Source organism: Nodosilinea sp. LEGE 06152 (assembly GCF_015207525.1).
Taxonomy (GTDB): Bacteria; Cyanobacteriota; Cyanobacteriia; order Phormidesmidales; family Phormidesmidaceae; genus Nodosilinea.
This window is the reverse complement of the sequence record NZ_JADEWR010000013.1, coordinates 1-55,121: the sequence shown is the minus strand read 5'-3', so window position 1 is coordinate 55,121 and position 55,121 is coordinate 1. Positions and strand designations below refer to the sequence as shown.

Below are 55,121 nucleotides of genomic sequence, written 5' to 3'. Positions count from 1 at the left end.
CTTGTGTTTTCAACCTGGGCAAAATACGATTTTGCGCCGACCACAAATGGCCAAGGTGGCTTTCAGGGGCAAACCATTCCAGATCTCTTAGGTGCAACGCAAAGCGGGCTTACGTTTTCTCCATCTAGCCCAAACTTTCAGGTTCTACTGTCCGAGGATCAAAATCTCTACGCCTGCCGCATCGTTCCTGAGCTAGACGGCGAAATCATTGGCTTCGATAGTCAAGCGGGAGGCATTCGCCGCAGCGGTATTAAAACCAAGTTTGAATCAATGGACCGCGATTTCTCTGATGTGGTGATTGTGATCTAGCGATCGCGATTTTGAGCGTTGCTAAATGACGGCATGAATGGGGGTAGGGCGTAAGCGCAGCAACCTAAAGGCTTTAGAAAATACCTGTGGTTTTGTGGGATGGCTGTCTTGGCTGTCCAATTAGAACAGGCAAGATGCCCATCTCATCAGGAGCGGGAAGCCACTCCCACGTCTACACCCCCNCACYCMKCMCMSCTSMMTCCCCTTGCTCACCCCCCACTCAGCCCAGCTGACTATAGTAGGATCTGGGAATCCCTGCGCCAGCACCCCACCCAATGCAGAACTCCGGCTTTTTTCGCAGCGCTCAGCGGTGGTTGTTTCGCACCCCCGAGCGCGCCCTCAACCAGGCCTACGAAGCCGCTCAAATGATTGTGGCGATCGAGCGTGAGTACTTTGGTGGCAACCCCATCTCGACTCGCTACGGCAGCTACGGCGACAGCGCCATGGAGTATTTTCAGGGCGAGTTGAGAAAATACCTGAACTTGATCAAGGTGCGAATGGCCGAATTTCGGGCCAGCCGATCCATCGTGCGGGTCAGCGAATCGCGCGTTATGGAAGTAGATTTGCCCGCTTCTGAGGCCGACGAACTGGCCGTCAATGTGATTGACCAGCAGGCGATGTTTTTTCGCAAGCTGCGCCTAGTGGATGAAGTGCTGGCCCGCTACGCCAATCTGGATGCCAACCCTGAGCGGGTGATCACCCTCGCCAACGGGGGCAACGGCAGTCTGGAACCAGCCCCCTCGGCCCAGGTGCTGCGATCTAAAGCCAACCAGGCCCGGAGCGGCGGGGCAAATTTAGCCAGCCAGAATGGGGCCAAATCCCCTGTTGCCAACCCCCTCAACCCCGACGGTACGCGGGCAGCAGGCCTCTCCGATCGCGTTAACGTGCTGCCCCGATCGATTTTGCGCACCGTCGATCGCATCCGCCAAGACCTTGACCCCAACGCCGAGCAGGAGGTGGTGAAAGAGTTTCGCAACTCCAAATCAAAAACCACCGCGGCGATTCGCTTTGTGCTGCTGCTGGTGATTGTGCCGCTGCTGACCCAGCAGTTTACCAAAGCCTTTATTGTTGGGCCAATTGTTGATCGAATCCGGGCCGGGGGCGAAGAGGCCGAAGTCTTTCTCAATATCGAAATGGAAGAAGAAGCCCTCCACGAGCTACAGCAGTTCGAGGAACGGCTGCGCTTTGAAGTGCTGATCGGCAAAGCCCCCCCCCTATCAGAACTCAACATTGAGCAGCGAGTGCGCACCAAAGCCAGCGAGATTGAGGAAGACTACCGCGATCGCAGCGCCAGCGCCGTCAAAAACGTATTTGCCGACATCTTGGCTGCGATCGCCTTTGCCCTGCTGCTCATCTACCGCCGCCAGGACGTTGCCAACGTCAAATCCTTCATGGATGAAATTGTCTACGGCCTCAGCGACAGCGCCAAAGCCTTTATCATTATTCTCTTTACCGACACCTTCGTCGGCTTTCACTCCCCCCACGGCTGGGAGATCCTGCTAGAAGGCCTCTCCCGCCACCTCGGCCTCCCTGCCAACCGCGACTTCATCTTCCTCTTTATCGCCACCTTCCCCGTCATCCTCGACACCATCTTCAAATACTGGATTTTCCGCTACCTCAACCGCATCTCTCCGTCCGCAGTCGCCACCTACAAGACCATGAACGAGTAGCGAGTGGATGGGTAGGCGGGTGGGTGGATGAGTAGATGGGTGGATGAGTAGATGGGTGGGTGAGGAAGCTGGATGGGCAGAAAAGCGGCTGATTGCAGTTCCTTAAAGGCACATTCGCAGAACAGACGTTTAAACCGATGATCGGCCAGTCCTTTCCGTGAGGTCAAGGACGACGGAACGTCCTTGTCGACGGGGGTCTGGGGCCTGCGAAATGGCCCCAGCAGCGAATCTGGCTTTTGAACCCAATTGTGCGCCGCACTCCCTACAAGTCACCTTGGACGAATGGCATTTAACCCTACCTTCAGAAATACCGTAGAGATAAATATCAATTGCCTGCGAGTTATCTGGGCAAATGCCATTTGCCCCTACGGCGGCATGAAGCCCAACACCCTACCAATAGGCAGAGCACTATTCTCTCAGCACGAATTAACATTTCATAAAACTAAACTCGATTCCCGCCTCACCAGTGAGAGAATCTGCCCAGATCTAGGATGGCACTAGCTATTGATAGCTGTGATACCTACCCTATAAACAGTAGCTTGTTATGCTCAGGCCACCCCTCGGTAGGCTCTGGCTACTCCTGGCCGGGCGACTAGAGCCTCAAACCCATACTATTTGCTCTCCTCAGCCCTGTTAGCCCCTAAACTCTCAGGCCCTAAATTCTCAGGATATTACCGTGTTTGAGTACTTGCCCCCCCTCAACAACCACAACCTGCCCTACCCCGACACCATTCACCCCATTGTGGTGCACTTCGTCATTGCCATGGTGCTGTTTGCCGTCGTCTGCGACCTGATTGGCTTTTTGACCAAAAACTCTCGCCTGTTTGAGGTCAGCTGGTGGAATATGGTATTCGCCACCGTGTCCATCTTCATCGCCATTATCTTTGGTCAGATCGAAGCCGGTTTGGCCGAACCCTACGCCGCAGCAGTTGGCGATCTCAACTTGCACACCCTGATTGGCTGGTCACTCTCGGGCATCATTGCGGCCCTGACGGGTTGGCGCTACATTATTCGCATTCGTACGCCTGAAAAGCTACCTGCGGCTTACCTAAGCCTAAACGGTCTGCTATTTGCGATCGTTCTGTTTCAGGTTTACTTGGGCGACAAGCTGGTGTGGGTTTACGGGCTGCACAGCGAGCCGGTGGTAGAAGCTACCCGGGGAGGGTTGCTGTAATGATTGGTTTTGTTATCGCTGCGGGTGCTAACAACTTGCCCTACAGCATTCCTATTCACCCTAACCTGGTGCATTTGACGCTCGGTCTGTTTATTGTGGCGGTCGGCTTTGATATCGTAGGGGCACTATTTCCGTTAGAAAAACGGGTGTTTAAGTTTCTGGCGATTCCGGCCACCCGCTCTAACTTGTTTGATGTGGGCTGGTACAACATGCTGGCCGCCGCGATCGTTACCTTTTTTACCGTGGCCGCTGGTTTTTACGAAATTCTGCTGGCAGATATGTCGGTCGAAGGGGTCAGCTCCTGGGGGCTAGGCATTAAAGACACCATGGTCTGGCACGGTTTGGGGGGCGTACTGATTCTGACCTTGATTGTGGTTATGACCGTGTGGCGAGGATTTCAGCGCTATGTATGGCGGCAAGACCGGGCCCGACAGGTGCAGTGGAGCTATTTGCTGGTGGGCCTAGTAGTTTTTGCGCTGATGTTTGCCCAGGGTACGCTGGGAGCGCATTTGGGAGGTGATTTTGGAGTCCATGTGACGGCGGATCAACTGCTGCGATCGGGCGACAGCCCTAACCAGCTCTAGAGGACAACCATCGGGATATGACGACACAACACAGCCTTTCACCGCGCACCGTTGCTCTGCTGGTCGCCCTGGCGATCGCCGATGCCCTCATCAGTCTCTGGGTCGGACGCCAGGCCTACCTCTGGATGCCCCCCCAGGCCTCAGCCGAGGCCGTACTGGTCGACGATCTATTTGGCTTTTTGACTACCATTGGCAGCTTTATCTTTATCGGCGTCACCACTGCCCTGCTGGTAGCGGTACTGTTTCAGCGGGCCGACAAGTACGACACCAGCGACGGCCCCGCGATCGAGGGCAACCTGCTGGTTGAAATTCTCTGGACTACCATTCCGCTGGGGCTGGTGATCTGGATTGCCGCCTACAGCTACCAAATCTACGACAAAATGGCCATTCTCGGCCCCATGGAGCACATGAACCACGTGCCCAGCCTGGGCCTGATGCCTCCAGCGGAGGCCGCCACCCTGCCTGCGGTACCCGAGAAAACTCCAATCGAAGTCCACGCGCGCCAGTGGGCTTGGGAATTTTACTACCCCGATCAAAACATCACCAGCACCGAGCTGCACCTACCCGTCAACGAGCGAGCCAGGCTGGTGCTGACCTCTGAGGATGTGCTGCACGGGTTTTATATTCCCGCCTTTCGCATTAAGCAGGACGTGATCCCCGGCAGCAGCATCGATTTTGGCTTTACCCCCATTCGCGAGGGGCGCTACCGGCTGCGCGACTCAGACTACAGCGGCACCTACTTTGCCGCCAACCAGGGCACCGTGGTAATCGAGTCGGCGGAGGCCTACCAGCAGTGGCTAGCCGATGCCGCCGCCCAGCCCCTCACTGTGGCCGAGAATCGCGCCTTTCGTGAGTTCAGCAGGGCTGAGGAACGCCCGATTAGCATGGGCTGGAAAACCGTCGCCCCCGCCCCGCCCCCCCGTGTCAACTACGCCAGCGCTGAGGACAGTAGCTATGAGTAATGCGTCGATAGAGGCGATCGCCGCCAAGAGCGGTCAGCCCTTCCCCGGTGCGCCCAACAACTGGCAGCGCTTTTTCACCTTCAGCACCGACCACAAGGTGATCGGCATTCAGTACATCGTCACCGCCTTTGTATTCTTTCTAATCGGCGGGCTGCTGGCCATGGTGATGCGGGGCGAGCTGATCACCCCCGAGGCGGACCTGGTCGATCGCACCGTCTACAACGCCCTGTTCACCATGCACGGCACCATCATGCTGTTCATGTGGACGTTTCCGGTGCTCAACGGCCTATCCAACTACCTGGTGCCGCTAATGATTGGGGCGCGGGATATGGCCTTTCCCCGGCTAAATGCCGCCGCCTTCTGGCTGGTGCCGGTGTTTGGCACCCTGCTGATGGCCAGCTTTTTCGTGCCTGGCGGGCCGTCGCAGTCGGGCTGGTGGGCTTACCCTCCGGTCAGTTTGCAAAATCCTACCGGCAATCTGATCAATGGTCAGGTGCTGTGGCTGCTGGCGGTGGCCCTCTCGGGGGTGTCGTCGATTATGGGGGCGGTCAACTTCGTCACCACCATCTTTCGCATGCGGGCACCGGGCATGGGCTGGTTCAGAATGCCCGCCTTCTGCTGGACGGTGCTCAGCGCCCAGATGATTCAGCTGTTTGGGCTGCCCTCGTTGACGGCAGGGGCCGTCATGCTGCTGCTCGATCTAACGGCGGGCACCAGCTTCTTTGACCCGGCCAGAGGCGGCGACCCGGTGCTGTATCAGCACTTTTTCTGGTTTTACTCTCACCCAGCGGTCTACGTGATTATTCTGCCAATCTTTGGCACATTCTCGGAAGTTTTTCCGGTTTACGCCCGTAAACCCCTGTTTGGCTACAGGTTTGTCGTTGTCTCCTCGGTCATCATCACCGTGCTTAGCGCCATGGTGTGGGTACACCATATGTTTGCCAGCGGCACCCCCAGCTGGATGCGGATGCTGTTTATGTTCTCCACCATGCTGATCTCGGTGCCTACCGGGGTGAAGGTTTTCGCCTGGGTAGCCACGGTGTGGGGCGGCAAGCTGCGGCTCGACACGCCCATGCTGTTTGCCCTGGGCGGCCTGGTCTGTTTTTTGTTCGCGGGCATTACTGGCGTTATGCTGGGGGCCGTGCCCTTCGACATTCACGTCAACAACACCTACTTTGTGGTGGGCCACTTCCACTACGTGATCTATGGCGCTGCGGTAATGGGGGTCTACGCCGCCATTTATCACTGGTTCCCCAAAATGACGGGCCACATGTACTATGAGGGCCTGGGCAAGCTGCACTTTGCCCTCACCTTTATCGGCGTCAACCTCAACTTTTTTCCCATGCATCCCCTGGGGCTGATGGGTATGCCCCGACGAGTGGCTTCCTACGACCCTGAGTTCGCCTACTGGAACGTGATCGCCAGTCTGGGCGGCTTTTTGCTGGGTGTATCGACCCTGCCCTTTATTCTCAACATGATCAGTTCGTGGATACTGGGCAAGCGAGCCGCGGCCAACCCCTGGAATGCGATCGGCCTGGAGTGGCTGATTCCGTCGCCGCCACCGGTCGAAAACTTTGAAGAAATTCCGATTGTGGTGTCTGGCCCCTACGGCTACGGCTCCTACGAACCCCTAGTTGCCAACAACCCTGCTGGAGAGTTAAACAGTGAGCACCGCTAACCTAGACCCCACCCTCAATACCCACGGTACCCACGCCGCTGAGCACGAAGAAGAAGACCACCGTATGTTTGGTTTCATCGTCTTTTTGCTATCAGAAAGCGTGATTTTTCTGAGCTTCTTTGTGGGCTACACCGTCTACAAAACCAACATTACCGACTGGCTGCCCGCTGGGGTTGAGGGCCTGGAGGTGCGCGAACCGCTAATTAATACCATTGTGCTAGTGTCGAGCAGCTTTGTGATCTACTTCGCCGAGCGGTTTTTGCGCAACGAAAATCTCTGGGGCTTTCGTGCCCTTTGGCTGTTGACTATGGCCATGGGCAGCTTCTTTTTGTACGGCCAGGCGGTGGAGTGGATGGGGCTGCCCTTTGGCTTTACCGACGGCGTGTTTGGCGGCACCTTCTACCTGCTGACCGGCTTCCACGGCCTGCACGTCATGACCGGCGTGCTCCTTCAGGGCATTATGCTGGGGCGATCGTTTTTGCCCAACAACTATGCAGGTGGCGAATTTGGCGTAGAAGCAACTTCTTTGTTCTGGCACTTTGTAGACGTCATCTGGATTATTCTGTTTATCTTGATCTATGTGTGGCAGTAGGGCGTTCTCCGAGAACCAAGGTTTTCCTGTGCTTTCTCAGCTTGCCCCCAGAACCCTGGGATCTACTCAAGCCTTCGTATTGATAAAAGCCCTTATGCCTGCAAAGGATATTTACCACAATGCAGTCAAATCTGCCCTAATTAAAGATGGATGGACAGTTACCCAAGATCCTTTGAGTTTACGCATAGGGAAAAAAGACTTATTTATTGACCTGGGTGCTGAAAAGCTGCTGGCGGCGCAGAAAGGCTCAGACAAAATTGCTGTTGAAATTAAAAGCTTTGTTGGCCCTTCGGAAATCCGTGATTTAGAAAATGCCCTAGGCCAGTTCGTTCTTTACCAGAATGCCTTGAGTCTTACCGAACCAGATCGAACCCTGTACTTAGCGATTCGAGAAGCGGTGTATCTCGATTTGTTTGAAGAAGAAATTGGCAAAATGCTTTTAGAGCGAAACGTTATAAAACTCGTGTCGTTTAACCCTGAGCAGGAGCTAATCACTCGATGGATACCTTAGACGGCTACCGCCAAATCATTCGCGCAGTTTTGAGCCCCTACACCCATCTCGCCTACGCCAATGTCGATGTCCGCAATCTTGCCGCCTTTGATGCTGACACTGACCAATACATCATTCTCTCTGAGGGCTGGAATGGCCAACGCCACCACCACGGCTGTCTGATTCATATTGAAATTCGTAATGGCAAAGTTTGGGTACAACGCGACGGTACTGAGGACGGCATCGCCACCGAACTGGTGGCGGCAGGAATACCTGAAACAGACATTGTCCTCGGATTTCAAGAACCTTCGGTTAGACCCCACACAGGGTTTGCAGTAGCATAGCAGCGGTGTACTGCGCCTTCTCAATCCAGCCCCGATCGTAGACCAGTTTATTCTCCTAGCCCCCAGTGAGGATTCTGCCATGATTATCGATGACCAGCACTACGACGTAATCATTGTCGGCACCGGAGCCGGGGGTGGTACTCTGGCTCGCAAACTGGCATCGTCGGGCAAGCAAATTTTGCTGCTGGAGCGGGGCGATGCCATGCCCCTGGAGGAGCAAAACATCAGCGATGTGGATATTTTTCAGAAGCAGCGCTACCACGCCCCCGAGCAGTGGTACGACGAGAATGGGGAGCCGTTTACGCCGCAGATGAAGTATGCAATCGGCGGCAACACCAAAATCTACGGGGCGGCTCTGCAGCGGATGCGGGAAAGAGACTTTGAAACGGTGAACCACCAGGACGGCACTTCGCCTGAGTGGTGCCTCAAGTACAGCGATTTTGAGCCTTACTACAGTGAGGCTGAGGCGATGTACCAGGTGCATGGCCAGAGTGGCGTAGACCCAACAGAGCCGCCCCGCAGCGATGATTTTGCCTACCCGGCGATCGCCCACAATTCAACCATTCAGCCCGTGGTAGACGGCATCGCTCAGCATGGCTGTCACCCCTACCCGCTGCCCATGTCGCTGTCGCTGCGGGAGGATGACCCCACGGGCGATGCCGAGGTGTTTGGGGTAGCCCCGGCAGTAGATTTTGGCAATGTTACGCTCAAGACCTCGGCCCAGGTGACGAGCGTTTTGACCAATCCTTCGGGGACGGCAGCTAGGGGCGTGCAGGCCACTATTAACGGTCAGCCCTACTTGTTTTTGGCCGATATTGTTGTGCTGGCCTGCGGGGCGATTAACTCAGCGGCCCTGCTGCTGCGATCGGCTAACGAAAAGCACCCTAACGGGTTGGCCAATCGCTCTGACCAGGTGGGCCGCAACCTGATGAAGGTGCAGATGAGCTCAATTGTCGAGGTGACGGCCCAGCCCAACTCCGGCAAGTTTCCGCGCTCGGTGGGGGTGAATGACTACTACTGGGGCGATCGCCAGTTTGACTACCCCATGGGCCATATTCAAAATATGGGTGGCGTACTGCAAGACGCTATTTTTGCCGAGTCGCCGCCGGTGCTCTCGCTGGTGACCAAGTTTTTGCCCAACTTTGGGCTGAAGCAGCTGGCAACGCGATCGATCGCCTGGTGGGCCATGACTGAGGTGCTGCCCGACCCCAAAAACCGGGTGACGGTCAAAGACGGCAAACTCTCGGTAGCGTTTACCGCCAACAATGCTGAGGCCCACGATCGCCTGGTGTACCGCTGGCTTGACGTGCTTAAAGCAGTCGAAAAGGACAGCAATCTGTTCTCGCGATCGGGCCTGCACCCGCGCGGCGAGGTGCCCCTATCGGTGATGGCTTACCAGTGCGGCACCTGCCGCATGGGCACCGACCCGGCTAGCTCGGTGCTGGATATCAACTGCCGCGCCCACGAGCTAGACAACCTCTACGTTGTCGACAGCAGCTTTATGCCCTCCAGCGCCAGCGTAGGGAATGCCCTGACGGTGATCGCCAACGCTCTACGGGTCGGTGATCACCTGCTGGAGCGGCTGAAATAATTAACCGCTCAGGAGCATGGATTAAATGTGGGATAGCCGTCTCGGCTGTCCACGGTCAGGCAGAATACCTAACCGACAAAACTGGAAATCATAAAATTTCTATCCCTAGGTGACTAAGGTAACTGTGCCGGTATCGAGGTCATAGCGGGCACCCACCACTTGGAGTTGGCCCGACTGCTGGCGATCGCGCACTAACTGCGATCGCATGAGCTGATCCATCTGGTAGCGCACGTTGGCCGACACCGCGTTGTCTACCGCATTGCCCGGCTGCCCTTTGACCTGAGCGATCGCTGGCAAAATGGCGTCGACAAACGTACCGATCTGACCTGGCAGAGAGCCATTTTCGACGGCCGCCGTCACCGCGCCGCAGCGCTCGTGGCCCAGCACCATCAGCAAGGGTGTACCCAGCAGTTCTACCGCGTACTCAATGCTGCCCACCACCTCTGGCGTGGCAATATTACCTGCTACCCGCACGTCAAAAATGTCGCCCAGACCCTGATCAAAAACGATCTCGGCGGCTACCCGCGAGTCAGCGCAGCTGAGCACTGTCGCAAAGGGATGCTGGCCCTGAGTTAGCTCTAACACGCGCTCCTCTGACTGGTCGGGATGCTCTAGATGGTGCCCCGTAAACCGTTGGTTGCCGTCTAACAAACGTTTCAAAGCCTGCTCAGGGCTTAGGGATGACGGCTCTAAAGACGCTGCCGCCGCCGATTTGGTTGGCCAGATAGCTGGCCCCAATGCCGCTAGCCCCAGCAGTCCACCCCCAAAGGCCAGTACCCGGCGGCGACCGACGCTTCCATTTTGCTGATCCATAACTCCATCCCTACAGCGACGCGACACATTTTACCGAGCGAATTTCCATCACATCAGAGATGTAACAGGTGCCCCCAAATTTGTTGAGCAAAGGCCGCACGTTTTCGGCCACGGTTTTAATTTGATCGGGCATACAAAACGCAATGATGTAAATGTTGTCGCCCATGGTCATGTCGAGGTCTTCGCTGCCGCCGCGCAGCCCCTCGCCCTCTACATTTCGAATGACTGCATGGCCATGAACGCCCGATTTTCTCAGGCTGTCCAAAATTTTGGCTAGCTCAAAGGAGTTAGCAATAATCTCAATTTTTTTGACAAGATGCATGGGCTTAGCTCCATAACAGGTTAATGCCGTATAGGTAAAGCGGAATTCCGACAATAATGTTGAACGGAAACGTCACCGCTAGGGCTGTCGAAACGTACAGGCTAGGGTTTGCTTCGGGTACGGTTAACCGCATGGCCGCGGGCACCGCAATATAGGATGCGCTGGCGCACAGCACGGCAAATAGGAGGGCATTTCCCTGAGACATGTTGATTGCCCTGGCGATTAGCAGTCCAACCCCTGCATTGAATATGGGGATCAGTATGGCAAAGGAAATCAGGAACACGCCAGTCTTTTGCAGGTCCTTAATGCGTCGGGCGGCAACTAGGCCCATATCGAGCAAAAAGAAGGTCAGCACGCCGTAAAACATCTGCTGGGTAAAGGGCGATAACACTTCCCAACCGTGTTCTCCGGTCAGTACGCCAATGAGTAAACTACCAACCAGCAGAAAAACTGAGCTATTCAAAAAGGCATCTCGCAATACCTCAGACCAGACAAACTCTCGCTTTTCATCCCTGGCAAAGAAATTCACTAAAATTAGCCCGACAATGATGGCGGGGGATTCCATCAGGGCTAGGGCGGCCACCATAAACCCATCGAAGGGCATGCCCAACTCGGTGAGAAAGGCGCTGGCCGTAATGAACGTAACGGCGCTGATGGAACCATAGGTGGCTGCGATCGCTGCCGAGTCGTAGGTATCAAGCTTGATTCGCAGAATAAAAAAGGTATAAAGCGGTACCACACAGGCCATAGTGATGGCCGCCAAAATCGTCAGAATGACTTGCTGGTTAATGCCGCTTTTAGTTAGCTCGACACCTCCTTTAAACCCAATTGCCAGGAGCAAATAGAGCGAAAACAATTTAGGAATTGGCGGTGGGATTTCTAAATCAGACTTGACCAATACAGCCGTCATTCCCAAAAAGAAAAACAGTACCGGAGGATTCAAAATGTTGGACATGATCAAGTTGGCGTCCACGTCCATCCCTCCTGCTGCGGATATTGCCGAAAATTCAAAAAACTTTGCATTCTGTCAGCGATTATTGCCCTATGCCCCTTGATTATCGCCTTGAATTTCCTTCTGTCAATGGTTTCAATAAAATCTTTGCTAATGCCCAAGGTGCAGAGCGGTCATTCTTTCGGTTGATTGAAAACTTACTAAGGTACTGACCAGGTTACAGGAGCACGATATTACGGGCTTTTTAGAGCCGAATCGGACACGAACTGTGCAACAGAAAAAGGAGCCAACCCCTGAAGAGTCAGCTCCTAAAACCTAATTATTGATGAACAGCTTATTGTCTACTTAATGCTCATCAACAGCACCTGCGGTTAGCTGATGCTGGAGCTTTTTAGGCCCATGTGGGTGACGGCATTGCGGGTAAAGTTGATCCGTTGTTCAAAGTCTAGCGATTTAATTTGGCTGACAAACCCTTCGGTGTTCTCAGGCAGAGAGTAGTCGTTGGGGACATTGATGATTTCGCCCGACTCCATACCCTGGGCCAGCAGCAGCCAAAACTCAAGTTTGGCCGAAGGGCTAAGGGCCGCATACTCTTTGCTGATGTTGGTATCAGCACGGTTGGCGATGTCGCGCTGGGCCTGGAGTTGGTCATCTTTAGACAGCACAACAACCTGGTTATACAGCGCTTGGCCAATCCCTTCCGTTTTGTTGTCGGGGTTGGGCTGGAGCTGATCTTTGATGTCGAGATAGCCATACCACAGCAGGGCTAGCTGAGTATCAGCATCAAACTTTTCGAACTGATTCAAAGGTTCTTTAACGGCGTCTACGGTTAAGTAGGTCATGAGGACCTCCTGTGTAAGTTTCTGGCGCTGTGCTTTTTCCAAAAGCCTATTCCAGACCAAATAATAAGTTTAGGAAAGGCTTAAAAAAGATATAGCGTTCAACGCTTTCGTTACAAACTTTAACAACCTGGAACTGGTATTGTTGTCCGTCAGAAGAAATAACCTAAAGACCCCCGATTAGAGGGAGTGACAAAGTGCAGCTGCTCTCATCATCTCACCCTCCTTATCGCTTCGCCCCTTCTTTCTAAAGGAGACTAAGAAGAAATAACTTACCCCTAGGCTGAGGTTTAGCTCACTCTAAGTCATTACAGGAGCCTTGTATTGAAGCGCCAGCGCGCTCAGCAGCGGCTCGGTAAATCCTGTCCAGCCGATAATGCCGTCTTGTGCGCGCACCATCCCTAGAGTGGCTTGCTTAAAGGCGGGAAAGTAGCTTTCGGTGGCATCTTCGACCAGCAGGCACTCGTAGCCGCGATCGTTGGCTTCGCGCATGGTGGTCTGTACACAGACCTCGGTAGTGACGCCCGTGATAATCAGGTGGGTAATGCCCTGGGCTTTGAGGTGAGCATCTAAATCGGTGGCGTAAAAGGCTCCCTTGCCCGGTTTGGGGATGATCACTTCGTTGGGCAAGGGCGCAAGTTCGGGAATGATGGCGTTGCCCGGTTCGCCCAGCACCAGTATGCGCCCCATGGGACCGCGATCGCCGATTTTAAGTGAGCCATTGCCGCGATCGCGCTTCGACGGCGGGCAGTCCGACAGATCGGGCAAATGCCCCTCTACCGTCTGAAAAATCGGCAGTCCGTAGCGCCGAAAGGCCTCCTGCAGCGCCTTGACCCTGGGAATGATCGATCGCAGCAGGCTGACATCGTTGCCCAAAGCATGGCCAAAGCCGCCGGGTTCTATGAAATCGCGCTGCATGTCGATGATGATCAGCGCCAGTCCAGTGTTGGGGAGAGGGTAGGGGTAGGGTTGAGCGGGGATGGGYGTRKRMRWGRYRGGTGGATGGGTAGGGGGTGAACGGGTAGGGGCTTAGCACTGCTAAGCCCCTACGGCTGCCGTAGGGTGGGCATTGCCCACCATTTATCTAAGGTTCAGCTCAGATCACATATCGCTGCCTAGACCAGCGCCTCGATCAGCGCTTCGGAGTGGGCCACCGCGCCAAACACGCCGCCCTGCATTTTGACCATTTTCAGCGCGGCCAGGTGGTTGCCATAATCGGTGGCACCCGTGCAGTCTGAAAGCAGCAGGCACTCGTAGCCGCGATCGTTGGCGTCGCGCATGGTGGTGTGGACGCAGACATCGGTGGTAATGCCCGCCAGAATAATGTTGCGAATGCCTTTGCGGGTGAGGATTAAATCTAAGTCGGTGGCATAGAACGAGCCCTTGCCGGGCTTGTCGATCACCACCTCACCGGGTAGGGGTTGCAGCTCGGGGATGATCTCCCAGCCGGGCTCGCCCCGCACCAGAATGCGACCGCAGGGGCCAGGGTCGCCAATGCCCGCGCCGATCTGGCGCGATCGCCACTGTTTATTCTCCGGTAGGTCGGCCAGATCGGGGCGATGGCCCTCGCGGGTGTGGATAATGGTGAAGTCGCGATCGCGCATTACCCCCAGCAGCTTGGCAATGGGTTCAATTGGGGCGCGGGTAAGCGATAGATCGTAGCCCATCTTATCGACATAGCCACCGATACCGCAGAAGTCGGTTTGCATGTCGATCACGATCAGTGCCGTATTCTCGGGTTGCAGGTCCCCGTTGTAGGGGTAGGCATACGGCTCGGCTTCAACAAAAATTCCCATAGGTGCCCTCCATTTAGGTTGCTAATGGGCATTAGCGTGCTCTATCAGTCAATCGGGTGCAGCGTTAGCGATTCTCAACAGCGGCAGCTCGATTAGCTTCCACTGTATTTCACCTAACCTATCGCTCAACCCATCGTCATGAAGTGCTCCAAAGGACAGTGGCAAACGGTTACTCATGAGCCTGTCCGGGAGTTTCGGGGTACCCACCAAGGTACGCCTGGGCGAACAGGCGATGACTACAATCAGCAGGGTCAGAATGTGAGGTGACCCGTTAAACAATAGTTATTGCACACTAGACTACAGTCCAGGCTCCGCAACCTTCCTCTGAGCGTGTTTTAGCTCAACCGTCAGGTATCTGAGGATGTAGCCTGATCGCGGCCCAGCCTGAGCTTTGATCATTGAGTCCTGCCCTATTTCAGAGGTTGCCATGACAACTGAATTCACCGTCGGCGATCGCGTCCGCCTGACAGCTCTGCCGCCCTACTTCAAAACCGCCGACCCCATGCCCATGCTGCGTCCCGCCGATACCCTACCCGTAGGGGCCGAGGGGATTATTCAAAGCCGCCGTCCCGGTGGCTACTGGGGTATCAAGTTCGACAAAGGGGCGTTTTTGGTCGATAGCCAGTATTTAGAATCAGTAGAAGCCCCAGCAGACTAGGCTACCGGGGCTTCTAAGCAATCTAGTGAGGGTAATTAAGCTGAAGCGGTTTCGGTATCGGAGTCAGCCGCTTCAGGGGTGGCTTCAGCCACAGGTTCGGTAGCGGGTGCCTCGGCTGAAGCCTCACCTCCTTCGGGGGCGGCTTCTTCAGCTACGGCCTCTTCAGCCACAGCTTCCCCAGCCACGGGCTCTTCAACGACAGCCTCTTCAGCCACAGCTTCCCCAGCGACAGACTGTTTGGCTACAGGTTCTTCAGGCACGGACTCTTCAGCTACAACTTCTGCAGCTACGGGTTCCCCAGTCACCGCTTCTGCAGCTACGGCCTCTTCGGCCACCGCTTCTTCAGCTACGGCTTCTTCAACCACGGGTTCCTCAGGCACTTCTTCAGCCTTGGGCTTGGGCTTAGGGCCTCGCATCAGGGCGGGGGGAATCGCGGGTTTACGATCGCGCTCATCGCGATCGCGGCCCCGGCCTCCGCGTCGGCCCTTGTTGCCATCACGGTTGCCATCACGGCGCTCTCCGGTGCTGCGCTCACCGCCGCTCTTTTCTCCCACAGTGATTATTTTCTTCTTCGGCTTCTCAGGGGAGGTATTTGGAGTGTCTGCCATGACCCTACAATAGTTAACGTCGTGGAGATCTTAACTCGAATTGGCCCTGCCCAACCTGACTTGGGCCGCTGCGGCTCCTACACCCTCACCTGCAAAAGCAGCGCTCCTGAGGCACTCTCCTCGCTGAGGGAAAACAAGTTCAGATCAATAGCAAAGCCAGCGCCGCTATCCAATAGGGTCTAGGGCTGTTATCAATTAATTGCTGATAGCCCTAGAATCAGTGCGGTTAATCAACCACCCGCAGTCTTCCCTGGCTTAGCGCCTCATACACTCGGTTGATCAGGGCCGCATCGTTGGGGCTCAGATCTCGTTGGGAAAACATGGCCATTAACTGCTGCTGGTCATTGCGAGTTAGGCGGCGGGCCGCAAACATTCTTTCGATAGTCTGCTCAAGGTTTGACATAGTGACGCACTCTGATAGGTCGAACCGTGGCTATTTCCAGGGCGTGCAGAACGTCGTCTGAATCACATGCCTGAAAACTATAACGCTTTGTATAGTAACTCGATTTTAATGAGCGACAAGGGTGGTCGCATCGGCGGGATAACCTATTTGTTTACAAAAAATGCACCGCCGCAAGCGCCTCAAATCCGTAGTTTTACGGTCAGTAGCCAGCGGCCCGGTACAGCAACCGCCACACCCGTCAAGACGCCGGAACAAAAAAATGTTAAAGGGGTGAAGAGCAGCTAGCCACCTCCAATCTCGCGCGATCGCGCGATCGGTTGTATCCTGCGTGAGCTGGCCAGCGCTGTATCCTGCTGGCCCAAGTGGGGGGGCACTCTGAAATCTAGAGTTCACCAGCTATACTCGTGCCATAGGGGTATGGATTTCGACAGCTAATGCAATACCTGGCCAAGGTTCAAAAAAAGGCGTTCCTGGGCGGTGCAGAACTTTTACTGCTGGCCGAACAGACCTCTGAATCCACCTGGACACTACTGTCGGTAGAGCGCATCGTCGAAACCACGCGCCTGCTGGCCTTTCAGGAGGGCAATCTGGTGCTAATCGAACTCGACAACCTCAACCAGATTGTGTCTGTGCAAGATGCTACCTCCTGGGTGCTAGACCTGGTCGAACACTACCTGGCCTACGGCGTTACCCCCGAAGCCCTAGAACAGGAGATTGAGCGCGCCGAACGCTGGCGGCAATCGCTTACCCTCAAAAGCCAAGAGGTCGATCGCCGCGCCCTCGAAACCGCCGCCCGCCGCGACGAGATTCAAGAACTAGAGCGCAGTCTCAAGCAGGAGCGCGAAGAACTCGAAACCCGCTGGCAAGCCCTGGAGCAACTGAAGGCAGAGCGGGAGAGGAGTGAGTAGGAGCGTGGGAGTGTGGGAGCGTAGGCGAGTAGGCGTGTGGGAGCGTAGGTACGTGGGTGCGTGAGTGAAGCTATCTCTGCATATTTTTTGAACCGGCTTTGCCAACTTGCAATCTAAGGATGCAGAAGACTACTAATATCGCCCACCCGCCTACCCATCTACCCGCCTACCCATTCACCCGCCTACTCGCCTACTTGCCCACCCGCCTACCCATCCACCCGCCCACCCATCCACCCGCCCACCCATTCACCCGCCTACCCACCTCCCTCCCCCATCTCCCCCCTCCGCCCCTTGCCTCTGCCCCAACATCCTGATTGAATAGGGGCATTAAAATGAACTTTTATAACGGGATAGCGGGGAGACACCATGTATATCGTGCAGATTGCCTCGGAATGTGCTCCTGTCATTAAGGCTGGAGGGCTGGGCGATGTAGTCTACGGCCTCAGCCGTGAGTTAGAAAACCGGGGCCACTGTGTCGAGGTCATCCTTCCTAAATATGACTGCATGCGCTATGACCACATTTGGGGTCTGCACGATGCCTACTGCGATCTGGTAGTGCCTTGGTTTGGCACTGATATTCGCTGCGATGTGCTCTGCGGGTGGGTACATGGGCAGTTGTGCTTTTTTATTGAGCCCAAGTCGTGGGAGATGTTTTTTAACCGGGGCTGTTACTACGGCTGCGATGACGACCCGATGCGGTTTGCCTTTTTTAGCAAGGCGGCGATGGAGTTTTTGCTGCGCAGCAATAAGCGCCCCGATGTAATTCACTGCCACGACTGGCAGACGGGGCTAATTCCGGCCATGCTGTTTGAGATCTACAAGTACAACGGTATGGAGTTTCAGCGCACGCTGTACACCATTCACAACTTTAAGCACCAGGGCTTTGGCGGTACCGAAATCCTGCAGGCTACGGGCCTTAATCGGCCTGAGTACTATTTCCAGTACGATCGCCTGCGCGACAACTTTAACCCCTTTTCGATCAATTTCATGAAGGGGGGTATTACCTACGCTAACCACGTCAATACGGTGTCGCCGTACCACGCCATTGAGGCCCAGTACGGCAATGAGAGCTTTGGTTTGGGCCACACGCTGCACGTCAACGAGCACAAGTTTTCAGGCATTCTCAACGGCATTGACTACGAGGTGTGGAACCCAGAGCGCGATCGCTACATTCCGCACCACTACGGCCTCACCACATTTGAAGATAAGGCGCTGAATAAGAAAGAACTGCGCGATCGCCTGCTGCTGCGTCAGAGCGATCGGCCCCTGGTTGCCTTCATTGGTCGCCTCGATGACCAAAAAGGGGTGCACCTGGTTCACCACGCCATCTACCACGCTCTGGCGCGGGGGGCGCAGTTTGTGCTGCTGGGCTCGGCTACCGAAAAGGGCATTAACGACTGGTTCTGGCACGAAAAGAACTTCCTCAACGACAACCCCGACGTGCACCTGGAGCTGAGCTTTAACGAAGAGCTGGCCCACTTGATCTATGCTGGGGCCGACATGATTGTGGTGCCGAGCAACTTCGAGCCCTGTGGTCTGACTCAGATGATTGGTCTTAAGTACGGCACGGTGCCGATTGTGCGCGGCGTGGGCGGCCTGGTTAACACCGTGTTTGACTGGGATTATGACACCCTGCACGAGCCTGAGGGGCGCAATGGCTTTGTCTTCTTCCAGAGCGATAATGTGGCCCTAGAGTCGGCCATGAACCGCGCCTTTGACGTTTGGGATCACGCCCCCGATACCTTTAAGCAGCTGGCTCAACAGGGGATGCAGTACGACTTTTCCTGGAACCATCCTGGGCAGGCCTACATCGATTTGTATGAGTACATACGGCATAAGTAGCATACGCTACTAGTATTGGCTGGCGGAGCCGACCTTTGCCCTAAAGGCTTTAGGGGTGCAGAGCTGTGGTTTGCGCCCCTAGGGAAGCCAGAAGCGCCCAGGTTAGAAGCGCTCGCAAATTGGCGATCGCCGTTCGCGAAATGGGCACGCTGGGTTAAAAGCCGACCAGCCTACGCTCTCACCGCCGCTGATTGACCCTATGTCTGCTAGCTCTGACGTCGCCCTATCTAACCTCACTCGCGCCAAGCTACTTCGTGGTCAGGGAGATGCCCTTTACGCCATTGGTCGCAACAACGAGGCGCTGTCGCGGTTTGAGGCGGCGCTCACCCTCAACCAAGACGACTACGAGGTTTGGACGCTGCATGGGTTTTGTCTGGCCGCCCTCAAACAGTTTGAGGCCTCTATTGATAGCTTCAACCAAGCCATTGCCCGCTGCCCTGACTACGGTTTAGCCTGGCACGGCAAGGGCCACGCCCTGGCTAAGCTCAGCCACTTTGAAGAGGCCGCCACCCATCTGGAGCGGGCGGTTCAGCTCAGCCCTGGCGACAACAAGGCCTGGTACAACTTGGGTACGGCTCAAAACCAGCTGCACCGCTATCGCGACGCCGTCAACAGTTTTGAGCACAGCCTCAGGCTCAGCCCTCAAGACCACCGCGCTCGCTACAACCAGGGCGTTGCCCTGTGCGGTCTACACCGCTACGACGATGCTTTGCGGGTGCTGCAACTGGCCCTCGACCACCGACCCAATGCCCACTACATCTGGAACCAGCGGGGCACCGTGCTGATTCAAATGGGGCGCTATAGCGACGCGATCGCCAGCTTTGAAACCTCCCTCAGCCACCACGCCAACAACCCCAACGCCTGGTATGGCAAAGCCCGCGCCTACGCCATGGTGGGCAACCTAGAAAACACCCTCAAGAACCTCTACCGCACCTTTGTGCTTAGCCCTTACGTGTATAAAGTGATGGTGCAAATCGACGCCCACTTTGACAGCGTTCGCGACCACCCCCAGTTTCAGCGCTTGATTGAGTGAGGCAAACTCGGGGTTGCTAAATTGAGGCATGAACTTGGGTAGGGGCAAATGGCATTTGCCCTGCTAAACCGGGGATAACCGAGCAGGATTTAGTATGACTGTTTAGGGAGCCAGTTCTCCCAAAATTCTGAACCGCATGTGGTTGACGGCCAGGTCGCCCAGACGGACTGCGGGGCTGCCCTGGGGGAAGAGCAGCTTTTCAAAGGAAATATCTTTGCCCATTTCCACATGCCACCACGGCAGGCCCATAAAAAAGCGGGTGGGGTAGGGGCCACCCTCCTGCACATCGTCGGGGTTAGACTCCATGGGCACCCAGCCAAAGCCAGGAATGTAGAACTCAATCCAGACGTGGTTGAAGTCGGGCTCTAGGTAAAGACCGGGCTGGTCGGCGTGGGCTGGGCATTTATAGCGACCCACCGTGCGGCAGGCAATGCCGTTGAGGCGCATCAGGGCCAGCAGCAGGCCCACGTATTCGCCACAGGAGCCGCGCCCCCGCATTAGCACCACATCGGGAGGGTCGATGGCCGGGGTAACGGCGTAGGAAAGCTTGTCGTAGACGTAGTTGCGAATGCTGAGCACCTGGCGCAGCAGGTTGGTTTCGCTGCCCACGCTCTCGCGGGCCGCCGCCTGAATCATGGGGGTATCCATGGCTAGCTCGTCGTCGTCAATCAAGTAACGGGGGCCATACTCGGGGGGTAGGGGTGGGGCCGATTCTACCTGGCGCGGGGTGAGCTGGTACTTAATGCCGTAGACCTCGACGAGCGCCTTCCAGCCAAACAGGTGGCGCTGGTTGGGGTCGAGGCGATCGAACCTGAAGCTGGCCAGTCGTTCGCCGTTTTGCTGTAGCTCGGTGAAGGGTAGCCCCACCGGCTCGACCGATTTCACCCGCTGGCGATCGGTGCTGGTGGGAAAGGCAATTCGCCACTCCACATTCTCGAGTGGGGTAGCGTCTTCTAGGGTGTCGATTTCTTCGACGTAGGTCATCTCGACTAGGTAGCCATTGCTGCGACAGCAGTTGGCCGCTTTGTCCCAGTGGTAGGTGAGGGGGTGAATCAGGGTGCGATCGCGAAAGGTCAGCACGTAGGGCTCGGCCCCGTTGGGGTCTTCGCGCACGTAGGGCTCTTCGTTGGTGTAGGCCACCCAGAGGGTGCCGCTCTCGGGGGTGGTGTGGGGCGGCACCGCCAGCCCGGTGGGGGTGGCAAAGGGAGTGAGCATTTTGACCACCAGCTCTCCGGTGGCGCGATCGAGGCAGTACACGGTTTGCTCGATCTGGTCGCTGACCCACAGGTAGTCGCCCCAGACCGAGATATTCTCAATGCCAATGCCGGGGGCTAGAAACTGGGTAATGCGCTGCCCTGAGTTGCGATCGCAGACGAAGATGCAGCCCCCCTTTTTACAGCTGACGTAGAGGGTGTTCTCCCATACGGCAACACCATCGACGGGGTAGGGCAGAGTGAGCACCGGGGCAGGCTGAATGTGGTCAAGGGCGGTGGTATACACCGTGTGGTCGCGGCAAAACCACAGCTGGTCTTGCCAGCAGGCAACGCCCGTGACACCGTAAAACGCCTCAGCATCAGAAGCATTGAGAATCTCGATCTGGTCGGTTTTGGGGTCGAGGCGCAACAGGTAGCCCCGAAACGGATCTACTGCCAGCAGCAGGTCGCCCTGAAGCGCCAGGCCATAAATAGCCTTCACCCCAATCGGCTGAATCAGCGGGACGGCTCTCGCCGGGGAGAGGGCCGGAGATGTGGACGAAAGAGATTCAGGCATAACCAGTGGGGCAACCCAGAAGAAAGACAGCAGGCAGAGGGGTAAGCAATACCCCACCGCTAAGGTCATATCCTAGGGGAACGAGGCGATAAAAAGTGTAGTTTGCCTAGCCCGGCATTAAAAACCCGTGGAATTTGGATGAGGGGGTGGACAGGGGAGGGGTGAAAGGATGAGGACGAGGAGATGGAGCGGTTTCTCAGAGGGTGGGGATGAGAAGTTTTGGATTTTGGATTTTGTGAACTCACCGTCACCTGATCCTTATCACCCACCCCACCCCTCACCTTCCCAATCGCCTCATCTACCTCATCTTCTCCTACTCCGCGTCCTGGCTGAGCTGCTGCTCAACGGTGCTGATGGCGGCATTGAGGGCGGCCAGGCGGGTTTCTAAAGCATCGCGCCAGGACTTCATCATCTCCAGCTTGTGGCGCTGGTACTCGCGGCGAGATGCGGCGGAAGGGGGGGCACAAAAGGGTAAAAACATAGGGGCTACACGAGTGAGGAGAGCGATCAGAGAACTATCTAAAATCTAGCTCAGCCAGAGAAAGATTGCCGCTTCCTTAGGGCTGGACACCACCAGTTCCAGCGGCCCATCAGGCGCATGCTGGCGGGCACCAGCACGGCGCGGATTAGAGTCGAGTCGATCAGGACTGAGATCGCGATGCCCAGCCCCAAAGCTTTCACAAAAATAATGCTGGTAAAGGCAAAGGAGGCCGTGACAATAATGGTGAGCAGGGCCGAACTGGTAATGATGCGCCCGGTGCACTCCAGCCCTTCGACAATGGCATCGGTGTTGTTGCCGGTGCGATCGTAGGCCTCTTTGATGCGGGCCAGCAAAAACACCTCGTAGTCCATTGAGAGGCCAAACAGCACGCAAAACAGCACGATGGGCAGCAAAATGTCGAGGTAGCCCACGGGGGTAAAGTTGAGCAGGTTCTGAAAGTGGCCCTGCTGAAAGATAAACACCAGCGCCCCAAACGAAGCCCCAATCGACATGACGTTGAGGAAAATGGCCTTCAGCGGCATCACCACGGAGTTAAATAGCTGGGTCAGGGAGACAAACGTTACCAGGAAGATAGCTGCGATCGCGAGCGGTGCCCGCTGCCCAATAACGTCAATGGTATCGAGGCTCTTGGCGGTAGTGCCTCCCACGCTCAGGGTGAGGCCAGGCAGCGATTTTTGCCGTAGCTCTCGCACCAGCTGCCGCGACTGGGGGCTGTTGCTGTCGGCCCGGCTGCTGATTGAAATTAGCGTGGTGTCGTCGGCACTCAGGCGCGCTACCGCTGCTGCTACCGACTCCGGAGGAATGCGACTGGGGGTTCGGTACAGCTGCTGGTAGGTCGTCAGATCAAAGGTTGGGTCGAGGTTAAACAGGCTTTGCACGCTGGCAATGCGGGCGTCGGTCGTCAGCGATTCGACCCAGGTGTAGAGAGTCTCTACCGAGTCGGGGGCCAGTACGCGATCGCCAGTTTCGGTGGTAACCGCCACTAGAATAGGGGCCGTGCGCCCGGCACTGATGGCTTCTTCTAAGACTTCTACCCCCTGGCGAGCCTGGGCCGAGGCCGGCAGCGCGTTGACATCACCCAAACCCCACTGGGCCTGCCAGAAGGGTGACATTAGCACCAAAATGATGGCCACCACCGCCGCGATCGCCACCACCCGGTAGCGGATAACCCGGCGCGAAAACGGTCCCCAGAAGCCCACTCCCTCGCGAGGGGTAAACACTCGCCAGCGGTTGATCTGGTGGCCCAAGACTCCCAGCAGCGCAGGCACCAGGGTGAGCGCCGCCAGCACCGACATCAGCACGACCAGCGACCCGGCCACCCCCAGCGATCGCAGCAGCACTACCGGAAACAGCAGCAAACTCAGCAGCCCAATGCAGGTCGTCAGGCCTGAATAAAACACCGCTTCCCCGGCGGTGGCCATGGTTTCTGTGACCGCCTCCGGAACCGGACGGTGGACCAGCTCTTCTCGAAAGCGGCTCACCATCACCAGAGTAAAGTCGATGCCTACCCCCAGGCCCAGCATGGTGGTCAGGGTAACGGCAAAAATAGAGACCTCTGAAAACTGGGCGATCGCGTAGATTAGCCCGCTGGTCACGGTGACGGTGGCCACCGCCATTACCACCGGCAGCAGGGCTGCCACCACCGAGCCAAAAATAAACACCAGGGCAATCAGGGTCAGCGGCAGCGACAGCGCCTCGGCCCGCACCAGGTCTCTTTTGCTAATCTCCTGCGCTTCGTAGTCCACCACGGCTTTGCCGGTGAGGTAGCTGGTTACCCCAGCGGGGGTTTCCTCCTGCAGCAGGGTGAGCAGGGTGGCAATGGCGGTGTTGGTATCGCCCTCTGCAACCCGCAGGCTAATGGAGCGGTAATCGACATCGCCAGCCTCTCCCGGCAGCGCCGCAGGCTGACTCACCGACTCGACCGCAGGCAGCACCGCTAGCTGGCTCAGCAGGGGTTGGATATCAGGGCGCTGGTCAGCGACTGACCCAGAGGCGCGATCGCCGTCTGCGTACTCAAACACCACCGTCAGCGCGTCGGCATCGAGGCCTAGGCGGTCTGCTAACAGGCGATCGGTTTGGGCCGCCTCCCCCCTTTCGTAGGTTGTGCCCGTGCCGTGCAGCACGCTTTCTAGACGAGGGGCAAACAGCCCACCCAGCCCTAGCAGCACCACCCATAGGGCCAAAACCAGCCCCCTGTAACGGTAGGCCAATCGCCCAAGGGCAGCAAATATAGATGTTTTGTTTGATGTTCCGCTAAGTAGCTGCTGGCACACTAACCCCTCTCCCGGCCCCTTGCTGGCCCCATAATGGCTGCTATTGATACGCACAAACCCAGGGGCTGGATGTCACCAACGTCAGGATCTCTGCGAAATCTGCCGGGGTGAGTTGGTAAACCCCTATAGCATGGTTATTTCTACGGGCTAGAGGTGCATGATAGCGGTGACTGAGGCCAGTGTTTTGGCCAAAAATGTTGGTTTTATCCGGTTTTAGCTGAAAAATCTATGTGGAAAATCGTCCTGGGTGCCCTTTCTGCCAGCGGGGTTGTGGGTTTGGCAGTTTTGCTAAATCCGCTGGCGTTGTTCCCCGCCCCGTCTGTCAGTCCGTTGAGTGTTCAGGCCCCTGCCAGCGCCTCAGGCATCGTTATTTCGGAGGTCGCCGCCCCAGGAGCCCCAGCCCCGACTACCCCAGCCCCGACTACCCTAGTGCACCTGTTTGAGTGGACCTGGGCCGACATTGCCACCGAGTGTGAAACCTACCTCGGCCCCAACGGCTATCGAGCCGTCCAAATTTCGCCGCCCCAGGAGCACATTGTGCTGCCCGACTATGGCTATCCCTGGTGGCAGCGATACCAGCCCGTTAGCTATCGGCTCGAAAGCCGCAGCGGCAGCCGCGCCGCGCTACAGGACATGATTCACCGCTGTCGTGACGCGGGGGTCGCCGTCTACGCCGACGCTGTGATCAACCACATGGCTGGGTTTGACAGCGGCGTGGGCAGCGCTGGCAGTCGGTTTACCAAGTATGACTATCCCGGCCTTTACAAACCTGAAGACTTCAACGATTGTCACCAACAGGTCACCGACTATGACAATGCCGAAAATGTTACCCAGTGCGAACTGGTCGGCCTGGCCGACCTCAATACCGGGTCGGCTAAGGTGCAGGCCACTCTGGTCGACTACATGAGCGAGCTGGTGGAGATGGGGGTGGCGGGCTTTCGCATTGATGCGGCCAAGCACATTCGCAACGAAGAGCTAGGGGAAATTTTGGCGCAGCTGCGCGATCGCCACCCCGAAGTCAATCTTTATATCTATCAGGAAGTGATCGACCCCGGCACCGAGGCGATTCGCAAGCAGGATTACTACGACAGCGGCAACGTGCTTGACTTTAAGTATGGCCGTTTTGTGGGCCTGGCTTTTTTGGGGCTGGAGGGTCAAACTCTGGCCAATCTGCAAACCCTGGGAGAAGGCTGGGGCCTGGCTCCCTCGGCCCAAGCAGTGGTTTTTACCGACAACCACGACAAGCAGCGGGGCCACGGCGGCGGTGGTGACTACCTCACCTACAAAAACGGCGATCTCTACGCCCTGGCTAACGTGTTTATGCTGGCCTTTCCCTACGGTAAACCTCAGGTGATGTCGAGCTTTGCCTTTGACAACTCAGAACAGGGGCCACCAACCTACGCCAACGGCATCACCCAGCCGGTGTACCAGGGCGAGGCGTCGAATTGCTTTGAAGCATGGGTCTGTGAGCATCGCTGGCCCGCTATTGCCGGCATGGTGGGCTTTCGCAACGCCGTCGAGCCAGTGGCCGAAGTCACAGACTGGTGGAGTAACAACGCCAACCAGATCGCCTTTGGCCGAGGCAACCGGGGCTTTGTAGCCATCAACCGCGAGGCCCAGCCGCTGACCCACCGGTTTCAGACCCAGCTGCCTCCAGGTCGCTACTGCAATGTGGCGCAGGGCGGCTTAGCGGCCAACGGCAAAGTCTGCGCTAACGACGCCGAAGTCATCTTAGTCAACCGAGCCGGGCAGTTTACCGCCACGCTGCCAGCAATGTCGGCTCTGGCCATTCACGTAGAGGCCAAGCTGACCCGCCTGTTTTAAGCGACTTTAAGCGACGAAGGCTCGGGCTCGCAAGAGGTAGCCCCATTGAGGATGTCGACTCGTCCTGGAAGTCGCTGGGCTGATGCTACGTTGCCCTACTCGGCGTCTGGGGCGGGTTTCTTGGCCCGGTAAAAGGCCTTGATGGCAAACCGCACCAGCAAAATAAAGAAAGCTAACACCACCACAAACATCACCACTGGGGCTAGCAGCGCCAGGATGGAAATCACCACAGCCCCCACCAGTTCTACCCCAGCGAGAATCAAGTTTGTCGCTCCGCCCGTAGTCGCTGTGGAGACGAAGCGAGTCAGGCCATTGAGCCCCTTCACCGTGGCGGCGGCACCGCCCCCCGCCACGATCGCCACGCTCCACTGGGCAAAGGGGTCGAGCTGGTTGGCCGCGATCGCCATCAGCAGCGTGCCCGCTACCGCCGCCACGGGCAGCGCCACAGTATCGATCGCGTTGTCGAGCCAGGGCACGCTGTAGGCGGCAATTTCGACCACCAGAGCAATGGAAAGGCCAATAAAGGCAGAAGTGCTGCCCAACCAGGTCACACTGTTGGCTAGCTGAACGTGGCCAAACAGAGCAGCGGCACTCAGCACCCAAAAAGGCACCACCACCCGAAACCCGGCGGCTACCCCCAAGCCCAGGCCCAGGCCGATGCTCTCCAGCAGTTGCCAGTTCATCATGCTTACATCCATCCCGCTTCCCTCACCGACGATTTGTGAATGGCCAGTCAATCCTTGGCCTAAGAATAGGCCCCAGGGCTGCCTAGCAACAACCCTAAAATCGCCAGTAGTTCGACAAGCTCACTACAAGTCCAGAATCCAAAATTGACCTACCAGGGCAACCGCGTGCCGTCCCAGCTAAAAAATTCGCCGCTGTCGGCTGGGCTCAGGCCGTCCATAACCGTCATGAGCTGCGCCACTGTGCGCTCTACCGAAAAGAGTTTTTCGGGCGGCACCCCCCGCTGAAAGGGTTCCGACAGGCGGGTGTCGGTGGTACCGGGGTGCAGCAGGGCCAGGGTGGTGTTGGGGCTGCGGCGGGCGTACTCCAGCGAGGCCGTTTTGATCAGCATATTCAGCGCCGCCTTCGAGGCCCGGTAGCCGTACCAGCCCCCCAAACGGTTATCGCCGATACTGCCTACCTTGGCCGAAATCGCCGCATAAATGCTGGGCTGGTCGTGCTTAAGCAGGGGCAGCAGATGCTTGGCCAAGAGCGCTGCCCCCACCGCATTGGTCTGAAACGATCGCACCAGGTTCTCGCTGGTAATCTGCCGCAGGCTTTTCTCGGGCTGAAAATGGCCGTCGTGGAGTACCCCAACGCAGTACACCACCCGGTGCAACCGGGGCGTACGGGCCTGAATGGCTGCGATCGCGCCCGAAATACTTTCTTCCGCCGTCACATCCATCGGCAGGCAGGTGAGCCGAGGAAATTGCTCCGCCAGCGCCAGTAGCCCCTGGGCCGTCTCCGGGCGGCGGTAGGTGCCGTACACCGTCTCAAAGCGATCGTCGGCCAGCAGCTCCTGCACAAAGCCGAGGCCAATGCCCTGGCTGGCCCCGACGATCAGAGCATTCTGACGCGTTTCTATCATTGTTGCGGTCAAGGCAGGTCCACCCCAGCTAATGACTGATTACAGCGCATTGGTTTCAACCACGGTTCATCTCGGCGATCGGGTTCCAAAGACCCAGCAGCTCCATTTGAGTCCAATGATGGACTCCGGGTTGAGGGCAAATCACGGCGTCAACGTTCCCTCGGCGACTGCAATCAGCTCCTCCAGCGCGGCCTGAATATCCTTAGTCAGTCCTTCTACCGCCGCCTTCGCCGATCGCCGCGACTGGGCATAGTCGGGCCAGCGATCGCTGATATTCATCGGCTCTCCCAGGCTAATTACTGCCTGGCGTGTCCCCAACTGGGGACGTTTGGGCACCCGTGTCCCCTTCACCCGCTCCACTAGGTCAAAGAGAATCAGGGTGGTTTCGGCAAAGCGCTCAAAGCTGGGCTTGTCTTTCACGTAGTGGCCCGACACCGCCACAAAGCTCTCCGCCAGGCGCATGTGCTGCATCTGTAGGGTCGCAGCGGCGGCGATCCAATCGGCCAGACCGCGATCGAAGGGCGAAAGCTGACCCAGATCGTTAATGTCTTCGCGATAGATATAGCTCCACCCCGCTTCTTCTAGACGACGGCAGCGAGTCACCAGCGTGCCGGTGCTGGGGAGGGCAAAAAACCGTTCTCCCACTGCCAAAGCCCCGTTCAAAAGATGGCTTAACCGCTGGCCCAGCTCACCGACCGGATCTGGGTTGGACGGGCCTAGGTTGGACGAGCCTGGGTTGGACGGGTCTGAATTAACGGCCTCAAATTCGGTTGGCGTTAACCCATAGAACCTTTGGTAGAACCCTTCCAGGCGGGTTAGCAGGTGCTGCCCCAGCCCCAGCAGGCGAGGATAGTAGGCCTCGGCGGCCGTCCCCGCTGGGTCGCTGAACGACTGTACCGGCAGGCCGCAGTCGGCCTCTAGCTGAGACAGCAGCCGGTTGAGGGCGGCCCAATCGGGGCGAGGGTAGATATAGCGCAGACCCACCGGCAGCAACAGCACCTGCTCAGGCCGTTCTGCTTTTTGCAGATCTTCGACCGCCCAAAAGGCCAGCTGCGCCGTACCCGGCTCCAGATCGCTGATTACTTCACCGTGGCCGTTGGTTGCGCCCTCGGGAGCAATGGTGACCGGCAGCGGGGCGGTCATAATCTGCTCGCGCACTGCCTTCAGCGCCTTGAGGTCGAGCCTGCGGCCCCGGTGCACCGGAATGCCCCCGATCGCCGCAAAAAACCAGCCCAGCCACCGCCCGGCCCACAGCGGCATACCCCGGTCATACATAAAAAAACTGTGCAGCGGGCGCTTGAGGCGAAAGCCCTTTTGGCGTGCGGCCCGAGGCACCAGCCGCGAAAACAGGTATGACAAGCAGATGGGGTCGTCGACCTGACTGTGGCGAAAGGCCAGCAGCAGCCGAATTTTGCCCGTTTGAAACTGGCGAAAACACTCCGCCAATACCTCGGGGTTGTGGCAGGTCACCGGCCAAATACCCGCTGGCAGCCAGGGCCGCAGCCGCAGTCGCAGCATCAGGGGCAGCACAATATAGCAGCCCTGCACCACCCAAGGTTTGTAGCGGGGAGGGATAAAGCCCAGGGGCGGCTGGGCGCGGTTCAGCTTAGGCAACGGCAGACTCCAGGCAGGGGGCGGGGTTTTCCATAGCCCACTTTAGGGCGTGTCACTCATTCTGGCTACAATCCCTGTGCCATCAACGTTGCCAAATACCAATCGTCCATGTCGCTAGCGCAGCACCCGCAACAAGCAAAACAACCATAGCCGTTCCCCGAGCGGAGTCGAAGGGAATCGCTAGTATTTAGAGCTAATCCGAACCGCGTAACCCTGACTTAAAGAGCAGGTGGCTTGCGTAGGGGCAAACGGTGTTTGCCCACCCCAACCGGGGGCAGCTAAGGCAGATTCAGTACAAGATTGCGATCGCAGCAGCCCAACGTTTCGCTGCACTGGTATGCCCCAGATCGACAAAGTCCTCCTCCCAGGGGAGAAGGACCTTGCTGCGGGACCACACAACCGGGTGATTCATAGCCATGAGCCACCCTAAAAATAAAAGTGTCTGACCCCTGAAAGCCCCCTGGGATCAGACACATTTACCTGTAAGGACGCATTTCAAGCAGACCAGCTCTCAGGTTCAAATGCCCCCAAGTGAGCCGCCGAACTGACCTGCTGCGTTCTTCAGAATTAAATTTATTCTCTTCGCTTTAGGGCCTGACGGCGTCGAGGGAATTACGGAACCCGGCTAACTTTCTCGCCCATTCGCTGAATTAGATTCGGTGGGATTACTCAGGCTAGGGATGGCCGTCTGGTTCAAACCTGTGCCCGGCCGTGATTGAGGCCCTGGTTGCTGAAGTAGGGTAGCGGAGCCTGGGGCTCGGGCCAGTGGTAGGCCACATAGCGCAGCACCCAGGGGGCCGACACCAGCAAACACAACACCCCCAGCCACCAGCTGGCCTGAAATTCGGCCAGGGTATCGATGGCATTGGCGGTGGGCTGAGTGGCCAAAAAGTCTACTCCTGAGGCGATCGCATTGTTGATGGCGTGGGCTGCCATCGGCACCAACAGCGATCGCGTGCTCAGGTACAGCAGCGACATCACCACCCCAAAGACAAACAGCCCAATCAAGTTAGAGTGCAGCACCCCAAATAGCACCGAGGTCAGCACAATGGCCGGGCGTACCCCCCACTTGACGCCCCAGCGGTGCAGCAGCACGCCGCGAAAGATAAATTCTTCGGTAATTGGGGCCACCACCACCACCGAAAACAGCATGAGCGCGTTGTAGAGACCAGGAGCCGTCGCCTGGTCAGAAGATAACAGCAGCGACTGGCTCAGAGTTGTCTCGACCAGCCCCGGTGCCACCAGCGACAACCCCAGGTACGAGACCTGAAACGCCCCCAGCGAAAACAAAAACACGCCGACTACCAGCCACAGCAGCTGTACCCAGGCCAGGTGTCTGGGCACTGGCCCCAGCAGCGCCGCCAGCCGCAGGGGCAATCGCCTGGTGGCTAACAAAATCGCCCCACACAGGCCCACAAAAATCAGGCTGTAGAGAATGGGGGCCAAAATGGGGTCGTCCCCCCGCAGGGGCAGCAGCTCTAACGTCCCTAGGGTGCTAAACACCAGGGCCAGACCAGCAGAAATCATGACAAACATCACGACGACCTGCCTGGCCTTGAGCGCCAAAAACGGATTTTCACACCCTGCCATAGGTCTAAGCCTGCCTGCAAATCGCTGAAAAGAGCCGCCAGAATCTATGCTACTGATTAATGCGATCGCGCAGCGTTCCCTACGGGGAATCGCCCTGTTTTGATCGATTCAATCATGAATGGTTGAGGGGGCGCTATAACTGAGGCACGCTGCTCCACTAGGGGCGACGGAGGCAACGCTTAGACCCACAGCCGGGCCGCAGGCCACCTGCCTCCGCTACAGGGTGATCATCGGGTGTTATCAAGGGCGACTGTTCTGTGCCTCCGGGCCAGCGCCTACAGTGACGGGGGCTGTCATCTCTGCTCCAGGGTTCCATGACCAATGCTTCGCCAGATTCTGGCCAAACCTCCGGCGCAATTCTAGTGGCTCCCGTGGCCGACAGCAGCCTGGGGCCGCTGTCGGCATTGTTAGATCTGCTGCGGGCGGCAGGTTACGAGGTGCGCGAGGTCAGTGGCGAAGACGACACAATTACCGCCGCCGAGGCCGCCCCACCCGACCTGATTTTGCTGGCCGTTGACCAGTTCGACACCGCAGCCATGCGGCTGTGCCACCGCCTCAAAAAACGACCCCAAACCCGTCAGGTAGCCGTGGCGGTTGTGGGCCAAGACCAGGCCCTGGCCCGGCGGCTGCGGGCTTTTGAATTTGGCGTCGTTGACTACATTGACCAATCGCTCTGGGTAGAAGAAGCCGCCGCCCGCATTAAGGCCCAGGTATCGACCCATCGGCTTCAGCGGCGGCTCAGGCAGCAGGCCCAGCGAGCCGTATCGGCGGGCAGCGCCACCAATCTGCTAGCCGACCTGCAAAAGGCGCTACGGCGACAGGCTCAGCTGCTTCAGGCCCAGAACCAGCAGCTTCAGCAAGAGATGCAGGAGCGTGAGCAGGCCCAGCAGGCCCTGCGCCTAGAGCAGCAAAAGTCCGAACAACTGCTGCTCAACATTCTGCCCCGGGCCGTGGTCGACAAGCTCAAGCAGCTGGAGGGGTCGCTAGCGGAGCGCTTTGACGATGTCACCATTCTGTTTGCCGACATTGTGAACTTTACCCCCCTGGCGGCTCAGATCAGCCCGCTGGAGCTGGTTAACTGGCTCAACCAAATCTTCTCGGCCTTCGATCGCCTGGCGGAGCAGTACCAGCTTGAAAAAATCAAGACTATTGGCGACGCCTACATGGTGGTGGGCGGACTGCCGCTGCCCCGCCTTGACCACGCCGAAACCATTATGGAAATGGCCCTGGCCATGCAAGAGGCCGCCACCCACATCACCCGCAACGACGACCAGGAATTTCAGCTGCGCATTGGCATCAACACCGGGCCGGTGGTGGCTGGGGTAATTGGCATTAAAAAGTTTAGCTACGACCTCTGGGGCGATGCGGTCAATATCGCCAGCCGCATGGAGGCCCAGGGGATGCCGGGCAAAATTCAAATTACCGAGGCCACCTACGAGCGCCTTAAGCACCGCTACGCCTTTGAAGAGGCGGGCCAGGTCTTGGTCAAAGGTCATGGCTACTTGACCACCTATCAATACGTCGGCCCAGGGCGAAAAGCTTGATAGACTAGGGAGGCTAAAAATGCGGGGCAGTAGCGTCGAGATGATTGTCTCGACTAGCTACGGTAGATTCTCCGCTGCAATTTGCAAAGAACGGCCCCTAAGGGGGCGTGCACGACACAACCTATATCTCTTTCTATGGCGACATTTTTACTGGAAGTTGGCACTGAAGAACTGCCCGCCAGTTTTGTTAGCGATGCCCTCCACCAGTGGCAAACTCGCATCCCAGCTGAGCTGGCTGAGCTGGCCCTGGCCCCAGAGTCGGTGCGTTTTTACGGTACGCCTCGCCGCTTGGCGCTGGTGCTCGATGGGCTGCCCCCTCGCCAGCCCGATCGCACCGAAGAGGTAAAAGGCCCCCCAGCCCAGGCGGCCTTCAAAGCCGGTGAACCCACCCAGGCGGCCCTCGGTTTTGCTAAATCTAGAGGGGTGGATGTGGCGTCCCTGGAGGTGCGCGACACCGACAAAGGAGCCTTTGTCTTTGTAAATCAGGCGATTCCAGGGCGGCCCGCCACTGACATTTTGAGCGAGCTGATTCCTCAGTGGATTTTGGGCCTGGAGGGCAAGCGGTTTATGCGCTGGGGCGATGGCGATCTGCGCTTTCCGCGCCCGATCCGCTGGCTGGTAGCGCTCATGGATGGCGACGTTCTGCCCATCACCCTAGAAAATGGGTCGATGGTGTGTGTGAGTGATCGCATTTCCCAGGGCCATCGGGTGCTGCATCCCGCGCCTGTGCCCCTGCGTCGCGCCCAAGACTATGTCGAAGCCCTGCGCAACGCCCGCGTTGAAATTGACCCCGCCGCCCGCCGGCTGCTGATCGAGCGCCAGGTGGAAACGGCGGCCAAATCGGTCGAAGCCGTACCGATGATTTCTGCGGCCCTGCTGGATGAGGTCACCAATCTGGTGGAGTGGCCGACGGCGGTGGTGGGCAAGTTCGATGCTGAGTTTCTGGAGCTGCCGCCCGAGGTCGCCATCATCGAAATGGAAAGCCACCAGCGCTACTTTCCGCTCAAGCAAGCTAGCGATGGCCTGGCGCTGATGCCCTACTTCGTCACCATCTCTAACGGTGATCCCAGCAAAGACGCCATTATTGCTGAGGGCAACGCTCGGGTAATTCGCGCTCGCCTTTCCGACGGCAAGTTTTTCTTCGATGCCGATCGCGCCCAGCCCCTCGATGCCTTTGTCGCCAAGCTCGAAACCGTCACCTTTGAAGAACAGCTGGGTTCGATGGCCGCCAAGGTGAAGCGCATTGGTGCTGTGGCCGACCATGTGTGCGACCAGCTCAATTTGGGGGCACAGCCGCGCCAGCACATTCGTCGTGCCGCCTACCTATGCAAGGCCGATCTGGTCACCCAGATGGTGGGCGAGTTTCCTGAACTACAGGGTGTGATGGGGCAAAAGTACGCCCTTCACAGCGGCGAACCCGAGGCGGTGGCCACCGCCATTTTTGAGCACTACCTGCCGCGCGGTGCCCAAGACAGCCTGCCCCAAACCCTGGTGGGTCAGGTAGTGGGCATTGCCGATCGCCTCGATACGCTGGTGGGCATTTTTAGCACCGGCCAGCTGCCCACCGGCTCGTCTGACCCCTTTGCCCTCCGGCGGGCGGCTAACGCGGTACTGAATATTATCTGGGCGGCTGGGCTGCCCCTGAATCTGGCGAAACTGCTGGATACTGTAGTGCAGGACTTTGCTCAAGATCCAACCCTGGCAATCAACGCCCCCGATGCGCTGCGCACCCAGCTCCACGACTTTTTCTTGCAGCGGGTGCAGACCCTACTGCAAGACGAGCAGGGCATCGACTACGACCTGGTAAATGCGGTGATAAGCGATCGCGCCCTGGCCGATCCGCTAGATGTCAAAGATCGGGCGCTGTTTTTGCAGGAGATGCGTCGCAGCGGTCGCATGGACAAAGTCTACGAAACCGTGAACCGGGCCACTCGTCTGGCCGCCCAGGGCACCCTCGATACCCAGGTGATTGACCCCGACGGCGTGATTGATGTTTCTGCTCTGGAGGCCCAGTCGGAGCAGGCCTTTTTGGCGGCGCTCAAAACCCTGGTGCCCCAAACCCAGGCGGCCCAGGCCAGCCGCGACTATGACCAGCTCGTCGCTGGCCTAGAGCAGGTTGCGCCAGTGGTCAGCGGCTTCTTCGACGGCCCCGATAGCGTGCTGGTGATGGCCGACGACCCGACGGTGCGGCAGAACCGGCTTAACCTGCTGGGCCTGCTGCGCAACCACGCCCTGGTGCTGGGCGATTTTGGGGCGATCGTCAAGGGATAGCGATGCCATGAAAAACGCCCATGTAATTGGTCTGGGTAAGTCGGGGGTGGCGGCGGCGCGGCTGCTGCACCGCGATGGCTGGCAGGTGGTGCTGAGCGATCGCGGCTCTAGCCCGGCCCTGGTTACCCAGCAGGAGAGCCTGCGCCAGGACGGCATTACCGTGCTGCTCGACTACAGCTTTGTGCCCGACAGCCGGACCAACCTGCTGGTGGTCAGCCCCGGCGTGCCGTGGGATAGCCCGGCTCTGGTGGCCGCCCGCGAGAACGGCCTGGAGGTAATTGGCGAAACCGAGCTGGCCTGGCGCTTTTTGCAGGATAGGCCCTGGGTGGGCATCACCGGCACCAACGGCAAAACTACTACTACGGCTCTCACCGCCGCTATTTTTCAGGCTGCTGGGCTAAACGCGATCGCCTGCGGCAACATTGGCTACGCCGCCTGCGAGCTGGCCCTAGAGCCCACGGTGCCCGATTGGGTAATTGCAGAGCTGAGCAGCTATCAAATCGAGGCGTCTACCACCCTATCGCCCCAAATTGGTCTTTGGACCACGCTGACCCCCGACCACCTGCAGCGGCACGGCACGGTCACAAACTACGCCCAGATCAAGGCATCGCTGATGCACCGCTCAGAGCTGGCGGTCTTCAATGGCGACGATCCCTACCTGCGCCAGCATCTGCCGCAAGACTTTCCCGACGCCTACTGGACGAGCGTGGGCGGCAAGCGGGCGATCGCCCCGCTCCGGCCCTGTGCCTACATCGACGACGGCTGGGTCAAGTTTGAAGCCATCCCCATTGTGCGGGCCGATGCCCTGCGCATGGTGGGCGACCACAACCAGCAAAACCTGCTGCTGGCGGTCACAGCAGCCTGCCTGGCGGAGCTAGATGCTGAGGCGATCGCAATCGGAGTGGCCAACTTTCCCGGCGTGCCCCACCGGCTAGAGCACATCTGCACCTGGCAGGGCATCGACTTCATCAACGACTCCAAAGCGACCAACTACGATGCCGCCGAGGTGGGGCTGCGATCGGTCTCCACCCCCGCTGTGCTAATCGCTGGCGGTGAAGCCAAGGAAGGCGACGACAGCGCCTGGCTAGCCAGCATTCGGGCGCGAGCTGCCACCGTCCTGCTAATTGGCGATGCTGCGCCTCAGTTTGCCCAGCGGCTGGAGGCCGTCGGGTACAGCCATTACGAAATTGTCGAGACCATGGAGCGGGCCGTGGAGCGAGGGGCGGCGGTGGCAACCTCTCTAGTGGCCCCTGTGGTGCTGCTTTCCCCCGCATGCGCCAGCTTTGATCAATACCCTAACTTTGAGCAGCGGGGGGAGCACTTTCGCCAGCTTTGTCAGCGGTTTCAGTAGATTGGCTCAGTCTATTTTTTGGAAAAACTGTCCTTGTCCGTAGCCTTAATTTCCGTAGCCTTAATTAAGAGCAAGCCATTTAATCAATTGGGATGGCTGTCTCCGCTGTCCCCGGTGTAGGACACCTCCTAAACTAAAAACTGTGGACTTACTCAACCCTAATCTTTGGCTTTTTTAGGCTCAATTACCCAGGAGCTGCAGCAACAAATTTTCGGTTCAGCCGGAGGCGAAAAGAGCCAGGGTGCTGTTTCAACTAAAGGATCAGTTCCACTAGTTCCATTAAATTAGGCTAAAACTCAACTATTCAGGTATAAATTGAGGCAGATGGTGCTTCCTCAAGTTCTGTACCTGGCTCAGCCCAGGAGGTTGCCATCCTCAAGGTTAGCCTCTACCCTCATTCAGCTACCTGGCCCAGCCTCCTCGATACCATGGACAACTCCTCTAACTTCATAGCCCTGCCTCCCGTATCGCCGCCTGCGGCTAACCCTCCAGAGGCGCGCCCCCCCCGTCGCCCCGTGTCGTTTACGATTGGCGGTGCAGAAAGCGGCACCAGCGCAGGCAACCCCCAGCCTGACCCCAGCCCCACCGACAGTTCTCCACCGTCTGGTTCTCCGGCTCATCTGGCTCCGTTTCCCGTCCAGGCGCAGCCTTCGCACCTGCCCCTGCTGCCTCGCCGCAAACGCCCGACCTTTAGCCGCCACCGCCACGATGCCAACCCTGCCCTGGCGGTCAAAGTGCTGCAGGATATTCAAATGGCCGTCGAAGCGTGGCATCAAGACCTGAAACAAACCGTGCAGCGCATTCAGGCGCTCTACATGGAAGGGCCGATTGTCGATGGCTGGCTCGAAACTGTCGACGACCAGTCGGGGACTGCGACGGCGATCGATTCAGCGCTGCTGCGCCACGGCGACCCCCAAGATCTCTCGGGCTATGTCGATCGCCTGTGCCAGTCGCTAGAATCGCCCGCCCCGCCCGCCGCCCCTGGCCATGCCGTGGGTCGCCCTGGCTATCGACTGTGCAACCTCGATTCTGACGGTCGGGTGCAGCACTTTCCCTGCCCGCCAGAGCAGTTGTCTACAATTAGTCTGGCGATCGCTCGCCACCAAAAGCTGCGCCAGCTGCTCGATCACAAGCGATTTTTAGAGGCCAAACTCAAGCGCACAGTAGAGGTCATGACCAGCAGCCGCGACGCCTTAGGAATTGCGCCCATGTGCAGTTCGGAGCCAGAGGTCGGGGAGTAGCGTTGGCTGAGGAGCCGGGGAGGGTTCTCGGTAGGGTCAATGAGGGGATGAGGCGAGTCAGACGCGCAGGGATTACCAGCCCCAGGTGCCTGGATCGCCCTTAAAGGGGCCAACGATGTCTGAGGTAATCCAGCCGCCGTAGAAGTCGCCCGGTTGGGACTGCACCCGCTCATCATCGACATAGCAGGCTTCCATGCGGCTGGGGTAGACGGCAATGTAGTTGGCAATGCTCTGGAACGCCTCCGTAGGGTGAGGATAGGCCCAGGCAGCCTGTTCGGCCTGGCGGTCGCCTACCGCAATGGTGAAGTACACCGCTGCTCCTTTCCACTCGCACATAGTTGAGCGGGGCACGGCCTGGAAGTACTGCATCTGCACATCGTCTGGCGGAATGTAATAGGTGGGCGGATGGCTGGTTTCTAGCACCCGCTTAGCCCGCTGCGAGTCGGCAATGACCACGCCGTTAAACAGGATGCGAATCCGCCGAGCTGAGTCTTCAAGCCGAGGCGGGCGAGGGTAATCCCACACAGATTCTTGGCCGGGGCCGGGGGCAATGCGGTTGGGGGGGGAGAACATACAGCTATCAAAACTAATACAGTACTGGCAATGCCAATACTGTATTAGTTTTCTCCTACTACTGGGCCTGCCACTGTCGAATCGCCTCTTGGGCCTGGTCATAGGCGCTGGTGCCGGGGGGCACTAGACCCGCAGCAGAGATTGCCCCCGGCAGCTGACCATCGGCGGCGCGGGCGCGGGCAATGGCGAGAATATCGCGGCTCCACTGGTCGATGCGGTCTTGGGCGACTACAGACTCAGGGTAGTCAGGGGGAATTTGCTGAGCGATCGCGATCGCGGTTTGAAACGAGGTAGCCTGGTCGGGCTGCAGCACGCTTTGGGCTTCCTGCAACAGGCGACGGTTGACCTGGCGCTGCTCCCACTGCTGAATGCGGGCCTGGGCCAGCCCCCAAACTTCACCCTGATCTTCGGGCACTAGTCGGGCGGCGCTAATTGCCCCATCTAGATCACCCGAAGCGGCGCGGCCCTCGGCTAAGTCAACGATTACCTGGCTCCAGCGGGCAATGTCGGCCTGGGCCTGATCGTAGGCGGGGTCACCAGCGGGCACCTGGCGGGCCTGCTCAATGGCATCGTTAAACAGCGATGCCGACAGCGGCTCAATCAGCCGCCGAGCCTGGTTGAGGGCGGCTTCGCCAGACAGACTGGCGTTGGCATAGCCGGTTTCGGCCTGATTGACCAGGGCCTCGTAGTCGACTGGGCGCTCGCCTTCAGGGATTTGGTTAAACCAGACCAGCGCTTCCCCAAACTGTCGCTGGGCCAGGGCATTTCGGGCTCGTTCTAGGGCTTCAGCCCCACTCACGGCACCCGGAAACAGCGTTTCACCCGCACCGTTTGCCTCTGGGGTCGGAGGCTCTGGAGCCGGGGAGGGGGGCGGTTCTACCGGAGCCGTAACGGCTGGAGTCGCCGATGGCTGACCCCGAAAGCTATCCTGATTGCGCCACAGCACTCCCAGCAGCAGCAGCCCCGCTGCGGCAAACAGACCCAGTCTCCACCAGGGGACTGAATCGTCAGACTCAGGACCTGAGCCTGGTATGGGCCGGGTTGGCGGCACCCGGCTGGGTAGCTCGCCTGGGGCCAGCAGCTCTGGCAAGGGCGGCTCAGCAGCGGGCCACGGCCTGGCGTTCCCACTCGGCAGCGGCTCTGGCGAGGATGGGCTAGGAGAAATAGATCCGGCTGGCTCTGGGGCAGGCAGGGGCATGAGCAGCTCTGGCTCAGCAGGCTCGATAGGGGAAAGGTCTGGCTCCGGCGGCACCCCCACGGGCATCTGCCCCACCAGGCTGGGGGGTACAAGCATGGCATACTGCTGACCGGGAGGCAGCACCGCGACGGGGTTTTGCACCGGCCGCCAGTGGTGCTGGCACAGCTCGGGCACGCGATCGCGCAGGTAGTCGACCAGCTGCGCCAGGGTTAAACAGCCGTGGAACCGCATCCCCTCAATCAGCGCTTCGGTGAACAGGCCGTGGCGCACCGCCAGGGTCTCTTGAGAAAACTGGTCGGGCCGACAGGAGAGCACCAGGGGGATGGCCAGGTCTTGGGCTAGGGACAGCGACGGGGCACCTAGGCCCTGGCTGCCGGGGGCTACGGCTAGGGCGCTCTGAGGCCGATTGATGTCGAGCATGACAATGGTCTGGCGCTGCCCACCCTGGGCCAGTCGGTGGAGCAGGGTTTCAATTAAAATGCCGGTTTGCTCAATCTGGTTAGGATCGGCATCGATGGGCAGCAGGTAGTCTTGCCCCTGCCACTGCACCCCATAGCCACTAAAGAAAAACCACACGGTGTCATCGGGGCCAGCGCGATCGCAGCTTTGGGCCAGACGTTGCAGCAGCACCTCGCGGGTGGGGGCGGCCGCCCCCTGGTACACCATGGGCGAAATGTCGGTGAGCAGCGAGCAGTACTCGGCGGGCAGCCCCACCTCATTGACCAAAAAATCACGCAGTTCGAGGGCATCGAACTGGGCATACATCAGGGGTTGAAGCGATTGATATTGATTGATGCCGACGATCACGGGCCAGTGGCTTGCCATGCCTTTTGGGTGCCTCCGGAGGCGTAGATTTAAAGATGAAAATTCACCTGCCATAGTAACGCCTGCCGGGTTAAACGGAAGCTTGGCTCAGCAATTGGGGCCAGCGACAATTCTTCATTGACGATTGGCGGCTCTATCGCTACAGTTAAGGCACTTTTTGGGCATCCTGCGAGGATGTGTGGAGCAGCAGGCCATGACCTTGTTTGACCGGAAGTTTGAATGGAATTCAGGACGCGATCGCCAGTCTAGGGCAGCGTCTGTGGTGATGGCGGCGCTGATCGGCTTTGGCAGTGCGGCGGTGCCAGCCCTGATGGCCCCACCCGCCGCTCAGGCCTATACCTCGCGGGTCAACGTGTTTTTGGTGCGTGAGCAGGGCGAAAGTTTTGAAACCCTGGTGCGCCGCTCTGAAATTGTGGCCCGCGCTGCCGTCCAGCGCAGTTTTGACGCCGATGTGCTGATGACCGATGTAATTGTCACCATTATTGGCGACAACCAGGGCATCGCCGTTCCCATCTTGACGGTGCCGGTCAGCCGCAGCGAGTGGCAGCTCAGACCCGACGTGACCCAGTGGGCCGACTACTTTGAAGCCGCTAGATACCTGATAGACGATCCGGTCTCAGAGCAGCTTTGAGGACAGGATTGCGCAGACACGCCATCTTGTCCTATAGTTGAAAGGTTGTGAAGTCTTAAGTATCTGTCATGGCGGTTCCCAAGAAGAAAACCTCCAAGCAAAAGCGTGACCAGCGTCGCGCCACCTGGAAGCGCACCGCAGCGCTACAGGCCAAGAAAGCCATGTCCATGGGCAAGTCTGTGCTCACGGGGCGCTCTACCAGCTTTGTCTACCCAACCGATGACGAGGACGACGACGAGTAAGGTCGCCGCTGGGGCTCATTTTCATTGTTGAAGAGACTTCGTCAACGACTTGGCCTGGAGAAGGTTTGGTCATGTCGGCCTTCTCTTTTATAGGCATTACGCTCCCTTTGACTTTGCTCAGGGAGCGTGTTTGTTTGGAGTACTACATTTTGTAAGCAGGGTAGAGCGTCTATCCTGCTTCTTGAGTTAGCTTGGCGGCAGATTCTATCTATTTGCCACTACCATGAACCAGCTCGACTCTAGCCCAGAATCACGCATGTGGGCCATGCTTGCTCACCTCAGCGCTCTATCTGGCTTTGTAATTCCCTTTGGCAATATTATTGGCCCCCTGCTCATTTGGTTGGTCAAGCGCGATGAAATGTCCTTTGTCGCCGATCAGGGCAAAGAAGCGCTCAACTTCAACATCTCCATGACCATCTATATGCTGGTGTCGGGGGTCTTGATCTTTGTGCTGATTGGGATTCCGCTCATCATTGTGCTGGGCATTGCCTGGTTGGTGCTGTCTATCCTAGCGGCGGTCAAAGCTAACGAAGGTGTGGCTTATCGCTATCCCCTAACCCTGCGGTTGGTGAAGTAAAGCGTTAGATAAAAGGCTGCACCTGGGGAGCTAGGGGCGATCGCGGCACAACCCTGGGCTGCTCAGCTCGGGGCTGCTCTACGGCACCGTTGGTATCGTCGGGGTCTTTTGAGGAGTCTGCTTCAGGCGATTCGACCTCAGGCGGGCTTTGCGGCTCAGTCAGAGAGGGAGCCGTGGTGTAAGGTTCAACGACATCTGGCTGCAATTCGGGCAATTCAGGCGCTGTATCCTCTGGGGCCGCTTCGTCACCGGGGCTCACGAGACCCTTTGGGGTGGTCAGGTCGGGGACGCTCTCTTCGCCCGTTGGGCCTGGTTCAACCGGTTTGGGGGCAACTTCCGGCTGCTTGCGCCACTGCTTGAGGCGATCGCGCAACCCCTTAGCCTTTGGTGCTTGAGGGGTAGATTGCTCTGGGGCCGGAGGGACAACCGGAGCGGGGACAGAGGGCCGCACGGGCACAGGCTCGGGCAGCGCCTCAGGCTGAGGCAACACTGGGGGAACGAAGGGTTCTGCCGGTGGCGTTATTTCCTCGGTTCCATCTTTTGCCCTATCTTCTTCTATCCTTTCCTCGGCCTTAGGTGCGGCGGTTTCTGGCTCAGTTGTTTTCGGTTCGTCGGGGGCGGTTGGGGCTTCTACCGCAGGGCGATCGGCTTCAGTCAGGTCATCGGCTGCGCTATCTTCTTCTGCCGAAAATTGGTCGGCCTTGGTCCGCTCAGATTCTGGCGATGGCTCAGGTAGCAGGAATGGGTTGGGTCGAGCCTCGTCTTCTGGCTCAGCCGGAATTGGCATGCCGGTGTCTGGCTCTGGCTGGGCTGGCTCTGCCTCGGGCGGGGTAGGAATATAGTTTGGCTGGGGCAATTCGGGTATCGCTTCTGGCTCAGCAGTTTGCGGCTCTGGCACCTCTGGGGCAGTGTCAGAACCCTCAGACCCTAAGCCTTCTGGTGACTGTTCGGGCTCCAGCGCCGATTCTGGCACCGGGGGGGCCGGGGGCACGTAGGTGGGGTCAATAATACCGGCCACCTCCTTCAGTTCGAGTTCACCCCGTACCAGGCGGGCGAGGGTGTCGCTACCACCCGGCTGGTAGTCGATGATGCGCACGGTATTGTTGAAGCGGTTGTCGATAGGGTTGCCGCTTTCGTCAATGAGTTCGAGCTGCACCCAGTTGCGGCCGGGCTTAAAGCCCTTCAGCCAGATTGGCTGCCACTGGTCGAATACAAAGCTCTGGTCGTTAACGGTGCAGCGAATGCGCCAGTCGTGCAGGTCGTCGTTGGCTTCGGCCTGGGCGCTCATGTGCAGCGGCGCATTGGTAAGGTAAAAGTCGAGCATAATCGGCTCGGCCCCGTAGGTGCCCTGGGGGCGGCTGTAGCTCAGCAGCGGCGCGTTGGCGTTGAGTTCGTTTTGGGGGGTCGGGGCAACTACATGGAAGGTGCGCTGGTCAAAGGCACCTTGGTTTTTGAAGCTCTCGTGCCAGGGCCGCGACGCAAACACCCGCAGGGTGTGAGTACCAGGGGAAAGGTTCTCAAAGGTAATCGGTTCAGACAGGTCGTAGACGGCTTTGTAGGGTTCGTTGTCTAGGAACAAATGCAGGTGAGGCCCCAGTTCGTAGGTTTCGTCTTTAAACAGCGGCAGGCCGCGCACCTGCAACCGGACGGTAGCGCTCGTATCGTCGAGGACTTCGCCGGGGCGAGGGCTGAGAATGCGCACCTGAGGCGTGTAGGCGTCGATAATTTGCTTCAGCGACTCCAGGGTTTCAGGCGGAGACACTTCAGCGATTTGCCCGGTGAGGCGGTTGGGCTGGGGGGTCGGTTCTGAGATCAGCTCGGTGGGCTGAACGGGTTTGGCACAGCTGGTTGTAGTGAAGAGAAGGAGGGCGATCGCCCCAAACGTTACAACCTGGGCCACCATTCGCCGCCCCAGTCCCATGACCTTGCGGATGAACCCCTGTGTCGTGCCCATGCTGCTGTTCTCTACGTCGTTGCACCTATTACCATAGGCCACTTTAGGGTCTTTACAGCAATCGCCACACAGGTTTTTGCGCAGCTATGAGAGCTGAGCTACACTGTCTCGACGACACTCACTAAACACTGGGGAGTTGGCTGAGATGCGGACAAAACAGGCTGTTGTACTGGCGCTCTCGCTAGTGATCGGGCTCTCGGCGGGAGCCGCCGCTGCCACCGCCTACTACTGGAACCGGGCCACGGCGCTGCCCACCTGGTACAGCCCCAGCGGTGCCGAGACTGTCGTGGCCAATGTCGATAGCAGCGGCAACTTACTCCAGAGCAAGCTGGCCACTGGCCAGGGGGTGCGCTACGGCACCGATAACCGGGTCGAAATTTCGCTGAGCGAGGCTGAGCTAACCCAGCTGCTGGCGGAGGGGATCGCTCAGACGCCCCAGGTAGCACAGTTTTTGCCGTCGGCAGATAGCCTCAATGCCACCATTCGCGGCGATCGCGTGGCTGGTGGCATAGTCGTCAACCCAGCCGACCTGCCCACCCAATCGCTGCCGCCCCAGGCGCAGCAGGCCCTAGACACCGCGCTAAACACCGTGCCCATGCTGGGCGATCGCCCCCTTTACATTGGCATTGAGGGTAGCCCGCGAGTGGACAACGGCCGCCTGGTGCTGGGAGACGACACCCGTGTACAGATTGGTCGAGTCAACTTGTCGGTAGACGACGTAGCTCGCCTCACCGGCCTCGACCCCGCCCAGATAACCGAGCGCATTAACCTCGCCCTGCCCCAGGCCGGGCTGACCCTCGACGGCCTGGAGTTTGTCAATGGCGAGGCAGTGCTACGTGGGGTAGCCCGATAACGCGAGGTCAGCAGAGTCGGTTACGCTGCTGAGTTAGCCGTCACCAAGGCTTCTAGCCGCGCCACCAGGTCATCCTTGGCAACGACACCTTCAATGGTGTCAACCCGCTCCCCATTTTGAAAGAAAATCAGGGTGGGGATGGCCATCACGTGGTACTGCAGGGCCAGGGCATCTTCTTCATCGACGTTGAGCTTGGCGACCTTAGCCCGCCCTGCAAAGGTCTCGGCCAGTTCTTCGACAATTGGGTTCATGATGCGGCAGGGGCCACACCAGGCGGCCCAAAAGTCGATTAGCACCGGCACATCGCTCTGCATCACTTCGGCTTCGAAGTTGTCGGCGGTCAGGGTGATATAGGTTGCATCGTCAGCCATGGTCAATCGCTCCTTGTCTGCGTCGTTGTTTGATCTGCGCATTTGGTCTGCGCTGGGATGGGTGCAGTATCTAAAACTATCCGGCTAAAGACTGTTCGGCACTCATTTTCTACGGTACTGCAAAGCCTGGGCGATGGGATTACGGTTAGCCCAACTTTAGCGCCCCTGGGAGCAGGGGGTCGCTACCCAAGTGAGGCTGCGCTGCCAGAGGGCAACGAGCTGGCGCTCTAGGGCAAAGCCCAGTTCGGCTACCAAAATACCCTCGGCGCTGAGGGCATTGTCGGCCAGCCAGGTACCCCGCAGGGTCACTTCGAGCCAGTTAATGTCGCAGGGGGCAATGTCGATCGCGCCCTGGCCAATGGTCTTTAGCATCGCCACCTCTGGCAGGTCGGCGGGCAGGGCAAAGGCCCCGTAGCCGGGCTGCACCACCAGGGGTTGTCCGGCCCGCAGGGCGACGATACTGCGCTGGGCCACCACGGCTTCTACGGTGAGGTCTAATTGTTCAACCAATAAATCGGCATCGGAATAGGTCAACTTCAACATGAGCTCTCATGCCTTGAATACTTGTGAGTTGGTTTCGGCGCTTAAGTTCTGCTGTGTCGAGGCGGCAGCGGCCCGCCGTAATTGCGCGGTGGCCCACGGGCAAAGTAACTGGCGACTAAAAGCCATGCCGTGAGTAAATACCGACGCAAACTCCTGGCGCTCTTGGCCAACGGCGGCGGCAATGGTGCTGCAAACCCAAAACTGGAGCCTGATCGAAACGGAACTAGCCACGAGCGGCCATTCCCAGGCGACGAGCCCCTTGGGGCTAAACCCCAAGAAACTAAACCAGTTGGAAGGTCAGGTTAATGCTGAGACACAGAATGCTGGGAGAGAGGGCGGAGATATCGCCGACTGATGCGATAACCCATGCGCTGGCACGGCCTCCCCAAAGGGGAATCGCCCTGGGCTAGGTATCCCCTTAACCTGAGGGATAGCTCAAACCACGGAAACCGATCTGCCCAACGGCGATCGCCCCCGAGGGCAACCCCTTTAAAGAGATCAGTCCTGTCAAAATTGCCCAGGGTAGCCCCACAGGTAGGGTGCATCAGCTGGCCCATCAGGCCATCCAACAAATCACCAATGCGGTCACTAATGTAACCATCGAACTCCGCCGCCATGCCCAGCTGGCCAGCATCGCCCGTGGTGGCGGCGATATCAAATGCGGTGCCAGTAGACAAGATCCGTAACATAGCGGAGTTCCTCAAGCGTAAAACAACAAGGCTTAGGAAGGCAGTGAGAGCATCCGTTAGGCAAGCACCTCTTGCTCAAAAAGCTGAGGCCAAAAAGCTGAGCTTGACGGATACGCTCGAATAACGTTAATACTACACGTGTAATACAATCGTGTCTAGTCTGTCTAAACTGTTAGTTAGACACAGCTCATTAGTGATAACCACAGTCGAGTTGTGACACGTTCCAGAAACTATCGTTTATGTTCCCTTTGGAGGTGTGCCCGCCGATGCCAACCCTAACCCGCGTATCGACCACTGATATGGAAGTTACCAGCATTCGCCTGGAGCGATCGCTGAAGGAAAAGCTCAAAGCCCTGGCGGGCGATCGGGGGTATCAGGCGTTGATTCGCGACATTCTTTGGCAGTACGTGGAGCAAGGGCCGACAGAATGCGCCGTTCAGGTTCAGGCTGACGATATTTGCGCCAGCTTTGGCGCGGTGGCCGAGCGCGAGCAGGTGTGCGCCCTGACCGGCAATCCCATTCTGGCCAATGCGCCCATGCGGTTGGGGCTAACGGCCCAGGGTCGTCTGGTCCCCCTCAGCGTTGAGTAACGGCGTGACGTAACAGTTTTAAGCAATCCGCTGAAGCACCTATCTGCGCTAACAACCTCCAGCATGAGCCGTTCTTCAAAACGATTAAGAACGATTAAGTCTGACAGCGGTGATCAATTCTGACAGAATAGATAACGGTCTATTCTGGTGATTTACCGATGACACCTAACACCGCCACCACCCGTCACCATCAGCAGGTGCTGACGCTGCGATCGCGGGGCAAGTCGCTCCAGCGGTTTACTGCTGAGGTCAACGAGGTGGTGCGCGCCTCCGGCATTGAAACTGGGCTGTGCACGGTGTTTTTGCGCCACACCTCCGCCAGCTTAATCATTCAGGAAAATGCCGACCCCGACGTGCTGGTCGACCTGGAGAATTTTCTCTCTAAGCTGGTGCCCGAGGGCAACCACTACATCCACAGCACCGAAGGCCCCGACGACATGCCCGCCCACATTCGCACCGTGCTGACCCACACCAGCGAAACTATCCCCGTCATGCAGGGGCGGCTGGCTCTGGGCACCTGGCAGGGCATTTACCTGTGGGAACACCGGGCGCGGGGATCGGCCCGTGAGGTCGTGGTTCACGTCACGGGCTACTAGTATGGTGGATTCCTTTGACCCGGTCGGCTACAGCGCGATTCCTACCCCGCCAGAGGGGTTTAAGTCGGGGTTTGTGGGCATTGTGGGCCGCCCTAACGTGGGCAAATCGACCCTGATGAATGCCCTGGTGGGCCAAAAGGTGGCGATCACCTCCCCCACTGCCCAAACGACCCGCAACCGCCTGCGCGGCATTTTAACTAACGACCAAGCGCAAATTATTTTTGTCGATACCCCTGGCATTCACAAGCCCCACCACGAGTTGGGCAAAATTTTGGTCAAAAATGCTCGGATGGCAATCGATTCGGTGGATGCCACTCTGTTTGTGGTCGACGGCAGCGCCGAAGCCGGACGCGGCGACCAGTTTGTGGCTGAACTGCTGGCCCACAGCAGCGGCCCGGTGATCTTGGGCATGAACAAAGTTGACAAGCAGCCCGAGGAGACAGAGGCGATCGCCCCCCTCGACGCCAGCTACCAAACCCTGGCCGATAGCCATGGCTGGCCCCTGGTCAAGTTCTCGGCCCTGCACGAAACCAGCCTCGATACCCTGCTCGCCACCCTAATCGACCAGCTCGACCCCGGCCCCTACTACTACCCGCCCGATCTCGTCACCGACCAGCCCGAGCGCTTCATCATGGGCGAGCTGATTCGGGAACAAATTTTGCTGAATACGCGGGAGGAGGTGCCTCACTCGGTGGCGATCGCCGTCGACCGGGTCGAAGAAGACACCAATATCACCCGCATTCTCGCCACCATTCACGTCGAGCGCGAGTCGCAGAAGGGCATTTTAATCGGCAAAAAGGGCAGCATGCTGAAGGTGATCGGCTCCGACGCCCGCCAGCAAATTCAAAAGCTGGTGATGGGTCAGGTGTATCTGGAACTGTTTGTCAAAGTGGTACCCAAGTGGCGACAGTCGCGCAGCCGCTTGGAGGATTTTGGCTACCGGGTGGAAGAATAGTCACTACTCCCCAGCTTGCTGCTTGAGCATAGCGATAACATGCTCAGACAGGTAAAGCCCAGCATCTTGCAAACGCTTTAGGCGATCGCCTAGGGAGTCAACCAGGCCTCGCCGGTTTGCTAGAACGAGCACGCCTCCGGTTCCCAGGGTGGCGATTCCTAATGTAAGGGCACAGCGGCGGGCGGCGGCATCGTCAACAATGGCTCTATAACCAGGGTTCTGTAGGCCATAGCTGAGCACAGCCGATTCCCCGGCACCCAAATCCCAAGCGGCAATTTCAGGATTTATGGCAACCTCAATTGGCGTTGCCCAAGCGGCATCAGGCAATTGCCGACTGGCTACATCGTCTTGGGGGAGGGTTACCTCTTGCCAAACTGCTTGAGGAACCAGGATTTCAGAGAAAAGTTGCGGCAGGAGGTCGGCTTGCTCACTTTTGAACAGCACAATTAGCGGCGAGGCATTCACCACAACCCGATCAACTGGCATCGGTCAATTCTTGAGCTATTTCTTCAGCCGTGTACTGAAACACCGATACCTTGTAGCGAGTCAAAGCGTCGATGAAGCCAGCACGGGATAAACCAGCAATTTCGGCGGCTTTGCCCTGAGAAACTTCCCCAAGTTCGTACCACTTAACCGCAGCTGCCACTCGCATTTCTTGTACGAACTCCTCAGGTGCTTTGCGTAGGGCGGAGAACACTGTATCTGGCAGCTGAATTTCGATACTTTGCATAGGATTGCCTTTGCTGGTGAAGGGTTCAGCTGCTTTGGAGTTTGATGCAGAGGTAGCGCCTCGCAGAGGCAATACTGCCATTCTATCGGCGATTTTCGGGTTCAAGAGATATTGCAGCGCCCGTCAATCACGATCTGTCTCGAAAAGGATTAAGAGAGAGCATCAACAACTAGCTCTAGATAACCCGTGACCGGGTCGGGCTGGCGGTGCAGGCGCAGGTGGGGCAGGTTGGCGATCGCAATTTCCGCCGTCGTTCGAATCACACACCCCGGCATGATGTGCCCACCATAGACCTGGCCCTGGGCATCGGCCACGGTCCCGTGCAGGTGCATGCCGTGCTGCGACAGCGTGCCGCTGAGGGAAATCAGCTCCAGGGGGCCAGCGATCGCCGTCGCCTCGACTGCCGCCGCAAACCGCAAAGATGCCTGGGTAAAACTGCCCAACCCCATCAGAATCACCCCCGCTTCTAGCGATTGGGCCTGAGCAAAGGCCTGCAATTCTTGCTTCAGATCTTGGCCAGGGGTGAGGCGGAGGCAGTAGGTCTGCATGGGGGAAGAGGTAGATGGGTAGGTGGGTAGGCGGGTAGGCGAGTGTGCTTTTTTCGATGTTGCCAGACCCACTCATCCACTCATCCACTCATCCACCCGCCCACTCTCCCACCCTCTTACCCGCCCACTCTCCCACCCCTAAGCCGATGCCTCATCATCCCGTTCTGAGCGAGCCGGGCGCGCTTCAAAGGCAGAACAAACGCCGTCGGGGCTGACCTGCAGCCCGTAGAGGGGCGAGTCGGGGTTGCGGCAGCGGCCTTCGCGCTGGTAGCGGCAGGTTTGGCAGCTGGGAGATTGCCAGGGCGTATCGCTACTGGCAACAGTGCGCAGCAGGTCACGCTGGGTCAATCCCTTGATCACCAAGTCGTTGCCCTGCCAGCGGGCCTGCACCAGGCCAGTATTGGCTAGGGCGGCCCAGCGGGGGTCGGCGGTGAGGTCTTCGGGCAGCAGCAGCAGCACGCTGTCGTCGATCTCGGTGATTTCGCCTTCAAAAATGGGTTCGGGGGCGGCGGGTTGAATGAAGCGATCGCCGATCGGAAACTCCACTTCGTTGCCCGCCGAGGGCAGGTGCAGCTGGTAGCGGGTTTGCAGTTCTTCTAGGCCCGTCAGGTCGGCCAGGTGAGTGGGATTGCCGTGCACAAAGGCTACGTGCTGGGGCCTGAGGTTGTGAATCAGCTGGGTGGTGCCGACGCGATCGCTGTGGGTAGTGAGCTGGTAGGTGTCGATCTGCACTCGCTCCGACTCTAGCTCAGGCACCAGGGTTTGTAGCCAGCCCAGGGTGGGGCCAGGGTCGTGGCTGGTCGTCAGCAGCATATCGGCCATCGCGGTGGCAAACGAATCGGGCAGCAGCACCGTCCAGGGCTGGCCCGAAGCGCAGCAGTAGTCGCTGAGATCGGCCTCTCGATGGGCAATCAGAATGCAGGGGCTCTCCCCGTCGGGATAGCCATCTACTCCCAGCCGCCGCACGCGGGGCAATATGCGATCGTCCCAAAATAGGGGCTGGTGGCGGGCAAAATTTTGCACGCTGCTGGGAAACTCCGACATCAGCTCCAGGTACAGGTCACAGCCCGCCGCCACGGTTTCATCGACCCAAACGGTAATGTCTTGCCCGGTAAACTGGTGGTGGCTGCGCAACAGCATCACTAACTCCTGGCCAATGCCCAGGGTGGGCGTGGGCAAGAGCACCGATCGCCCCTGCTGCACCAGGTTATAGAGCGTGCTGGCCAGCGAATTTTCCTGCTGACGGCGGTGGGGGTGGCGGGTGGTACCGGCACTACCTTCAATGATCAGCACATCGGGTTTGAGACCGCGCAGTGCCTCTAGAGGCAGGCCATCCACCAGCCGCGAGTTAGACATAAAAAAGTCGCCCGTGAAAAACACCGTGTAGGGGCGCTGGGGCGAATGGTAGGTAAACAGAGCGCAGGCGGCCCCCGGCAGGTGGCCCGCTGGCCAAATTTGCACAGTCAGGTCGTCGGCTAAACTAATCGGGGTCTGCCAGGGCAGCGCCTGACACAGGTGGGGCGGCACCGCCTCGCCCAGCCAGTTAAGCGGCAGCAGTTGGGTCGTTACCTCGCTGCCGTAGATAGGCACCTGGGGAAATTTTTGGCTAAACTCCCGTACGCCGCGAGCGTGATCGCTGTGGGCGTGGCTGCAAAAGAGCAGATCGGCGGTTCCGATGCGATCGCGGACAGCCTCTAGTGCGGTCAAGTCGCGCAGCCCGCAGTCCAGCACAATTCGCCGCGGCCCCATGCGCAGCTCCAGGCACAGCCCCTCTTGGCCGTGACCCGCACCAAACGGAAAGCAGACCAGATTACTCACGGAATGGTAAACACCCTAAGCAGCGGCACAACCTGGGGCCGATGAACTGGGCCAGTAGCGGAGCTTTAGCCCAGCAGGCCTAGTGGGCCGAACCGTTGCCGTGGTAGTTGTCGGTGTCGTAGAAGCCGTTTTTGGTGCCAAAGAACAGAGTGGCCACCACAAACAATCCAGTCAGTACAGCCAGTACAAGTTTGATATCCATAGGAGCAGTAGCGATGATAGAAAGGTCGATGTGATCGGAGCCTTGGTTTTGAGTCATCTTAACAAGTCTGCCTCAGAGGACAATATAAAGCTTTGTAATCAGCCTACTTTCATTGCCCCGGCCTGGCTGGGGCGATCGTCTTTGGAGGTAGCCCCCGATCTGCTGGGCTGTCGCCTGGTGCGCCGCTGGGCCGACGGTCGCCAACTCAGCACCACCATTGTCGAAACCGAGGCCTATACCGAGGGCGACCCGGCCTGCCACGCCTACCGCCGCGAGACGGCCCGCAATCGGGTGATGTTTGGCCCGCCAGGGTTTAGCTACGTGTACCTGATCTACGGCATTTACCACTGTTTTAATGTGGTGACCGATCGCGATCGCATCCCCAGCGCCGTCCTCATTCGCGCCGTCGAACTCGACGCTATCCCTGATTGGTTGGTCGGTTACCGGGCCGAAAAGTCTGTCCGCTGGGGGGCTGGTCCTGGCAAGCTCTGTCTCTTGCTAGATATCGATCGCACCCTCACCGACCTGCCCCTGGTTCCAGCTAGCGGCCTCTGGCTAGAGCATCGAGACACCAGCTGGCAGCAGCGGGTTGATACAGGGGAGATCGGTTTTACCCAAACCACCCGCATTGGCCTGACTCAGGGGGCCGACCTGCCCTGGCGCTGGTACGTCAGCGATTCTAAGGCCGTGTCAAAGCGATAGATTCTCCGGTGCAGAAACCGGGTTTCTTACGTTTTCCTTGCCTGTAGCCAGGGCTTGGTGCAGAAACCGGGTTTCTCAGCTGAGGAGCTTTTGGTAGGTCAGGTAGGTTTCTTTAATAGTGAATCCTGCGGATTCGTACAGCCCCATGGCCTGGTTGGGGTTTTGGGTATCTACCCCCAGCAGGGCGGTATCCATGCCCGCTAGGTGCAGTTGGTGCAGCCCTTGCAAAAGCATGGCTCGGGCCAGACCCAGACGGCGGTAACCTCTCCGGGTGCCCAAAATTGTAATCCAGCCTTCGTTACGCAGATTACGGGCGTTGTCGTCGTGGTCAATGTGACCTTTGCAGAACCCAGCCAGCTTGCCGTCGGGAGCAACAGCTACCCAGTCGAGTTCGGGCTGGTAGGTGGGGTAACTCAGGCGGTGCTGGCGATCTGCCAGCGTCATCGGCGTAAAGTGCCAGTGATCGACAAAGCTCTCGTTGAACAGCTCCACCCAGGCGGCGGCCTCATCGGCGTTGGTTGGGCGCGAGGTAAAGCCCTCGGGGAACTGGGGCTGAGGGATGGGTTCGGCCAGCGATCGCGCCATATTGTGAAACTGGCGAATAATTCCGTAGCCTTGGGTCTCATAAATGGCCCGATAGTAGGCAGCATCGCTTCTGGCTCCGGCGCAGAGTTCTGCGGGGCGCTGGGCTACCGTCGCCTGCTCTCGAACCAACGCCTCAGTCCAGCCCAACAGTTCTGCTTCGAGCCGATCGCCGCGCCAGTCGGGATGCACAGACACACTCACCCAGCCTTCTAGCGCATCGGTGGGCGCATCGGTAGGATCTTCGATCCACAGGTTGACGACGCCCACTAGCTGGCCACGGGTGGTTTCCCACAGTTGGCAATATTGGGTACCGCCGGGGGGTGGGTGGTCGAGACGGCGCTGAAGGTTTTCGAGGGAGGGGGCACGGTCCAGGCGATCGACCTGGTCGCAGATCTCGTAAAATTCGGCGATCGCAGGCAAATCGGCGTGACCGACGCTGGGGCGCGACTGCGTTGAAGTCAGCAGTTGATTGGTCATAAATGCAGAAGGTTTTGGGGGCTTTAGAAGCTCTACACCTGGGGAACAGCTCATTCCGGATGTTGGCTCTCCTTAACCCAAGCTTACGATTTACCCCATAAGTTAGAGAGGCCCCCATAACTTAGAGAGGAATTTATCCTTCAACGGGAGCCGGGGATTTATCCTGAGGTTGCACCTGGTTGACCTTGGAGCAAATTTTGACCCTATGAGTATTCAAACCGTATCCACACAGCCCTATAGTGACCAAAAGCCCGGCACCTCGGGCCTGCGGAAAAAAGTTAAGGTTTTTCAGCAGCAAAACTATCTAGAAAATTTCGTCCAGTCGATTTTTGACAGCCTGGAGGGCTACCAAAACCAGACCCTGGTAGTGGGTGGCGACGGGCGCTACTACAACCGCGAAGCGATTCAAATTATTCTTAAAATGGCGGCGGCCAACGGCTTTGGCCGCGTGCTGGTGGGCCAGGGCGGCATTCTTTCGACCCCGGCGGCCTCCTGCGTAATCCGCAAAAATAACGCCTTTGGCGGCATTATTCTCTCGGCCAGCCACAACCCCGGCGGCCCCGACGAAGACTTTGGCATTAAGTACAACACCGGCAACGGCGGCCCCGCCCCCGAGGGCATCACCGACGCCATCTACGATCGCAGCAAAACCATCACCGAGTACAAGATTCTCGATGCCTCAAACATTGACCTCGATCGCGTCGCCAGCCACAGCCTGGGCCACACCACCGTCGAGGTGATCGATGCGGTGAGCGACTACGGGGCGCTGATGGAAACCCTGTTTGACTTCGGCCAGATCAAGCAAATGCTCTCGGGCGGCAATTTCCGCTTCTGCATGGACTCGCTGCACGCGGTCACCGGCCCCTACGCCAAGGCCCTGTTTGAGCGCAGGCTGAATGCTCCAGCAGGCACCGTGGTGAATGGCGAACCGCTGGAAGACTTTGGCGGCGGCCACCCCGACCCCAACCTGGTCTACGCCCACGACCTGGTAGAGGTAATGTTTGGCGACAACGCCCCCGACTTTGGCGCGGCCTCGGATGGGGACGGCGATCGCAACATGATTTTGGGCAACAACTTCTTTGTCACCCCCAGCGACAGCCTGGCAATTTTGGCCGCCAACGCCACCCTGGTGCCCGGCTACCGCAACGGCCTGGCGGGAATTGCCCGCTCGATGCCCACCAGCCAGGCCCCCGATCGCGTGGCCGAGAAGCTCGGCATCGACTGCTTTGAGACCCCCACCGGCTGGAAGTTTTTCGGCAATCTGCTGGATGCGGGCAAGGCCACCCTCTGTGGCGAAGAGAGCTTCGGCACCGGCTCCAACCACATTCGCGAAAAAGACGGGCTGTGGGCGGTGCTGTTCTGGCTCAATATTCTGGCGGTGAAGGGCCAGTCGGTTGAAGAAATTGTCAAAGAGCACTGGAGCACCTACGGGCGCAACTACTACTCGCGCCACGACTACGAGGGCGTGGAGAGCGATCGCGCCAACACCCTGATGGAGAACCTCCGCCAGGGGCTAGGCTCGATGCCCGGCAAAACCTTCGGCCCCTACACCGTGGACTACGCCGACGACTTTGCCTACACCGACCCAGTGGACGGCAGCGTGGCCACCAAACAGGGCGTGCGGATTGGCTTTACCGACGGCTCGCGGATTGTCTTTCGCCTGTCGGGTACGGGGACATCTGGGGCCACCCTGCGGCTGTATGTGGAGCGCTACGAGCCAGACCCCGCTAAGCACAACCAGGATACTCAAGAGGCGCTGGCGGACTTGATTAGTCTGGCGGATGAGATCGCTCAGATTAAGACGCTGACTGGGCGCGACCAGCCCACGGTGATCACCTAGGGATTCAGACCTCCGAGGTTTTCAAAACCTCGGAGGTCTAGACTTCTGTTAACCTACTTGCCTGTCGCGCCTCAGCAGGCTAAACGCCTCTCCCTGTTCTGGGGTAATCAAAATCCCGGATGGTGGAATAGTGATCAACTGGCTCCAGGTTGCCTGCTCTGCGTAGGTCAACACATGCAGCAGATTAATCGTCGCCCGCACGCCCTCCGGCGAGCCGATCACTAAATGGCGCAATCGCTCGCGCCCCGGCTGGGGGCTGGGGTTGGCAAGGCGCAGGGGATTCAGATCCCCGAGTTCTTCAAGAACTCGGGGATCTCGGTGGGTAAAGCACAACATAGTTGAGGGATTCCTTTTTTGGCGTTGCTGAATCAAGAGATGAACCTTGACGGGACTGGCACATCGCCGAACTTGAGGTAGTGAAGTAACAAGCGAACAGAGTGAGCCAGCATTTCTACGGTCTTGGAGTAGCAGAGCGTTTTGCGG

The 55,121-nt window shown here is 58.3% G+C and carries 57 protein-coding genes and 1 pseudogene (1 of these 58 running past the window's edge); 29 read left to right on the top strand and 29 right to left on the bottom strand.

Going from position 1 to position 55,121, the window contains the following annotated elements:
- From IQ265_RS17980 to IQ265_RS17935, 10 genes are all read left to right on the top strand, one after another.
- Nucleotides 1-309, top strand: partial view of a glycoside hydrolase family 68 protein gene (locus tag IQ265_RS17980; RefSeq protein WP_228038065.1) — the end only. Its footprint begins 696 nt before the window's first position; the window shows 309 of its 1,005 coding nt (coding positions 697-1,005); its start codon lies beyond the left edge, outside the window; its stop codon occupies nt 307-309.
- 275 nt (nt 310-584) lie between these two features.
- The gene (locus IQ265_RS17975; protein ID WP_194056088.1) at nt 585-1,979 is read left to right on the top strand and encodes a proton extrusion protein PcxA; all 1,395 of its coding nucleotides are present in this window, start codon (nt 585-587) and stop codon (nt 1,977-1,979) included.
- Between the two features lie 676 nt (nt 1,980-2,655).
- A complete protein-coding gene (locus tag IQ265_RS17970; protein ID WP_194056086.1) occupies nt 2,656-3,153 on the top strand; it encodes a DUF2231 domain-containing protein in 498 nt (165 codons plus the stop codon).
- Nucleotides 3,153-3,737 carry a DUF2231 domain-containing protein gene (locus IQ265_RS17965; RefSeq protein WP_194056084.1) on the top strand — a complete coding sequence of 195 codons (585 nt, stop codon included), beginning with the start codon at nt 3,153-3,155 and terminating at the stop codon, nt 3,735-3,737. The genes IQ265_RS17970 and IQ265_RS17965 overlap by 1 nt, the downstream gene beginning before the upstream one ends.
- A gap of 17 nt (nt 3,738-3,754) precedes the next feature.
- Entirely contained in the window at nt 3,755-4,699 is a 945-nt protein-coding gene (locus IQ265_RS17960; RefSeq protein ID WP_194056082.1) for a cytochrome c oxidase subunit II, read from the top strand.
- Nucleotides 4,692-6,377 carry a cytochrome c oxidase subunit I gene (gene ctaD / locus IQ265_RS17955; RefSeq protein WP_194056080.1) on the top strand — a complete coding sequence of 562 codons (1,686 nt, stop codon included), beginning with the start codon at nt 4,692-4,694 and terminating at the stop codon, nt 6,375-6,377. The genes IQ265_RS17960 and ctaD overlap by 8 nt, the downstream gene beginning before the upstream one ends.
- A complete protein-coding gene (locus tag IQ265_RS17950) occupies nt 6,364-6,969 on the top strand; it encodes a heme-copper oxidase subunit III (RefSeq protein WP_194056078.1) in 606 nt (201 codons plus the stop codon). The genes ctaD and IQ265_RS17950 overlap by 14 nt, the downstream gene beginning before the upstream one ends.
- Nucleotides 6,970-7,063: 94 nt before the next feature.
- A complete protein-coding gene (locus IQ265_RS17945; protein ID WP_194056358.1) occupies nt 7,064-7,480 on the top strand; it encodes a XisH family protein in 417 nt (138 codons plus the stop codon).
- Entirely contained in the window at nt 7,468-7,803 is a 336-nt protein-coding gene (locus IQ265_RS17940) for a XisI protein (protein WP_194056076.1), read from the top strand. Before IQ265_RS17945 ends, IQ265_RS17940 begins: the two co-directional genes overlap by 13 nt.
- A 79-nt stretch (nt 7,804-7,882) precedes the next feature.
- Nucleotides 7,883-9,394, top strand: a complete 1,512-nt coding sequence (locus IQ265_RS17935; protein WP_194056075.1) for a GMC family oxidoreductase — start codon at nt 7,883-7,885, stop codon at nt 9,392-9,394.
- Nucleotides 9,395-9,499: 105 nt separating this feature from the next.
- On the opposite strand, the gene IQ265_RS17930 is transcribed toward IQ265_RS17935, so the two are convergent.
- The 6 genes from IQ265_RS17930 to IQ265_RS17905 form a co-directional block, all read right to left on the bottom strand.
- Nucleotides 9,500-10,207, bottom strand: a complete 708-nt coding sequence (locus tag IQ265_RS17930; RefSeq protein ID WP_194056074.1) for a carbonic anhydrase — start codon at nt 10,205-10,207, stop codon at nt 9,500-9,502.
- A 10-nt stretch (nt 10,208-10,217) separates the two neighbouring features.
- Nucleotides 10,218-10,529, bottom strand: a complete 312-nt coding sequence (locus IQ265_RS17925; RefSeq protein WP_194056073.1) for a P-II family nitrogen regulator — start codon at nt 10,527-10,529, stop codon at nt 10,218-10,220.
- A gap of 4 nt (nt 10,530-10,533) precedes the next feature.
- Nucleotides 10,534-11,502 carry a sodium-dependent bicarbonate transport family permease gene (locus IQ265_RS17920; protein ID WP_194056072.1) on the bottom strand — a complete coding sequence of 323 codons (969 nt, stop codon included), beginning with the start codon at nt 11,500-11,502 and terminating at the stop codon, nt 10,534-10,536.
- A 350-nt stretch (nt 11,503-11,852) separates the two neighbouring features.
- Complete coding sequence (locus IQ265_RS17915; protein ID WP_194056071.1) at nt 11,853-12,323, bottom strand: orange carotenoid protein N-terminal domain-containing protein; 471 nt, start codon at nt 12,321-12,323, stop codon at nt 11,853-11,855.
- A gap of 297 nt (nt 12,324-12,620) precedes the next feature.
- The gene (locus IQ265_RS17910; protein WP_194056356.1) at nt 12,621-13,301 is read right to left on the bottom strand and encodes an isochorismatase family cysteine hydrolase; all 681 of its coding nucleotides are present in this window, start codon (nt 13,299-13,301) and stop codon (nt 12,621-12,623) included.
- A gap of 134 nt (nt 13,302-13,435) precedes the next feature.
- Complete coding sequence (locus tag IQ265_RS17905; RefSeq protein WP_194056070.1) at nt 13,436-14,116, bottom strand: isochorismatase family cysteine hydrolase; 681 nt, start codon at nt 14,114-14,116, stop codon at nt 13,436-13,438.
- A 427-nt stretch (nt 14,117-14,543) separates the two neighbouring features.
- Between IQ265_RS17905 and sipA the strand changes: the two genes are divergently transcribed.
- On the top strand, nt 14,544-14,774 hold the full coding sequence (sipA, locus tag IQ265_RS17900) for a regulatory protein SipA (RefSeq protein ID WP_194056068.1): 231 nt from the start codon (nt 14,544-14,546) through the stop codon (nt 14,772-14,774).
- Nucleotides 14,775-14,809: 35 nt separating this feature from the next.
- Here the strand turns inward: sipA and IQ265_RS17895 are convergent, their stop codons facing one another.
- Together IQ265_RS17895 and IQ265_RS17890 are read right to left on the bottom strand one after the other, a co-directional pair.
- Nucleotides 14,810-15,382, bottom strand: a complete 573-nt coding sequence (locus IQ265_RS17895; RefSeq protein ID WP_194056066.1) for a hypothetical protein — start codon at nt 15,380-15,382, stop codon at nt 14,810-14,812.
- A 226-nt stretch (nt 15,383-15,608) separates the two neighbouring features.
- A complete protein-coding gene (locus IQ265_RS17890) occupies nt 15,609-15,785 on the bottom strand; it encodes a hypothetical protein (RefSeq protein ID WP_190524118.1) in 177 nt (58 codons plus the stop codon).
- A gap of 66 nt (nt 15,786-15,851) precedes the next feature.
- Between IQ265_RS17890 and IQ265_RS17885 the strand changes: the two genes are divergently transcribed.
- The 4 genes from IQ265_RS17885 to IQ265_RS17870 all read left to right on the top strand — a co-directional run bounded on the left by IQ265_RS17885 (nt 15,852) and on the right by IQ265_RS17870 (nt 19,568).
- Complete coding sequence (locus IQ265_RS17885; protein WP_194056064.1) at nt 15,852-16,070, top strand: hypothetical protein; 219 nt, start codon at nt 15,852-15,854, stop codon at nt 16,068-16,070.
- A gap of 149 nt (nt 16,071-16,219) precedes the next feature.
- The gene (locus IQ265_RS17880; RefSeq protein ID WP_194056062.1) at nt 16,220-16,693 is read left to right on the top strand and encodes a hypothetical protein; all 474 of its coding nucleotides are present in this window, start codon (nt 16,220-16,222) and stop codon (nt 16,691-16,693) included.
- A 366-nt stretch (nt 16,694-17,059) separates the two neighbouring features.
- Nucleotides 17,060-18,535, top strand: a complete 1,476-nt coding sequence (glgA, locus tag IQ265_RS17875; RefSeq protein WP_194056059.1) for a glycogen synthase GlgA — start codon at nt 17,060-17,062, stop codon at nt 18,533-18,535.
- A gap of 199 nt (nt 18,536-18,734) precedes the next feature.
- Nucleotides 18,735-19,568: a tetratricopeptide repeat protein gene (locus tag IQ265_RS17870; RefSeq protein ID WP_194056057.1), complete on the top strand. Its 834-nt coding sequence runs from the start codon at nt 18,735-18,737 to the stop codon at nt 19,566-19,568.
- A gap of 102 nt (nt 19,569-19,670) precedes the next feature.
- Here the strand turns inward: IQ265_RS17870 and IQ265_RS17865 are convergent, their stop codons facing one another.
- The 3 genes from IQ265_RS17865 to IQ265_RS17855 all read right to left on the bottom strand — a co-directional run bounded on the left by IQ265_RS17865 (nt 19,671) and on the right by IQ265_RS17855 (nt 24,023).
- Nucleotides 19,671-21,338 carry a transglutaminase family protein gene (locus IQ265_RS17865; protein WP_194056055.1) on the bottom strand — a complete coding sequence of 556 codons (1,668 nt, stop codon included), beginning with the start codon at nt 21,336-21,338 and terminating at the stop codon, nt 19,671-19,673.
- Nucleotides 21,339-21,651: 313 nt separating this feature from the next.
- A complete protein-coding gene (locus IQ265_RS17860; RefSeq protein ID WP_194056053.1) occupies nt 21,652-21,819 on the bottom strand; it encodes a hypothetical protein in 168 nt (55 codons plus the stop codon).
- Between the two features lie 50 nt (nt 21,820-21,869).
- Nucleotides 21,870-24,023: an MMPL family transporter gene (locus IQ265_RS17855; RefSeq protein WP_194056051.1), complete on the bottom strand. Its 2,154-nt coding sequence runs from the start codon at nt 24,021-24,023 to the stop codon at nt 21,870-21,872.
- 318 nt (nt 24,024-24,341) lie between these two features.
- Here IQ265_RS17855 and IQ265_RS17850 point away from each other — a divergent pair, with 318 nt between their 5' ends.
- Nucleotides 24,342-25,937 carry an alpha-amylase family protein gene (locus IQ265_RS17850; RefSeq protein ID WP_194056049.1) on the top strand — a complete coding sequence of 532 codons (1,596 nt, stop codon included), beginning with the start codon at nt 24,342-24,344 and terminating at the stop codon, nt 25,935-25,937.
- A gap of 95 nt (nt 25,938-26,032) precedes the next feature.
- Here the strand turns inward: IQ265_RS17850 and IQ265_RS17845 are convergent, their stop codons facing one another.
- The 4 genes from IQ265_RS17845 to IQ265_RS17830 all read right to left on the bottom strand — a co-directional run bounded on the left by IQ265_RS17845 (nt 26,033) and on the right by IQ265_RS17830 (nt 30,732).
- A complete protein-coding gene (locus IQ265_RS17845) occupies nt 26,033-26,635 on the bottom strand; it encodes a DUF4126 domain-containing protein (protein WP_194056047.1) in 603 nt (200 codons plus the stop codon).
- 137 nt (nt 26,636-26,772) lie between these two features.
- The gene (locus IQ265_RS17840; protein WP_194056045.1) at nt 26,773-27,528 is read right to left on the bottom strand and encodes an SDR family NAD(P)-dependent oxidoreductase; all 756 of its coding nucleotides are present in this window, start codon (nt 27,526-27,528) and stop codon (nt 26,773-26,775) included.
- 141 nt (nt 27,529-27,669) lie between these two features.
- Nucleotides 27,670-29,142 carry a 1-acyl-sn-glycerol-3-phosphate acyltransferase gene (locus IQ265_RS17835; RefSeq protein WP_194056043.1) on the bottom strand — a complete coding sequence of 491 codons (1,473 nt, stop codon included), beginning with the start codon at nt 29,140-29,142 and terminating at the stop codon, nt 27,670-27,672.
- 693 nt (nt 29,143-29,835) lie between these two features.
- Nucleotides 29,836-30,732: a type II CAAX endopeptidase family protein gene (locus IQ265_RS17830; RefSeq protein ID WP_194056041.1), complete on the bottom strand. Its 897-nt coding sequence runs from the start codon at nt 30,730-30,732 to the stop codon at nt 29,836-29,838.
- A 314-nt stretch (nt 30,733-31,046) separates the two neighbouring features.
- Here IQ265_RS17830 and IQ265_RS17825 point away from each other — a divergent pair, with 314 nt between their 5' ends.
- The 4 genes from IQ265_RS17825 to IQ265_RS17810 all read left to right on the top strand — a co-directional run bounded on the left by IQ265_RS17825 (nt 31,047) and on the right by IQ265_RS17810 (nt 37,139).
- Complete coding sequence (locus IQ265_RS17825) at nt 31,047-32,276, top strand: adenylate/guanylate cyclase domain-containing protein (protein ID WP_194056039.1); 1,230 nt, start codon at nt 31,047-31,049, stop codon at nt 32,274-32,276.
- A gap of 135 nt (nt 32,277-32,411) precedes the next feature.
- Entirely contained in the window at nt 32,412-34,547 is a 2,136-nt protein-coding gene (glyS, locus tag IQ265_RS17820; RefSeq protein WP_194056037.1) for a glycine--tRNA ligase subunit beta, read from the top strand.
- Between the two features lie 7 nt (nt 34,548-34,554).
- Nucleotides 34,555-35,898 (top strand): UDP-N-acetylmuramoyl-L-alanine--D-glutamate ligase, encoded by a 1,344-nt coding sequence (gene murD / locus IQ265_RS17815; RefSeq protein ID WP_194056035.1) that lies wholly within the window; start codon nt 34,555-34,557, stop codon nt 35,896-35,898.
- A gap of 428 nt (nt 35,899-36,326) precedes the next feature.
- Entirely contained in the window at nt 36,327-37,139 is an 813-nt protein-coding gene (locus IQ265_RS17810) for a hypothetical protein (RefSeq protein WP_194056033.1), read from the top strand.
- A 72-nt stretch (nt 37,140-37,211) separates the two neighbouring features.
- On the opposite strand, the gene IQ265_RS17805 is transcribed toward IQ265_RS17810, so the two are convergent.
- Together IQ265_RS17805 and IQ265_RS17800 are read right to left on the bottom strand one after the other, a co-directional pair.
- Entirely contained in the window at nt 37,212-37,712 is a 501-nt protein-coding gene (locus IQ265_RS17805; protein WP_194056031.1) for a DUF427 domain-containing protein, read from the bottom strand.
- Between the two features lie 58 nt (nt 37,713-37,770).
- Nucleotides 37,771-39,735 (bottom strand): caspase family protein, encoded by a 1,965-nt coding sequence (locus tag IQ265_RS17800; protein ID WP_194056029.1) that lies wholly within the window; start codon nt 39,733-39,735, stop codon nt 37,771-37,773.
- 193 nt (nt 39,736-39,928) lie between these two features.
- Between IQ265_RS17800 and IQ265_RS17795 the strand changes: the two genes are divergently transcribed.
- The 3 genes from IQ265_RS17795 (at nt 39,929) to IQ265_RS17785 (ending at nt 41,185) form a co-directional block, all read left to right on the top strand.
- Nucleotides 39,929-40,366: a hypothetical protein gene (locus IQ265_RS17795; RefSeq protein WP_194056027.1), complete on the top strand. Its 438-nt coding sequence runs from the start codon at nt 39,929-39,931 to the stop codon at nt 40,364-40,366.
- 68 nt (nt 40,367-40,434) lie between these two features.
- Entirely contained in the window at nt 40,435-40,608 is a 174-nt protein-coding gene (gene rpmF, locus IQ265_RS17790) for a 50S ribosomal protein L32 (protein ID WP_194056025.1), read from the top strand.
- A 223-nt stretch (nt 40,609-40,831) separates the two neighbouring features.
- On the top strand, nt 40,832-41,185 hold the full coding sequence (locus IQ265_RS17785) for a DUF4870 domain-containing protein (protein WP_194056023.1): 354 nt from the start codon (nt 40,832-40,834) through the stop codon (nt 41,183-41,185).
- Between the two features lie 4 nt (nt 41,186-41,189).
- Here IQ265_RS17785 and IQ265_RS17780 read toward each other — a convergent pair whose 3' ends face one another.
- The gene (locus tag IQ265_RS17780) at nt 41,190-43,139 is read right to left on the bottom strand and encodes a hypothetical protein (RefSeq protein WP_194056021.1); all 1,950 of its coding nucleotides are present in this window, start codon (nt 43,137-43,139) and stop codon (nt 41,190-41,192) included.
- 145 nt (nt 43,140-43,284) lie between these two features.
- Between IQ265_RS17780 and IQ265_RS17775 the strand changes: the two genes are divergently transcribed.
- On the top strand, nt 43,285-43,992 hold the full coding sequence (locus IQ265_RS17775) for a hypothetical protein (RefSeq protein ID WP_194056019.1): 708 nt from the start codon (nt 43,285-43,287) through the stop codon (nt 43,990-43,992).
- A gap of 20 nt (nt 43,993-44,012) precedes the next feature.
- Here IQ265_RS17775 and trxA read toward each other — a convergent pair whose 3' ends face one another.
- From trxA to IQ265_RS17760, 3 genes are all read right to left on the bottom strand, one after another.
- The gene (gene trxA / locus IQ265_RS17770) at nt 44,013-44,405 is read right to left on the bottom strand and encodes a thioredoxin (RefSeq protein WP_194056018.1); all 393 of its coding nucleotides are present in this window, start codon (nt 44,403-44,405) and stop codon (nt 44,013-44,015) included.
- Nucleotides 44,406-44,519: 114 nt separating this feature from the next.
- Entirely contained in the window at nt 44,520-44,906 is a 387-nt protein-coding gene (locus tag IQ265_RS17765; protein ID WP_194056016.1) for an alr0857 family protein, read from the bottom strand.
- 302 nt (nt 44,907-45,208) lie between these two features.
- Nucleotides 45,209-45,595: a hypothetical protein gene (locus tag IQ265_RS17760; protein ID WP_194056014.1), complete on the bottom strand. Its 387-nt coding sequence runs from the start codon at nt 45,593-45,595 to the stop codon at nt 45,209-45,211.
- Between the two features lie 266 nt (nt 45,596-45,861).
- On the opposite strand from IQ265_RS17760, the gene IQ265_RS17755 reads away from it, so the two are divergent.
- The 3 genes from IQ265_RS17755 to era all read left to right on the top strand — a co-directional run bounded on the left by IQ265_RS17755 (nt 45,862) and on the right by era (nt 47,736).
- Nucleotides 45,862-46,185, top strand: a complete 324-nt coding sequence (locus IQ265_RS17755) for a hypothetical protein (protein ID WP_194056012.1) — start codon at nt 45,862-45,864, stop codon at nt 46,183-46,185.
- Nucleotides 46,186-46,343: 158 nt separating this feature from the next.
- A complete protein-coding gene (locus IQ265_RS17750) occupies nt 46,344-46,781 on the top strand; it encodes a secondary thiamine-phosphate synthase enzyme YjbQ (protein WP_194056010.1) in 438 nt (145 codons plus the stop codon).
- 1 nt (nt 46,782) lies between these two features.
- On the top strand, nt 46,783-47,736 hold the full coding sequence (gene era, locus IQ265_RS17745; protein WP_228038062.1) for a GTPase Era: 954 nt from the start codon (nt 46,783-46,785) through the stop codon (nt 47,734-47,736).
- Nucleotides 47,737-47,739: 3 nt separating this feature from the next.
- Here era and IQ265_RS17740 read toward each other — a convergent pair whose 3' ends face one another.
- The 5 genes from IQ265_RS17740 to IQ265_RS29515 form a co-directional block, all read right to left on the bottom strand.
- Entirely contained in the window at nt 47,740-48,222 is a 483-nt protein-coding gene (locus tag IQ265_RS17740; protein ID WP_194056008.1) for a DUF3368 domain-containing protein, read from the bottom strand.
- Nucleotides 48,212-48,466, bottom strand: a complete 255-nt coding sequence (locus tag IQ265_RS17735) for a UPF0175 family protein (RefSeq protein WP_194056352.1) — start codon at nt 48,464-48,466, stop codon at nt 48,212-48,214. Before IQ265_RS17735 ends, IQ265_RS17740 begins: the two co-directional genes overlap by 11 nt.
- A gap of 149 nt (nt 48,467-48,615) precedes the next feature.
- Complete coding sequence (locus IQ265_RS17730; RefSeq protein ID WP_194056006.1) at nt 48,616-49,014, bottom strand: PPC domain-containing DNA-binding protein; 399 nt, start codon at nt 49,012-49,014, stop codon at nt 48,616-48,618.
- 138 nt (nt 49,015-49,152) lie between these two features.
- A complete protein-coding gene (locus IQ265_RS17725; RefSeq protein ID WP_194056350.1) occupies nt 49,153-50,763 on the bottom strand; it encodes an MBL fold metallo-hydrolase in 1,611 nt (536 codons plus the stop codon).
- 148 nt (nt 50,764-50,911) lie between these two features.
- On the bottom strand, nt 50,912-51,034 hold the full coding sequence (locus IQ265_RS29515; protein WP_255523577.1) for a hypothetical protein: 123 nt from the start codon (nt 51,032-51,034) through the stop codon (nt 50,912-50,914).
- Nucleotides 51,035-51,145: 111 nt separating this feature from the next.
- Here IQ265_RS29515 and IQ265_RS17720 point away from each other — a divergent pair, with 111 nt between their 5' ends.
- Nucleotides 51,146-51,736 carry a DNA-3-methyladenine glycosylase gene (locus IQ265_RS17720; protein ID WP_194056348.1) on the top strand — a complete coding sequence of 197 codons (591 nt, stop codon included), beginning with the start codon at nt 51,146-51,148 and terminating at the stop codon, nt 51,734-51,736.
- A gap of 75 nt (nt 51,737-51,811) precedes the next feature.
- Here IQ265_RS17720 and IQ265_RS17715 read toward each other — a convergent pair whose 3' ends face one another.
- Complete coding sequence (locus IQ265_RS17715) at nt 51,812-52,798, bottom strand: GNAT family N-acetyltransferase (RefSeq protein ID WP_194056004.1); 987 nt, start codon at nt 52,796-52,798, stop codon at nt 51,812-51,814.
- 205 nt (nt 52,799-53,003) lie between these two features.
- Between IQ265_RS17715 and IQ265_RS17710 the strand changes: the two genes are divergently transcribed.
- Nucleotides 53,004-54,638, top strand: a complete 1,635-nt coding sequence (locus IQ265_RS17710) for an alpha-D-glucose phosphate-specific phosphoglucomutase (RefSeq protein ID WP_194056002.1) — start codon at nt 53,004-53,006, stop codon at nt 54,636-54,638.
- A 48-nt stretch (nt 54,639-54,686) separates the two neighbouring features.
- On the opposite strand, the gene IQ265_RS17705 is transcribed toward IQ265_RS17710, so the two are convergent.
- Complete coding sequence (locus IQ265_RS17705; protein WP_194056000.1) at nt 54,687-54,974, bottom strand: hypothetical protein; 288 nt, start codon at nt 54,972-54,974, stop codon at nt 54,687-54,689.
- Nucleotides 54,975-55,006: 32 nt separating this feature from the next.
- Nucleotides 55,007-55,121, bottom strand: a pseudogene (locus tag IQ265_RS17700) (IS1 family transposase); the annotation flags it as partial.

What these genes read in the sequence shown, in the direction of transcription:
- IQ265_RS29515 (WP_255523577.1), bottom strand. Translation starts at nt 51,034, where the DNA reads ATGGATATCAAACTTGTACTGGCTGTACTGACTGGATTGTTTGTGGTG.
- IQ265_RS17880 (WP_194056062.1), top strand. Translation starts at nt 16,220, where the DNA reads ATGCAATACCTGGCCAAGGTTCAAAAAAAGGCGTTCCTGGGCGGTGCA.
- glyS (WP_194056037.1), top strand. Translation starts at nt 32,412, where the DNA reads ATGGCGACATTTTTACTGGAAGTTGGCACTGAAGAACTGCCCGCCAGT.
- IQ265_RS17830 (WP_194056041.1), bottom strand. Translation starts at nt 30,732, where the DNA reads ATGGCAGGGTGTGAAAATCCGTTTTTGGCGCTCAAGGCCAGGCAGGTC.
- trxA (WP_194056018.1), bottom strand. Translation starts at nt 44,405, where the DNA reads ATGCGCAGATCAAACAACGACGCAGACAAGGAGCGATTGACCATGGCT.
- IQ265_RS17760 (WP_194056014.1), bottom strand. Translation starts at nt 45,595, where the DNA reads ATGTTACGGATCTTGTCTACTGGCACCGCATTTGATATCGCCGCCACC.
- IQ265_RS17965 (WP_194056084.1), top strand. Translation starts at nt 3,153, where the DNA reads ATGATTGGTTTTGTTATCGCTGCGGGTGCTAACAACTTGCCCTACAGC.
- IQ265_RS17780 (WP_194056021.1), bottom strand. Translation starts at nt 43,139, where the DNA reads ATGGGCACGACACAGGGGTTCATCCGCAAGGTCATGGGACTGGGGCGG.
- glgA (WP_194056059.1), top strand. Translation starts at nt 17,060, where the DNA reads ATGTATATCGTGCAGATTGCCTCGGAATGTGCTCCTGTCATTAAGGCT.
- ctaD (WP_194056080.1), top strand. Translation starts at nt 4,692, where the DNA reads ATGAGTAATGCGTCGATAGAGGCGATCGCCGCCAAGAGCGGTCAGCCC.
- IQ265_RS17865 (WP_194056055.1), bottom strand. Translation starts at nt 21,338, where the DNA reads ATGCCTGAATCTCTTTCGTCCACATCTCCGGCCCTCTCCCCGGCGAGA.
- murD (WP_194056035.1), top strand. Translation starts at nt 34,555, where the DNA reads ATGAAAAACGCCCATGTAATTGGTCTGGGTAAGTCGGGGGTGGCGGCG.
- IQ265_RS17840 (WP_194056045.1), bottom strand. Translation starts at nt 27,528, where the DNA reads ATGATAGAAACGCGTCAGAATGCTCTGATCGTCGGGGCCAGCCAGGGC.
- IQ265_RS17860 (WP_194056053.1), bottom strand. Translation starts at nt 21,819, where the DNA reads ATGTTTTTACCCTTTTGTGCCCCCCCTTCCGCCGCATCTCGCCGCGAG.
- rpmF (WP_194056025.1), top strand. Translation starts at nt 40,435, where the DNA reads ATGGCGGTTCCCAAGAAGAAAACCTCCAAGCAAAAGCGTGACCAGCGT.
- IQ265_RS17725 (WP_194056350.1), bottom strand. Translation starts at nt 50,763, where the DNA reads ATGGGGCCGCGGCGAATTGTGCTGGACTGCGGGCTGCGCGACTTGACC.
- IQ265_RS17870 (WP_194056057.1), top strand. Translation starts at nt 18,735, where the DNA reads ATGTCTGCTAGCTCTGACGTCGCCCTATCTAACCTCACTCGCGCCAAG.
- IQ265_RS17805 (WP_194056031.1), bottom strand. Translation starts at nt 37,712, where the DNA reads ATGTTCTCCCCCCCCAACCGCATTGCCCCCGGCCCCGGCCAAGAATCT.
- IQ265_RS17895 (WP_194056066.1), bottom strand. Translation starts at nt 15,382, where the DNA reads ATGGCAGACACTCCAAATACCTCCCCTGAGAAGCCGAAGAAGAAAATA.
- IQ265_RS17730 (WP_194056006.1), bottom strand. Translation starts at nt 49,014, where the DNA reads ATGCAGACCTACTGCCTCCGCCTCACCCCTGGCCAAGATCTGAAGCAA.
- IQ265_RS17930 (WP_194056074.1), bottom strand. Translation starts at nt 10,207, where the DNA reads ATGGATCAGCAAAATGGAAGCGTCGGTCGCCGCCGGGTACTGGCCTTT.
- IQ265_RS17850 (WP_194056049.1), top strand. Translation starts at nt 24,342, where the DNA reads ATGTGGAAAATCGTCCTGGGTGCCCTTTCTGCCAGCGGGGTTGTGGGT.
- IQ265_RS17775 (WP_194056019.1), top strand. Translation starts at nt 43,285, where the DNA reads ATGCGGACAAAACAGGCTGTTGTACTGGCGCTCTCGCTAGTGATCGGG.
- IQ265_RS17945 (WP_194056358.1), top strand. Translation starts at nt 7,064, where the DNA reads ATGCCTGCAAAGGATATTTACCACAATGCAGTCAAATCTGCCCTAATT.
- IQ265_RS17735 (WP_194056352.1), bottom strand. Translation starts at nt 48,466, where the DNA reads ATGCAAAGTATCGAAATTCAGCTGCCAGATACAGTGTTCTCCGCCCTA.
- IQ265_RS17845 (WP_194056047.1), bottom strand. Translation starts at nt 26,635, where the DNA reads ATGGATGTAAGCATGATGAACTGGCAACTGCTGGAGAGCATCGGCCTG.
- IQ265_RS17785 (WP_194056023.1), top strand. Translation starts at nt 40,832, where the DNA reads ATGAACCAGCTCGACTCTAGCCCAGAATCACGCATGTGGGCCATGCTT.
- IQ265_RS17915 (WP_194056071.1), bottom strand. Translation starts at nt 12,323, where the DNA reads ATGACCTACTTAACCGTAGACGCCGTTAAAGAACCTTTGAATCAGTTC.
- IQ265_RS17750 (WP_194056010.1), top strand. Translation starts at nt 46,344, where the DNA reads ATGACACCTAACACCGCCACCACCCGTCACCATCAGCAGGTGCTGACG.
- IQ265_RS17795 (WP_194056027.1), top strand. Translation starts at nt 39,929, where the DNA reads ATGACCTTGTTTGACCGGAAGTTTGAATGGAATTCAGGACGCGATCGC.
- IQ265_RS17710 (WP_194056002.1), top strand. Translation starts at nt 53,004, where the DNA reads ATGAGTATTCAAACCGTATCCACACAGCCCTATAGTGACCAAAAGCCC.
- IQ265_RS17960 (WP_194056082.1), top strand. Translation starts at nt 3,755, where the DNA reads ATGACGACACAACACAGCCTTTCACCGCGCACCGTTGCTCTGCTGGTC.
- IQ265_RS17715 (WP_194056004.1), bottom strand. Translation starts at nt 52,798, where the DNA reads ATGACCAATCAACTGCTGACTTCAACGCAGTCGCGCCCCAGCGTCGGT.
- IQ265_RS17975 (WP_194056088.1), top strand. Translation starts at nt 585, where the DNA reads ATGCAGAACTCCGGCTTTTTTCGCAGCGCTCAGCGGTGGTTGTTTCGC.
- sipA (WP_194056068.1), top strand. Translation starts at nt 14,544, where the DNA reads ATGACAACTGAATTCACCGTCGGCGATCGCGTCCGCCTGACAGCTCTG.
- era (WP_228038062.1), top strand. Translation starts at nt 46,783, where the DNA reads ATGGTGGATTCCTTTGACCCGGTCGGCTACAGCGCGATTCCTACCCCG.
- IQ265_RS17705 (WP_194056000.1), bottom strand. Translation starts at nt 54,974, where the DNA reads ATGTTGTGCTTTACCCACCGAGATCCCCGAGTTCTTGAAGAACTCGGG.
- IQ265_RS17905 (WP_194056070.1), bottom strand. Translation starts at nt 14,116, where the DNA reads ATGGGAATTTTTGTTGAAGCCGAGCCGTATGCCTACCCCTACAACGGG.
- IQ265_RS17800 (WP_194056029.1), bottom strand. Translation starts at nt 39,735, where the DNA reads ATGGCAAGCCACTGGCCCGTGATCGTCGGCATCAATCAATATCAATCG.
- IQ265_RS17885 (WP_194056064.1), top strand. Translation starts at nt 15,852, where the DNA reads ATGCCTGAAAACTATAACGCTTTGTATAGTAACTCGATTTTAATGAGC.
- IQ265_RS17755 (WP_194056012.1), top strand. Translation starts at nt 45,862, where the DNA reads ATGCCAACCCTAACCCGCGTATCGACCACTGATATGGAAGTTACCAGC.
- IQ265_RS17825 (WP_194056039.1), top strand. Translation starts at nt 31,047, where the DNA reads ATGACCAATGCTTCGCCAGATTCTGGCCAAACCTCCGGCGCAATTCTA.
- IQ265_RS17925 (WP_194056073.1), bottom strand. Translation starts at nt 10,529, where the DNA reads ATGCATCTTGTCAAAAAAATTGAGATTATTGCTAACTCCTTTGAGCTA.
- IQ265_RS17935 (WP_194056075.1), top strand. Translation starts at nt 7,883, where the DNA reads ATGATTATCGATGACCAGCACTACGACGTAATCATTGTCGGCACCGGA.
- IQ265_RS17765 (WP_194056016.1), bottom strand. Translation starts at nt 44,906, where the DNA reads ATGTTGAAGTTGACCTATTCCGATGCCGATTTATTGGTTGAACAATTA.
- IQ265_RS17890 (WP_190524118.1), bottom strand. Translation starts at nt 15,785, where the DNA reads ATGTCAAACCTTGAGCAGACTATCGAAAGAATGTTTGCGGCCCGCCGC.
- IQ265_RS17810 (WP_194056033.1), top strand. Translation starts at nt 36,327, where the DNA reads ATGGACAACTCCTCTAACTTCATAGCCCTGCCTCCCGTATCGCCGCCT.
- IQ265_RS17740 (WP_194056008.1), bottom strand. Translation starts at nt 48,222, where the DNA reads ATGCCAGTTGATCGGGTTGTGGTGAATGCCTCGCCGCTAATTGTGCTG.
- IQ265_RS17940 (WP_194056076.1), top strand. Translation starts at nt 7,468, where the DNA reads ATGGATACCTTAGACGGCTACCGCCAAATCATTCGCGCAGTTTTGAGC.